Raw genomic sequence first — 57,671 nt, forward strand, 5'->3', positions numbered from 1 at the left:
GGGCCGGTGCGGGGGTTGGTGGCGGTGTTCATCACGGTGATCAGGTGTTCGAACTGGTCCGTGGTGGCGAAGATTTCCAGGTGCTGCAGGCCGTGCCGGGGTTTGCGGAGGAAGGCGCCCTGGAGCTGGCGGAGCAGTTCCTCGGAGGGCTCGGCGCCGTCCTGGTCCAGCGCCTCCGTCCACCGGCGGGCGATCCGGGCCAGGAAGTCGGCGTCGTTCTCGGCCGCGGTGCGGGTCAGGGCGTGCTCCATCGCCGCCGCTGCCTCCGGGAGGCAGCTGTGCCGGACCCGGTCCAGGGCGAGCGTGATGACGGTCGCGGCCCGGGAGGCGACCTCGCCGGCCGCGACGGCGGCCCCGAGCTCCGGGTGCACGGGCGGGATGGGCCGGCCGGCGAGTCCCTGCCGGGGCAGCAGCGTGTCGGCCAAGCAGAGCCGGCGCCTGGCCTCCGCGGCGCTGATCCGCAGCCGCGCCCGCAGGAACTCCACCGTGTTCCGGTACCCGTCATCCAGCACCGATTCCGGCACCGCCGGCTCACCCGTTCCGGGGCTTCCGGCGGGAGCCGAGGACAAGGAGGTGCCGGCGGGAACCGCCCCAACAGACCTGCCGGCGGGAGCCGAGGAACGGGGCCCGCCGGCGGGAGCCGAGGCCAAGGAGGCGCCGGCGGGTTCCGCGGTTCCGGGTGCGCCGGTCTGCCACCCGCCGCCGCTCTCACGCCAGCCGGTGGTCCACCCGGTGACCGCCCCCGTTACCGCCCCCGCCGCGAACCCCGCGGCTGCGGACTGCTTCCTGGTCCGGTCCACGGCGGCCGCCGCGACGAGCTGCAGATACTCCACCGCGCGGGAGACTTCCTCCACGCCGCCGGCGAAGTCCGACGCGGCCCTGAAGCCCCACGACCCCGCATCCTCCACCGCCGTCGAACCCACCGCCCGCAGCGCGGCCAGGGCGGCGTCCATACCGGATTGCCCGACCGGGGCTGCACCCTGCTCCGTGCCCTCCGCCTCGTCCCCGCAGGCGGTGAAATCCCTGATGAAATCCCTGACGGCTTCCATGGCTCGAGTCTATTTGAGGGCTCCGACAAAAGTGATGGGCACAGTTCCGCCTCGGAATGACTCCGGTACGGCGCACTCGGCCGAACCCCAAATGAACTGTGACCACGCACCCCGTTGGGTGCGTGGTCACAGTTGCGCGCCGAAACAGCTGCGCGGGGCTAACGAACTAGAGCTTCAGGATGCCCGTGAGTCGCTCGGTGTCCTGCCGCGTCCGGGCCCTGCCGAGGTACACCACGGCCGCGATTGAGGCCGCAGTGCCCAGGACCATCGGCAGGATCCACGGGATCCAGGTCAGGCCCGGCTGGTAGCCGAATCCGGCCGCTATGAAGATGATCCAGCTGAGCATACCGACGGATGCAGCAACCCCCGCGGGGACGGCGACGCCGTACTTCTGGTGCCGCTTGTCGTTGGCCCACACCACGAAACCCGCAGCCACGGTCACCATGGCGACCACAATCAGGGAAAGCATTCAGGACACCTCACGATGTAGAAACTGCGATGAAGGACGGTCGTGGGAAGAACGGGGCTAGAGGGCACCGAAGCCGACGCGGCGGGCCTCTTCTGCGCCGATTTCCACGTAGCCCAGAACATTGGCGGGGACGATCACCAGGCGGCCTTTGTCGTCCGTCAGCCGCAGTTCGCTGCCCTTGGCGATCGCGTCGCCAACTACCTTGGCGACGGCTTCGGCATCCTGCGCCGATTCGAGGACAATTTCGCGGCCAATGTTTTGAATACCAATCTTTACTTCCACAGCAAGGCCTCCCAGCCAATCAACGTCCAAAAAATGTCTAAGGTCAATCTCTAGTTGTAGTCTAGGTCCCTTTGGGGAAGCGGGAGATTCCGCGCCAAGCTAAACGGTAGATGAGGTCGCTGGCTACATCGAGATCCAGATTCCCGTCCGTTTCCAGCCAATACCGTGCGCTCACGTGAGCCATGCCGGCGAGTCCGCGGCCCAGCAGCTGGGCCTCCAGCTCAGGCAGTTTGGTGTCCTCGGCGATGACATGAGCGACGGCGTCGGCAAAGGTCTTGTTGAACGTTTCCAGCCGCGCGCTGACGTCGGGATCGTTAATCAGATCCGACTCGAAGACGAGCCGGTGGGCCTGGTCGTCGTGCGCGATGAAGCGGAAATAGGCGCGCATGACGGCCTGGACGCGCTCGTCATTGTCGGTGGTGGAGTTCAGGGCGCCAAGCAGGAGGTCGGTCAGCTTGCTGAGGTGGCTGTCCAGCAGAGCCAGGTAGAGGTCCCGCTTGGAGGGGAAGTGCTGGTACAACACCGGCTTGCTGACGTGGGCGGTCTCGGCGATCTCGTCCATGGCGGCACCGTGGTAGCCGTTCGCCACGAAAACTTCCTGCGCGGCCGCCAGCAGCTGCGCCCGGCGTTCGTCGCGGGGGAGGCGGGCCGAGCGTTGTCCGCTCCGGGGCTGCCCTGCCGTCGGCTTGCCGGACTCGTCCCGCTCCAACGGTGCCTGATGAACCACTGTCGGCCTTCTTTCCCTTATTCACCCCATTGCGCGCAATGGCAATATTTTGCATTTTGTACTGAACTACCTTGCACTCAATTACACCTTACGCGCGGGTAATATGACCTGGTGGTATCTTCGGGCATAGATTGAAGTATGGCTTCCAAGTTCACCGCCGCCGGTGCCCCCGCAACCCCCCAGACGAAGCTGGATCCGCAGCCCGGACCGTTGGTCGACCCGGCTGCGGACCTCAGGCCGGACGAGGTGGAACGCTACTCGCGGCACCTGATCATTCCGGAGATCGGCGCGATCGGCCAGCGACGCCTCAAGAACGCGAAAGTCCTGGTGATCGGTGCCGGTGGCCTCGGCTCCCCGGCCCTGCTCTATCTCGCCGCCGCGGGGGTCGGCACCCTTGGCATCGTTGATGACGACGACGTCGACCTCAGCAACCTCCAACGCCAGATCATCCATGGTGTCGCGGATGTGGGCCGGCCGAAAATCGAGTCCGCCCGCGACGCCATTAAGGCCCTGAACCCGCTCGTGGACGTCCGGCTCCACAACGTCCGGCTCGACGCGTCCAACGCACTGGAGCTCTTTGCCGGCTACGACCTGATCCTCGACGGCGCCGACAACTTTGCCACGCGCTACCTCGTCAACGACGCCGCCGCCATCCTCGGCAAGCCCTACATTTGGGGATCGATTTTCCGTTTCGACGGCCAGGTCAGCGTCTTTTGGGAACAGTTCGGGCCCACCTACCGGGACCTCTACCCGGAGGCACCCCCGCCCGGATCCGTGCCGTCCTGCGGCGAAGGCGGCGTGTTCGGCATGCTGTGCGCCGCCGTCGGAGCGCTGATGGTGACCGAGGCGGTCAAACTGATCACCGGCGTCGGCCGGTCCCTGCTGGGCCGGCTGGCGCTCTATGACGCTCTGGGCGGCACCTGGCGCGAGATCAAGGTGACCAAGGACCCGGCGGCAGCACGAATCACCGAACTCACCGATTACGAGGCCTTCTGCGGGATCACTCCAACGGCGGATGCCGGTACCGAGCACACCGTGACGGCGACCCAGCTCGCCACCATGCTGGCCTCCCGCAAGGCCGGCCTCAAAGACTTCCACCTCGTGGACGTGCGGGAGCAGGGAGAATACGAAATCGTCCGCATTGAGGGGTCGGAGCTGATCCCGCAAGGCCGCATCCTTGCCGGCGAGGCGTGGCAGGAACTGCCCCAGGATGCCGAAATTGTCTTCCACTGCAAGGCCGGAACACGATCCGCCGCCATCCTGTCCGCAGCCCGCGCCGTCGGGTACGAGCGCGTCAGCCACCTCGAAGGCGGCATTCTCGCCTGGGTACGGGACGTGGAGCCCGGGAAACCGGTGTATTGAGCCGCGGCGGCCCATATGGCCAGCAAGGCCGCGATACCGCACAACATGCTCCGCCGAGCGGCGCCCTAAAACGAAAGGCCTGGTCATGAGCGAGGAAAATGTCGTGAGAGAGGAAGACGCCGTGAGCCAGGAAAATACAGTGACGTCCCAGCGCAAGATTGGCTCCGGGTTCGGCCGGGATTCGACGGCGGCCGACGTCATTGCCGGCATCGACCTGACCGGGAAGACCGCTATTGTCACGGGCGGCTACTCGGGGCTGGGCCTGGAGACCGTGCGGGCGCTGGCCTCCGCCGGCGCCACCGTCGTGGTGCCGGCCCGGCGGCCCGAGCATGCCCGCGACGTCCTGGCCGCGGCGGGGCTGACGCCGGCAACGGCTGGCGGCGGCGTCAGCGTTGCCGAACTGGAAGTTGCCGAATTGGACCTGGCGGACCAGGACAGTGTGAAGGAGTTCGCCGCCGGCTTCCTGGCCGGCCCGGCACCTGGCGCGGCGCTGGGCTCAGGCCGCAGCCTGGACATCCTCATCAACAACGCCGCCATCATGGCAAGTCCGGAGCAAAGGGTGGGACCCGGCTGGGAATCACAGTTCGCCACGAACCACCTCGGCCATTTTGCCTTGACCAACCTGCTGTGGCCGGCGCTTGCCGCGGCGCAGGGAGCCCGCGTGGTCTCGCTGTCCTCGACCGGCCACAAGCTCTCGGCCATTCGCTTCGATGACATCAATTTCGACGCCGGCTACGACAAATGGCGTGCCTACGGCCAGGCCAAGACGGCGAACGCGCTCTTCGCCGTCCAGCTCGATGCCCTGGGCCGGAACTTTGGCGTGCGCGCCTTCGCAGTACATCCCGGCGGGATCATGACGGAGCTGCAACGGCACCTGCCGCGGGAGGAGATGATCGCCGCGGGCTGGATGGACGAGCACGGCAAACTCGACCCGCGCTTCAAGACACCCGCGCAGGGCGCCGCCACCTCGGTCTGGGCCGCAACCGCGCCGGCGCTCGAAGGAATGGGCGGCGTCTACTGCGAGGACTGCGACATCGCCGAAGCCACGGTGCCGGGATCGCCCGAAGCCAGGATCAGGGGAGTGGATGCCCACGCGGTGGACCGGGAGGCGGCCACTAGGCTGTGGCAGGTGTCGGCCGAAATGACCGGGATCAACGCTTTCCCCGGATAATCCAGGGATAAACCGCGGCGCGGGAACGCGCGGGGCAGCTACGCGGTTTCGCGGATGTCGCCCGCGGCGGGGCCGGGGTCGCCGGGGTTGCGGGCACCGGGGTTGTGGACAGCGGCGTTGTGGTCCACGGGGCACGCGGCCCCGGAACCGGCGGCACCTGCAACCGTTGCGCCGGCGGTGGGCTCCACCGTGATGCCGTACAGCGCCTCAAGACCGGCAATGTAGGCGTCCTGCTGTCCGTTGGAGGCCAGTTCGCGGGCCCGGACGGTGGGGACGTGGAGAAGCTGTTTCACCATGCGGCGCAGGGCAAATTCGACTTCTTCGGCGGCGGCCGTGCAGCCGTGCCGGGCCCGGACCTTTTCCATTTCCGCATCCAGGACATTCATCGTGTGGCGGCGCAAGGCGACGATCGCCGAGTCGACGCTCCTGGCCTCGCGCTCCTGCTCGAAGGCGCTGGCCGCCCCGGCCACGATGCTGCTGGCCTGTTCGAGCGACTCGGCCTGTTCCTGCGGTGCGGCCAGCCGGACCGATTCCAGCGTAAGCAGTTCGACGCCGTCGAGGTCGCCGACAGCGGGGTCGAAGTCATGGGTCAAAGCGAGATCGATCGCGATCAGCGGCTGGGGCGAGTTCGCCCGGATCCGGGCGAGTTCGTCCGCTTCGACCCGGCTGTCGGAGCCGCTGCAGCCGATCATGACGTCGGCCCCGGCAACTGCGCCCGGAAGCGTGTCCTCGTTCAGTGCCGTGCCGCCCCGGGTGGCGACGAAGCTGGCGGCGCGGCCGGAGGAGGAATAGACAGAGACATCGGTGCAGCCACGTTCACGCAGCAGGGACATGGTGGCACCGGCATAGGCGCCGGTCCCGAAGACGACGGCTTTCTTGGCGGACCAGTCCGGGTTTTCCGACAGGTCAGTGGCGAGGTCCAGTGCCACGGAGACGATGGAGAGCCCGCGCGAACCCAACGCCGTCTGGGCGCCGACGTCCTTGGCTGTCTTGGACGCGGCCTGGAACAGCCGGACCAGGCCGGAGCTGGCGGTGCCCTCGTGCTGGGCCGTGATCAAGGCGCGGCGGACCTGCCCGGCAATTTCCCGTTCGCCCACCACGGCGGAGTCCAGACCGGAGCTGACCGAGAAGAGGTGCTGGCTGACCTCGGCGCCGGTGCGGGTGCTGAAGGCGCGGGAGACGAGCTGATCGTTGAGTCCGCTGGCGCCGCTGATGTGGGTGATGAGGGCCGCCCGGGCCGCGGCGACGGCGTCCGGATGGGGGGCTTCACCGTAGATTTCAAGGCGGTTGCAGGTGGCAAGGACAACGGCACCCGCCACGGCCGGCGATCCGGCGAGGGCGGATGTGGCGATCCCTGAAGCACCGGTGCTCAACTGAGCAACGGTTTCGAGGTCGATGTCGGCGTGTGTAGCCACCAATGAAAAAAGAACCACAGCATCACCATCATAGCTTTTTCGCGCCCGTGTAGAACAACTGTCCGGGCGTGGGCTCAGGCACCCTGGCCTGTGATTCCCGCCACGACGCGGCACTCGGGGCCGGTGTCAGAGCCGGCGTGACAGGCTGTCGTTATCTTTTAGGCACAAATTTGGGCACAATCGAAGTCATGACTCCAAGCGCTGCGGCACGTGCCGGCACGACCACATTCAGTACGTCCGACAACGGCGCAGCCGGCAATGCAGCCATTGACGGCGCCGCCCGCGGCCTCGATGCCGGCCACCCGCTGATGGACGGCCGCACCGCGGATTCGCCGCTGATCACCGCCTACCGCGGCGGCAAGCCCTCCCGCCGTCCCGTCTGGTTCATGCGCCAGGCCGGCCGCTCACTGCCCGAATATCTCAAGGTCCGTGAGGGCGTCGCGATGCTGGACTCGTGCCTGCGCCCCGAGCTCGCTTCCGAGATCACCCTGCAGCCGGTCCGCCGCCACGACGTCGATGCCGCCATCTTCTTCTCGGACATTGTCATCCCGCTCAAGCTGGCCGGCGTCGGAGTGGACATCGTGCCCGGCGTCGGACCCGTCCTGGACAAACCGGTCCGCACGGCCGCGGACGTTGCCGCCCTGCCGCAGCTGACCTGGGAGGCCTTGGAGCCCATCCGCGAAGCCGTCCGGCTCACGGTGGCCGAGCTCGGCAGCACCCCGCTGATCGGCTTCGCCGGTGCGCCCTTTACCCTCGCCGCGTACATGGTGGAAGGCAAGCCTTCCCGAGACCACCTCGGCCCGCGCACCATGATGCACGCCGACCCCGAAACCTGGACTGCCCTGGCCAACTGGGCCGCCGATGCCTCGGGGATGTTCCTCCGCGCACAGCTGGAAGCCGGCGCCTCCGCCGGCCAGCTCTTCGACTCCTGGGCCGGTTCGCTGGGACTGGCCGACTACCAGCGCTTCGTTGCGCCGGCGTCGTCCCGTGCCCTGGACCATGTCCGGCACCTGGGCGCACCCCTGATCCACTTCGGCACCGGCACCTCGGAACTGCTCGTCGCGATGCGCGACGTCGGCGTTGACGTCGTGGGGGTCGACTACCGGCTGCCGCTGGACGAAGCCAACCGCCGCCTCGGCGGCACCGTCCCGCTGCAGGGCAACATCGACCCGGCACTGCTTTCGGCACCGTGGGAAGTCCTCGAAGCCCACGTCCGAGAGGTGATCGCGGCCGGCTCCGCGGCGCCCGGGCACGTCCTGAACCTCGGCCACGGCGTGCCGCCGGAGACGGACCCTGAGGTGCTCACGCGCGTCGTCGAACTCATCCACTCCATCGCTCCGGAGTAGGGGCGTGGACGCAGGCGCCGCCGGGACTCCCGTGGAAGGTACCGCCGTCGTGATCGGGGGCGGGATTTCCGGACTGCTTGCGGCACGGGAATTCGCCCGGGCCGGGGTCCGCACCACCGTCCTGGAGGCCGGCGAGGCCTGGGGCGGCTGCGTCGGCAGCCATGTCGTGGCCGGACTGACCCTGGACAGCGGCGCGGAGTCTTTCGCCACCCGCACCGCCGCCGTAGCCGATCTCGCCGCGGAGCTGGGGCTGGCCGGCCAGATCGTCGCGCCGAACCCCGGCGGGGCCTGGGTCCAGTTGCCTGACGGCCCCCGGGAACTGCCTAGGACCGGTGTGCTGGGCATCCCGGCGAGCCCGTGGGATCCGGAAGTCCGCCGGTCGTTGGGCCTGCTGGGATCCCTCCGCGCCTCCGTGGACGCCGTGCTGCCGGCCTCGCTGGGCACCGCTGCCGGGGCAACGAGCGTGTCAGCCCTTGTCCGCCGGCGGATGGGCAGGCGGGTCCTGGACCGGCTCGTCGCACCGGTGGTCGGCGGCGTCCACTCGGCCGACCCTTCAGTGCTCGACGTCGACATGGTGGCCCCCGGTCTGCGGGCCGGCATCCGCCAGCACGGTTCCCTCGCCGCCGCCGTCGCGGCCCAGCGCAGGGGAGCGGCGGCCGCCACGGGCAGACCCCCCGGACCAGCCGGACCGTCCGGAACAGGCCAGGCCGGCGGGCTCCAGAAGGCCGGTTCCGCCGTCGCCGGGCTGCGCGGCGGCATGCACACCCTCGTCGCCGCCCTGCTGGCCGATCTGCGTCAGCGCGGAGTCACCCTGCTGCCCGGCACCGCGGCCCGGTCAGTGCGGCGCACAGCCGACGGCTGGCGCGTGGCCACGGACCAGGCCACTTTCGACGCCGGGCTCCTCGCGGTTGCGGTCGAGGGTCCCGCCGCCGTCGGGCTGCTTGAGGAGTCCCTGCCGGAACTTGCCGGCCACCGCCCCGATGCCGGACCCGACGTCAGCCTTGTCACGCTCGTGGTGGACCTCACGGCCCTTGACGCGGCGCCACGCGGCACCGGCGTGCTTGTTGCGCCGCAGAGCCCGGGTGTGCAGGCCAAGGCGCTGACGCACGCCACCGCCAAATGGGCGTGGCTGGCGGAGCAGGCAGGCCCGGGACGGCATGTGCTCCGGCTCTCCTACGGGCGGAGTGCAGCTCCAGAGGCTGTTACTCCCCGGGCATTGCCCGAGCCCCGCGGCGGCGGACTGGCCGCGGCGCCGCGCTCCGACGATGAACTTTTCCGCGCAGCCCTGGCTGATGCGTCGGCCCTGCTGGCGGTGCCAGTCGGCGCCGGGGACGTGGCCGATTGGGACGTGGTCCGCTGGGCCGGCGCGCTGCCGTTTGCGTCCCTGGGCCACAGGCAGCGCGTCGCGGCCGTCCGGAGCGTCTGTGCCGCGGACGGCACGCTTGCCGTGGTGGGCGGCTGGCTGTCCGGCAATGGCCTGGCAGCGATCGTGGCCGACACCCCGCAGCAGGTCCGCGCCCTGTTGTCCTGAACGTTGTCCTCAACGTGGCTGCGCTGAACGTGGCTGCGCTGAACGTGGCTGCGCTGAACGTGGCTGCGCTGAATGTGGTTGCCTCAATGTGCCTGCGCTTAATTCGGTGACCCTGAATTCGGTGACCCTGAATGTGGCTGTTCCGAACGAGGTTTCCGAGTCCCAAGCACAACTTCAGTCACAAGAATCACAGCGGTTCCAAAGGCACCCTGAACCCCTCCGGTCACGGCGGTTTCGTGCCGGAAATTCGCGGTTTTTGCAAGTTTTTCCTGCTGGTCGATTCCGGCTAGGCTCGATGACCATGTTTATTTTCAGGTCCAAGGTGTCAACAACGAAGACCGGCCGCCATCGGGGCCTTCGAAGCGGCGCGGCGGCGGTCGCGCTCGGGGCCGTACTGGCTGGCACCGCCGGGGCTCCTGCCTCGCAGGCGGCCGCAGGGTTGTCCGCGGCGGCGTCCACCGCACCGTCCGCGCAGGGTTCGCTGACCCTCGGCCTCGGCGACGTGCTGGACAGCCTGCTGGGTTCCTCGACGACGCCGAGCCCCTCGCCGTCCGCCGGCTCGGGCGAGTCCTCCCCGTCGCCGTCGCACGGCAGCAGCCCGGAGCCCAGCGACCCCGAGCCCAGCGACCCGGAACCCAGCGACCCCGAGCCCAGCAATCCCGAACCCACGGCCCCGCGCACCAGTACTCCACCGGCGTCGAGCACCCCGCCCGCGAAGGTTGCGCCGCCCGGCGGGCCGCAGGACCCCGCCGCGCCGCCCGCCGCCCCGGCTCCGGGAGCTCCCGCCGCAGGCGGATCCGCCGGGTCTGCTCCCACCGGACAGGCCCCCGGCTGGCCGGCACCGGGCAGCGCGGCCGCCGACCCGGCCGCCGATCCACAGTCCGGCACCGCGGTGCCGGCCGCGGGCAACGGTGCCGGCGCGCAGGCGTCGGCCTCGAAGTCGGCCACACCGCACCCGTCCCCAGCGGGTTCAAACACAGCCGGCTGGACCCAGGCGCCGGCTCCGGCCAAGGGCCACTCCGGCAACTCCTCCCTCGAGGCAACCTCGACGTTGGAACCGGCTGGCCTGTCCCCGCTGGTCGGCTGGGGCATCGGCCTGGTGGCGCTCTCGCTCGGCGCCGGCGCCGCGGTCCTCCGGATGCGCCGGAGCTGAGAGGACCCGCCTCCCGCGGACGCACCCCCTCCCGCAGACCCGCCTCCCGCGGACGCACCCCCTCCCGCAGACCCGCCTCCCGCGGACGCGCCCCCTCCCGCAGACCCGCCTCCCGCGGATGCGCCCCCACCTCCCGCGCCCCGCATGTGAAATAAAGCACTTCTACGCGCTGTAGAAGTGCTTTTTTTCGACTTAGCTGGGGAGAGGAGGCAGACTGGTATGCATGAGCCACACTTCTGCCGAATCTGTCACTAAAACCGGAATGTCAGCCCCCGGAGAATCAGTCGCCGGGGCATCGGCGCCCGAAGATTCAACTGAGCAGTTCTTCACCCTTTGGACCGTATTCAAGCGGTCAGCGGACATCCTGCGCGGCGCCGATGCCGCTGAGGACTTCGAGGCCCTGATGAAAAGCCTCGCCGACGCCGGAGTTGTCCACCGCGGCAGCTACGACGTCTCGGCGATGCGGGCCGACGCGGACATTATGGTCTGGTTGCACGGTCCCCGGCCGGAAGCGCTGCAGCGGGCAGTGCGGGACATCCGGCGCAGCAAGCTGTTCGCCGGCACCGAGATCGTCTGGTCCGCCATGGGCGTGCACCGGGAGGCCGAGTTCGCCAAGAACCACACCCCGGCGTTTTCCCGCGGCGTGGAACCGGCGGAATGGCTCTGTGTCTACCCCTTCGTCCGCTCCTACGAGTGGTACCTGCTCCCGGACGCCGAGCGCGGCGCCATGCTCCGCGACCACGGCATGCTGGGCCGCGATTTCCCCCAGGTCATCTCCAACACCGTCTCCTCCTTCGCCCTCGGCGACTGGGAATGGATCCTCGGACTGGAAGCCCCCGAGCTCGTGGACCTCGTGGACCTGATGCGCCACCTGCGCGCCACCGAAGCACGGCACCACGTCCGCGAGGAAATCCCCTTCTACACCGGCCGCCGCGTCACCGCCGCCGAGATTGCCGAGGTCCTGGCATGAGCCCGCTCGATCCGCAGGAATCCGCCGCCCCGGTAACCGCCGTGAACACCGTCACCGAGGCCGGCCGGATGGCCCCCAAGGAGTACGACGCAGTGCTCCTCGCCTCCTTCGGCGGACCCGAAGGCCAGGAGGACGTCATCCCGTTCCTCCGCAACGTCACCCGCGGCCGCGGCATCCCCGACGAACGGCTCGAAGAGGTCTCGCACCACTACCGCGCCAACGGCGGCATCAGCCCCATCAACGGACAGAACCGTCAGCTCAAGGCCGGCATCGAGGCCGAACTTGCAGCCCGCGGCATCGCGCTGCCGGTGTTCTGGGGCAACCGCAACTGGGACCCGTACATCCCGCAGACCCTGCAGGAGATCTACGACGCCGGCCACCGCAAGGTGCTCATGCTCACCACGAGCGCCTACTCCTGTTACTCCAGCTGCCGCCAGTACCGCGAGGACATCGGCATGGCGCTGACCGAAACCGGGCTCGACGGCAAGCTCGAGGTCGACAAGGTGCGCCAGTACTTCGACCACCCCGGGTTCGTGGAGCCCTTCATCGAGGGCACCGCCGCCGGCCTCGCCGACGTCCGTGCCCAGCTGGCCGCCGCCGGCACCCCGGACGCCCCCGTGCACATCCTGTTCGCGACGCACTCCATCCCGACCCGCGATGCCGAGGCCGCCGGCCGGTCCGAGGGCGAGCCGCGCACTTTTGAGGAAGACTCCGCCTACGCCGCACAGCACCTGGCCTCCGGCACCGAGGTCATCCGCCGGGTGGAAGACGCGACCGGCCTGACCGCACCCTGGTCCCTCGTCTACCAGTCCCGCTCCGGCGCCCCGCACGTGCCGTGGCTCGAACCGGACATCAACGACGCCATCGAGGAGCTCGCAGGCCAGGGCGTCAAGGGCATCGTGATTGTGCCGCTGGGCTTTGTCAGCGACCACATGGAAGTGGTCTGGGATCTGGACACCGAGGCGCTTGAGACCTGCGCCCGGCTGGAACTGGCCGCAACCCGCGTCCCCACGCCCGGAACGCACCGCAAGTTTGTCGCCGGACTTGTGGACCTCATCTGCGAGCGGACCGTCGCGAACAACATCGCCGAGCGGCCGCACCTGACCAAGCTCGGCCCCTGGTACGACGTCTGCCGTCCCGGCTGCTGCGCTAACTTCCGCGGCGAAAAGCCCACCATCGCCGGAGCCGACACCACCGTCGGGACCGGACACGATCCCTACCCGGCCGCACCTGTGGCTTCGGGCACGGCTGCTGCGGCGGCGGGCCAGGGAACCGCATGAGCGTCCGGATCGGCACGCGCGCCAGCAAACTCGCCCTGACCCAGACCCAGCAGACCGCGGACCAGCTGGCCGCCGTCGGCGGGTTCCCCGTGGAGCTGGTCCATATCCGGACCGACGGCGACGTCCTCAAAGGCTCGCTGTCCCAGATGGGCGGTACCGGCGTCTTCGTCGCCGCGCTCCGCGACGCCCTGTTGCAGGACGTCTGCGATATCGCCGTGCATTCGCTCAAGGACCTCCCGACCGGTCCGGCCCTCGGCCTGAGCCTCGCGGCCACACCCCAACGCGTCGACGTCCGGGACGTGCTGTGCGCCCGCGACGGGCTGAAGCTCGCCGACCTGCCGAGCGGCGCGAGCGTCGGCACCGGCTCCCCGCGCCGCGCGGCCCAGCTCCGCGCCGTGCGTCCGGACCTGGACATCCGCGACATCCGCGGGAACGTGGACACCCGGCTGGGACGCGTCCCCGGGCTGTCGGGCAACACGAACGACGCCGTCGTTGACGGCAAGTCAAACGACCTCGACGCCGTCGTGCTCGCAGCTGCCGGACTGCACCGGATCGGCCGGCTCGACGCGGTCAGCGAATACCTTGAGACGGACATCATGCTGCCGGCCGCCGGGCAGGGTGCCCTGGCGATCGAATGCCGCACCGCCGACGCTCCCCGCCGGGCCGGGTCCACGGAAGGCTCCCAGGGCGTGCTGGCGCAGGCCCTCGCGGCCCTCGATGATCCGGACACCCGGCTCGCCGTCACGGCCGAACGGGCTTTGCTGGCCCGGCTGGAGGCCGGATGCGCCGCCCCGGTGGGCGCCTACGCCTACCGCAAAGGCAGCATGCTGCACCTCGAGGCGGTGGTCTGCGCCGTCGACGGCACGGCAACCGTCCGCGACAAGAAAGCCACCGACGGCCTCACCGAGGTCGGGGCAACGCTGCTCGGGATCGAGCTGGCGGAAGTCCTGCTGGCCCGCGGCGCCGCGGACATCGCGGACCTGGCAGCTTCCTGAACCGCGGATCCACCACTTCATGGCACGGCACAGCGACCGCAACCACACGGGCGGCCCAACCGGCATGAGGGTGCCGGAGGGCGCCCGCGTGCTGGTTGCCCGCAGCCCGGACCGCGCGGGGGAACTCGTCACGGCCCTCCGCCGTGTCGGCGCCGAGCCGTTGCTGCTCCCGCTGATTGACTTTGAGCAGGCCAGCGACCAGCACTCCCTCGACGTCGCCTTCGACGCCCTCGGCGCCGGGGCCTACACGTGGCTCGTGATCAGCAGCGTGACCACAGTCCAGGCACTTGAGGCGAAAGCCGCGGAACGCGGCGCCTCCCTCAGCAGCTGGCTGCCCGGCAGCATCCTCGTGGCCACGATCGGCCCGGCGACCCGCCGTGAGCTGGAGTCCCGGGGCATCAGCGTCGACCTTGCACCCGCGGGCCAGCAATCCGGCACGGGCCTGCTCGACATCTGGCCCGCGAACCAGGGCAGCGTGCTCCTGCCCCAGACGGACATAGCGGACCCGCGGCTCCGCAAGGGCCTCGAGGCCCGCGGTGCGGCCGTCCAGGCCGTCACCGCGTACAACACCGTCGACTATCCTGCCGATCCGCGCCGGGCCCTGCCCGCATTCCCGCCGGCCCCGCCACAGGCGACCTTGTCGCAGGGGATCAGTCCGGCCGGGCAGGACGCGCCGCCGCCCACCGTGCTCACCACGGCCGAGGCGAAAGCCGAAATCGGGGCCGGCCGGCTGCACGCCGTCGTCGCCGCCTCCCCGAGCGCCGCCCGCCGCATCCACGCGGACCTCGGCCCGCTGGGCACCTGCCGTTTCGTCGCCATCGGACGCTCGACGGCGGCCGAGGCGGCCTCCCTCGGACTCAGCGTCGACGCCGTCGCCGAAGAGCCGACGGCGTCCGGCCTGGTTGCCGCCGTCGTGCGGTCCTTTGACCACCAGCAGCCCCCATCGCCTCCGTCAGCCGCAGAGCCCTCAGCAAAGGACACCATATGAGCTTCCCGACCCACCGCCCCCGCCGGCTCCGCACCACCCCGGCCATGCGCCGGCTGACGGCCGAACACCGGCTCTCAGCCTCGGAGCTCATCCTGCCGGCCTTCATCCGCGAAGGCCTGAGTGAGCCCAACCCGATCGCCTCGATGCCCGGCGTGCAGCAGCACACCACCGATTCGCTCAGGCGTGCCGCGGCCGAGGCTGTCCAGCTGGGCGTCGGCGGCATCATGCTGTTCGGCGTCCCCGCCGTCCGGGACGCGCGCGGGACGGCGTCGCTGGACCCCGACGGCGTGCTGAACAAGGCCATCCGGGACGTCCGCGCCGAGGTCGGCGACGACCTCGTGGTCATGAGCGACGTGTGCCTCGACGAATTCACCGACCACGGCCACTGCGGTGTCCTGGACGCCAACGGCTACGTCGACAACGATGCCACCCTGGAAATCTACGGCCAGATGGCGGTTGCCCAGGCCGACGCCGGCGCCCACGTCCTGGGCCCGTCCGGCATGATGGACGGCCAGGTCGCCGTGATCCGGCAGGCCCTGGAGGACGCCGGGCACGCCAACACCGCGATCGTGGCCTACGCCGCGAAATATGCCTCCGCGTTCTACGGCCCGTTCCGCGAGGCCGTCGACTCACAGCTGACCGGCGACCGCCGCACCTACCAGATGGACGCCGCCAACCGCCGGGAGGCCATCCTCGAGGTGGACCTGGACCTGGCCGAAGGCGCCGACATGGTCATGGTGAAGCCTGCCATGAGCTACCTGGACATCCTCGCCGACGTCGCCGCCATGAGCCCGGTCCCCGTGGCCGCCTACCAGATTTCCGGCGAGTACTCGATGATCGAGGCCGCCGCCGCAAACGGCTGGATCGACCGCCGGGCCGCCATCACCGAGTCCGTCCTGGGCATCAAACGCGCCGGCGCCAACATGGTGCTGACCTACTGGGCGAGCGAGCTCGCCGGCTGGCTCAAGGAAACCCGATGAACACGGCCCCCGAATCCGCGGACGCCCCGCTCAATTCCACGCCCACCGCGCCGGTGGGGCCCAACCGCATCCTCCTGGGCCTGAACACCTTCGGCGACGTCGGGGTCTTCCCGGACGGCCATCCCGTCCCGCACGCCCAGGTGCTGCGCCAGCTCCTGGAACAGGCCGAACTCGCGGACCAGATCGGCCTGCACGCCTTCGCGGTGGGGGAGCACCACCGCCGCGACTTCGCTGTCTCCGCCCCGGAGGTATTCCTGGCCGCGGCGGCTGCCCGCACCAAGAACATCCGGCTCGGCTCGGCCGTGACAGTGCTCAGCTCCGATGACCCGATACGGGTGTTCCAGCGCTTCGCCACCGTGGACGCCATCTCCGGCGGCCGGGCAGAGGTCATGCTGGGCCGCGGGTCCTTCATCGAGTCTTTCCCGCTGTTCGGCCTGGACCTGGCGGACTACGAGGTCCTGTTCGAGGAAAAGCTCGAGCTCTTCGACAAGGTCCGGGCGCAGAAACCGGTCCACTGGGAGGGACGCACCCGGCCGGCCATCAGCGGCCTGAGCGTCTACCCGCCGCTGGAACACCACCTCCTGCCGACCTGGATCGGCGTCGGCGGCACGCCCGAGTCGGTGCTGCGCTGCGCCGAGTACGGCTACCCGATCATTTTCGCGATCATTGGCGGCCAGCCGCGGTCCTTCGCGCCCCTGGCCAACCTCTACCGTGAGGCCATGGCCAAGTACGGGCACCCGATGCAGCAGATGGCCACGCATTCGCCCGGCCACGTTGCCGCCACGGATGAGGACGCCCGCGAGGAGTTCTTCCCGCACTGGCTACAGCAGCGGAACCGGATCGGGGCCGAACGCGGCTGGGGCCCCGCCAGCCGGGGCGAGTTCGACGCGATGTGTACGCCCGAGGGAGCCCTCTATGTCGGGTCGCCGGAAACCGTGGCCGCGAAGATTGCCCTGCTCAAAAAGAACCTGGGCGTGGACCGCTTTGACCTCAAGTACAGCAACGGCACCCTGCCGCACACGGCCATGATGCGCTCCATTGAGCTGTTCGGCACCGAAGTGGCGCCCCGCGTGGCCGCGTTGCTTAGCGCCAACTGAACTGGCCGCGAACAGACCTCGCCGCGAACTGAAAGAATAGAAACCATGACTTCCAGCATGCCTCGCAACGAGGAACTCTTTGACCGTGCCCGCCAGCTGATGCCGGGCGGCGTGAACTCGCCCGTGCGCGCCTTCGGCTCCGTGGGCGGGACGCCGCGGTTCATGGTGTCCGCCAAGGGTGCCTACCTGACCGACGCCGACGGTGCCGACTACGTCGACCTCGTCTGCTCCTGGGGCCCGGCGCTGCTGGGGCACGCCCACCCGGAGGTCCTGGCGGCCGTGCACGCCGCCGTCGACCGCGGTCTCTCCTTCGGTGCCTCCACGCCGGACGAGGCCAACCTTGCCGCAATCGTCAAGGAGCGCGTCCCGGCCGCCGAGCGCGTCCGGATGGTCTCCACCGGCACCGAGGCGACCATGACGGCCGTCCGGCTCGCCCGCGGCTTCACCGGCCGCAATCTGATCATCAAGTTCGCCGGCTGCTACCACGGCCACCTCGACGGCCTCCTCGCCGCCGCAGGCTCCGGCCTGGCGACCCTCGCGCTGCCCGGCTCCGCCGGGGTCACCGCCGCGACCGCCGCCGAGACGCTCGTGCTGCCCTACAACGACCTCGGCGCCGTCGAAGCCGCCTTCGCCAAGCACGGTGACAGCATTGCCGCCGTCATCACCGAAGCCGCTCCCGCCAACATGGGCGTGGTCGCCCCCGGCGACGGCTTCAACGCCGGCCTCTCCCGGATTACCCGCGAACACGGTGCTCTGCTGATCCTCGACGAGGTCCTGACCGGCTTCCGCACCGGCTACTCCGGCTACTGGGGCCTCACCGGCGGCGCCGCCGGTGCCGCCCAGCCGTGGACCCCGGACCTGCTGACATTTGGGAAGGTGATTGGCGGCGGCATGCCGACGGCGGCTCTCGCCGGACGCGCGGAGGTCATGGACTACCTGGCGCCGCTGGGCCCGGTCTACCAGGCCGGGACTCTGAGCGGTAACCCGGTGGCCATGGCCGCCGGGGTCGCGACCCTCACGCACGCCACCCCCGAGGTCTATTCGTTCGTGGATGCCCGCTCGCTGGAACTCTCCGCGGCGCTGTCCTCCGCACTCGATGCGGCCGGCGTGGACCACTCCATCCAGCGCGCAGGCAACCTGTTCTCCGTGGCCTTCGGCACGGGCGCCCGGGGTGTCCACAACTACGAGGACGCCCAGGGCCAGGAAGTGTACCGCTACGCCCCGTTCTTCCACTCCATGCTGGACTCCGGCGTCTACCTGCCGCCGTCGGTCTTCGAGGCCTGGTTCCTCTCCGCCGCGCACGACGACGCCGCGATGAACCGGATCTTCGACGCCCTGCCGGCAGCGGCTAAGGCGGCGGCCGGCGCCAAGCCGTAGCCTCAGCCCTTAAATGACTGATGGCACCCGCCGCTGCGGGTGCCATCAGTCATTTAAGCTGCCGTGACGCTGGAGCGAACTACAGAACGTCCGCGAGGAACCCCTGCAGCCGCTCGGTCCGCGGGCTGGTAAAGATCTGTTCCGGGGGACCGGACTCGACGACGACGCCGGCGTCCATGAACGTCACGGTGTCCGAGACATTGCGGGAGAAGCCCATCTCGTGGGTCACCACCACCATGGTCATGCCGCCCTTGGCGAGGTCGGCCATCAGCGCCAGCACACCCTTGACGAGCTCGGGGTCGAGGGCGGAGGTGGCCTCATCGAAGAACATCACCTCCGGCTTCATGGCCAGGGCGCGGGCAATGGCGACACGCTGCTGCTGGCCGCCGGAGAGATTGGCAGGACGCGCGTCGGCCTTGTGTTTGAGCCCCACCAGGTCGAGCTGCTCGAGTGCCTCGGCCCGGGCCTGCTCCGCCGGCAGCTTGCGCAGCTTCCGCAGCGCCAGCGAGACGTTGTCCACAACGGTCTTGTGCGGGAACAGGTTGAACTGCTGGAACACCATGCCGATCCGCTGGCGCAGCTCGTCCGGGTTGTCCTTCAGGACCGAGCGGCCATCGAGCAGGATGTCGCCCTGGTCCGGTTCGATCAGACGGTTCATGACACGCAGCAGCGTCGATTTTCCTGAGCCGGAGGGCCCGATCACCGAGGCAGTGGTGCCCTTCTCGACATGAAGGTCGATGCCGCGGAGGACATGGTTCGTGCCGAAGGACAAGTGCAGGTTCTTGCCGGTCAGCGAGCCGGAGGCGAATTCGCTCATGGCTGTGCTCCCTTCCCGATCAAGGCCGCGGCGTCGTCAGGCTGACGCTTCTCCGGACGGCCGGTGCGCAGACGCTTGTCGATGTAGTTGACCAAGTGGGTGAGCGGAACGGTCAGGATGAGATACATGAACGCGGCGGCAACCAGTGGCGAGAGGTTTCCCGTATTGGCGGCGGCGTCGTTACCGATCCGGAAGATCTCGCGCTGGCTGGCGATCAGGCCCAGCAGATAGATCAGGGACGAGTCCTTGATCAGCGCGATGAACTGGTTGACCAGGGCCGGGAGCACGCGCCGGACGCCCTGTGGAATCACCACGAGGCGCATAGACGAGCCATAGCTGAAGCCCAGGGCCCGGGACGCCTCCAGCTGGCCCTTTTCCACGCTCTGGATGCCCGAGCGGAAGATCTCGCCGATGTAGGCCGCAGCCATGAGCGTCAGGGCGAAGATGGCCAGCGGGAACGGGTTCGTGGATCCGGTCGCTACCCGGACTATGGGTCCGAGCCCGAGGCCGATGAGGAGGATGATGACAATAGCCGGAACGCCGCGGAAGATGTCCGTGTAGATCCGGGAGAGCCACCGCAGCGGCGTCAGGCGGGACGTGCCCATGACGGCCAGGACCATGCCCAGGATGCACCCGAGCACGCCCGAGGAAACCGCCAGGATCAGGGTGTTGGGCAGGCCGAACATAATCATGTTCGGCAGGACGGCTGCCATCGCCTCCCAGTCAAAGAAGGTCTTTACGAGTTGATCGAGTGCATCCATGGACTAGGACTTCGGAACGGTGACAGCCTTGGAGCCCGGGGACCACGTGGCCGGGGTCTCGCGGTCCGGGTACCATTCCTTGGTCAGCTTGGACCAGGTGCCGTCGGCAATCACGGCGTCGAGGCCGGAGTTCAGCGCGTCGATGAGCGGCTGGTTTTCCTTGTTCACGGCGTACGCGGTGAAGTTCTGGGTGTTTACAACCGACTCGGCGATGACCGTGCCGTCGCCTTCCTTGACCTGGCCGGTAGCCTGCTGGGACGGAGCGACCCAGGCGTCGACCTGGCCGTTCTTCAAGTTGGCATACGCGGTGTTGTAGTCCTCGAAGCGGACGGGCTCGATCTGGAGGGTGTTGGTGACGTAGTCATCCTGCACCGTGCCCTGGACCACGGCGATGCGGGTGTCCTTGGTCAGGTCCTTGAACCCCTTGATGTTGGAGTCCTTCTTGGCGACCACGGCCATGTAGCCGAAGTCGTAACCGTTGGTGAAACCCACGGTCTTGCGGCGCGCGTCAGTGGTGGAGATCGAGGAGGACCCGAGGTCGAACTGCTTGTTCTGAACCTGGGCGAGCAGCGAGGCGAAGCCGGTCGCCTTGAACTCCACCTTGAGGCCCAGCTTGTCCGCAATGGCGCGCAGGAGCTCGTTGTCGTAGCCGGTGAACTTGCCCGACTTGTCGATGTAGATGTTCGGCGGGGCGTCCGAAAGGGTGCCCACAGTCAGGGTTCCGTCGCTGATCAGGCCGAGCTTGGACTTGTCAATCTGGTCCAGGGGAGTGACGTCCTTGGTCGTATATTTGTCCAGGGACTTCTGGTCGCTGCCCTGGAGGGCATCCGTCGGTGACGCCGTTGACTGGGCCGAACCGCCGCCGCAGGCTGCAAGGGAAACCGCCACGGCGATGGCCACGGGAACGGTGGTCAGCCACTTCAAGGCTTTGCTTTTCATCACGCAATCACTTTCGTCTGAAATTCAGTGGGTCGCGGGAGGCTCATCGGGCCCCCGGCCGCTGGCTTGGGCGCCGGGTGGAGCAGACACGCCGCGAAAGATAATTGTGTCATCCGACGTGGGCGCCCATTCAATCCGAACAAATCAGAGATGATGTGTGCGTTCTGCGAACTATCTTCAGGATCGCGTGTGATCGGCGCTGATCCTGATAGTGCTGGCGGGGTGGCGCGGAATCATCGGCGCCGGAGCGGGCGGCAAGTGGAAGCCCCGGGCCGTGTGACCTCCGTCGCAATCACTGGATTTGCGCGCAGCGGGGGACTAGTTAAGCCGTTCCGCCGGCGAACGTTTCGTTTTAAGAAGTGCTCCCGCGCCGGGGCCCAGCGTCCGGAATCCCAGCGTCCGGAAATCCTAGAAGTCGCCCCGGCTGGCGTCCTCGGGAGGCAGGACGGGCCAGTCGCCTTCGATCACGGCGGCCGGCTTCGTCTTGCGCAGGTAGCTTTGGAAGTCCGCGGCCTGGGCAGAGGCCCATTCGACCTGGAGCTGGTGCAGGTTGCCCGCCGGCATCCTGAGCTTGGGGAATTTTCCGGCCATGGCATCGAGCATCCGAAGGGTTGCCAGGGCATCGGCCGCGGAGGTATGCGCGTTGTCCAGATTGACGCCGTACTCCTCGCATAAGGCGGTGAGCGTGCGCTTGCCCTTGCGGTAGCGGTCCACCTGTTTGTTCATGACGTACGGATCCAGCACGGGGAAGCGGCTCAACTGAGGGACGCCGTAGCGGGCAGACTCGGCGGCGAGCACCGTGAAGTCGTAGCTGGCGTTGAAGGCGATGACCGGCACACCCGTGTCGAAAAGCTCCTGGAGCACGGCGGCGACCTCCCGCGTCACTTCCCCGGCGGGGCGGCCTTCGCTGCGGGCCTTCTCGGTGGTGACGCCGTGGATGTCGCTGGCCTCGGTGGGAATCTCAACCCCGGGGTCCGCGAGCCACTCGTGTTCCTGGACAATCCCGCCGTCGGAGTCCACCACGGTGATGGATGCTGTGACAATCCGCGCCGCGCGGGAGTTCCGCCCGGTGGTTTCGAGGTCGAAGGCTGCGCGGGGGAGGGTGTTCCAAGTGCTCATGCTTCAACGCTACCTGCTGCCACTGACAGTTCCTGACCGGGGTGGCGGCGTGCCGCCCGGGCACGGTTCCGGAGTCCGGAACGGCTAGGCTGGACCGATGCGGACGGAGTATGTGGAGGCGGTGCTGGAGCTCGTGGCGTTGATCCCGGCCGGCACGGCGGTGGCCTACGGCGACGTTGCGGAACTCCTCGGTGCCGGCGGCCCGCGCCAGGTCGGATCGGTCATGAGCCACTATGGCAGCAGCGTGCCCTGGTGGCGTGTCCTGAAATCCAGCGGAGACGCCCCGCCCGGCCTGGAGCACGAGGCATTGGGCCTTTATCTGCAGGAGGGGACGCCGCTTCTGGGCCGCTACGAGGACTTCCGCCGGACCGGCGAGGGGCGCTGGCGTGTTGACCTGGCCTCCGGCCGGTGGGCGCCCACCGACGCCGATTTCGACCGGATCGATGCCATCGCGGAGCGGCTCGAGCGGGAGTCGCATAAATTGTCGGTACCCGATGATGAAATGACTGTGTGAGTACCCCCAGCCACCTTGAACCAAGCCTGCAGCGGTCCGGGTCCCGTCCCCTTCCCGGGGCGGGGCGCGCAACGGGAGCGGGGCTGCGCCTGTTGCCGCCCCGGACCCAGCACAGCGCGGTGCCGGTGCTGTCACCGGACCAGCTTGCCGCCGTCGAGGTCCCGCCCGGCTCCGGCCCCGTCCTGGTGCCCGGCGCGCCCGGCACCGGCAAGTCGACGGTCCTTGTCGAGGCTGCCGTCCGCCGCACCCTGCGCGATGGTCTGGATCCGGAGCGGATGCTCATCCTGGCTCCCGGGCGGCTCGCCGCGGATACGCTCCGCGACCGGTTCACGGCCCGCCTGGACCGGAGCCTGAGCACGACGCCGGCACGGACCTGGGCGTCATATGCCTTCGATCTGATCCGCCGTGCCAAGGCCGAAGGCCTCCTGCCGCTTCCGCGCCAGCCGAAGCTGCTCTCCGGCCCGGAACAGGACCTGATCATCAAGGAACTGCTGGAGGGCCATGCGCTGCCCGGCCTCGAGCTGCCCTGGCCCGAGGACCTGGGCGCCGCCCTGCAGACCCGCGGTTTCCGGCAGGAAGTGCGCCAGCTCTTTGACCGGATCATCGAATCCGGGCGGACCGCCGAGGACCTTGTGGCCTTGGCCCGGCAGTGCAACCGGCCGGACTGGATTCCGGCGGCCGCCCTGTACTCCGAATACCGCGATGTCCTGGACCTGCGCATGCCCGAGGCCTTCGACCCCGCCGGCATCATCACTGCCGCGCGCCAGATCTTCCAGGACTCACCCGATTTCCTCGCCGCCGAACGCGACCGCCTGCAGCTGATTCTCGTGGATGACATCCAGGAGGCGAACCCGGCGGTCTTCGAATTGCTCGCCGACATCGCCGCCGGCAAGGATGCCATCATCACTGCCTCGCCGGACACCGTGGTTCAGGGCTTCCGCGGGGCACGCCCCGATCTCGTGGCGGAGCTTCCCGGCCTCCTGGCACCTGACGGGACGATCCTGGAACGACCCCTGTGGACGGCGCATCGGCAGGACCCGGCAGTGGCGGAGGCATGGCTGTCAGTGGCCGGGCGCATCTCCCGCAGGTCCGGCGGGCAGTCCGCCCGCCGGCTCGAACAGCCCGGACCGGTGCCGGCGCCGGACGGGCAACCAGTCCCCGTTCCGGAGGGAGCCGCCGGTGCCCGGGCGGGGACGGTCGAGGCCCACCTGCTGCCGTCCCCGGTCCACGAGCTGCGGTATGTGGCCCAGCGGATCCTCGAAGCCCAGCTGAACGACGACCGGGAACTCGGGGACATCGCCGTGATAGTGCGCAACGGCGGCCAGCTCAGCCAGTTGCAGCGTTACCTGGCCGGCCAGGGGATCCCGGTCCGGATTCCCGTCGCCGAATCCGCCGTCCGGGACGAGGTCGCGGTCCGTCCGCTGCTCGATGCCTATGCGGTGGCCCTGGACCCTGCCGTGCTCACACCCGAGTCAGCGGTGTCCTTGCTGACGTCCCGGATAGGCGGCGCCACCGCGATTGAACTGCGGAGGCTGCGGCAGTCGCTGCGCCGGGAGGAACTCCTGGGCGGCGGCGGGCGCACCAGCGACGCGCTCCTGGTCGAAGCCCTGCTGGAGCCGGGAGCGCTCGCAACGCTGGGCATCGAGGGTCACTCGGCCCGCCGGATTGCCCGGATGATCGCAGCGGGCCGGGACGCCGCCGGTGCCCCCGGCGGCAACGCAGAGACGGTGCTCTGGGCGCTCTGGCATTCCACCGGCCTGGCCTCCCGCTGGACCGACGCCGCCCTCGCCGGAGGCTCAGCCGGTGCCCGGGCCGACCGTGACCTTGATGCCATGATGGCGCTGTTCCATACCGCGGAACGCTTTGTGGACCAGCTGCCGGGTTCCGGCCCGGAGCAGTTCCTTGAATACCTGCTCAGCCAGGAACTTCCCATGGATACCCTGGCCGCCCGGGCGCAGCTGGAAGACGCGGTGGAGCTCATGACCCCTGCCAGCGCGGCTGGCCGCGAATGGCCGGTGGTCATTGTGCCCGGACTTCAGGAAGGCGTGTGGCCCAACACCCGGTTGCGCGGAGAACTGCTCGGCAGCACGTTGTTCGCCGACGCCGTCGAGCACGGCGTGGAGTATGCCCTGCGACTGGATCCGCAGAGCCGGCTGCGCGAAATACGCTATGACGAGCTCCGGAGCTTTTCCACGGCAGTGTCCCGCGCCCGGGAGGTGCTGATCTGCACGGCGGTGTCCTCGGAGGACGAGCAGCCGTCCTCGTTCCTGGACTATGTGGCGCCGTTGCGGCCCGGGCAGGACCGCCGGGGCTTTACCCCGGTCGAGCGTCCGCTGACGCTCCGGGCGCTGGTAGCGGAGCTGCGGCAGTACGCCCAGCTCGACCCGAGGGCGGCCGAATCGGCGGAAGCCGCGGCCGTCCTGGGGGGCCTGGCCACGGCCCAGCCGCCGGTTCCGGGCGCGCACCCCGCGAGCTGGTGGGGGCTGGCGGAGTTGTCCTCGGAGGAGGCGGTGGTTCCGCCGGGCGGTACTGTGTTCGTGTCGCCCTCGAAGGTCGAAACCGTGCAGAAATCTCCGCTGGACTGGTTTGTCCAAGCCGCCGGAGGTGAAGCCGCCACCGATTTTGCCCGCAGCCTCGGAACGCTGGTCCACGCCATTGCGCAGGACCTCCCGGACGCCTCGGGAAGCGAGTATGTCGCCGAACTCGTCCGGCGCTGGCCCACGCTGGGGATGAAGGACAACTGGGAAGGCAAACTGGACTTCCAGCGAGCCGAGTCCATGGTCCGCAAGCTCGCCCAGTATGTCCTCGTGATGCGCAGCGAGGGCCGGAGCCTGATCGGCGTCGAACAGGACTTTGAGGTGAAGCTGCCGGACGTTCCGGCGGAGGCCGCTTCCACACAGTCCGGATCCGATCCGGGCGAGGGCGGAAGCGCCGGTCCGGCGCGGCCCGCCGTGCTCAGGGGCCAGGTCGACCGGCTGGAGATCGACGCCGAGGGCCGGCTGGTGATCATCGACCTCAAGACCGGCAAACGCCAGCCCGGCAAAGCGGATCTGGACCGGCACCCGCAGCTCGGTGCCTACCAGGCCGCCGTGCTGGCCGGCGGCTTCGCGGGTCCCGACGACGGTCCGCCGCCGCTGCCGGGCGGCGCCGTCCTGGCCCAGCTGGGCACCACCACCAAGAGCCCCGGCATCCAGGCCCAGGCACCGCTGGATCCGCAGGACAACTGGGCACTGGAGATGGTCGGCGACGCGGCCCGCGTGATGTCCGGCAGCGTTTTCCAGGCCCGCCACGATCCGTCCAAGGGAGGCCACGGCGGCCACGGCTGCCGGCTCCCTGAAGTGTGCCCGCTGTGCGTGCGGGGAAAGCAGGTTACTGAATGAGCCCCGAGGCGCCGGCAAGCGGCCCGACCGACCCGCATCCGGCTCCGGCTCCCCTCCCCGAGCCCCTTCCTGAGCCGCGGTTCAGCCCGGAAGAGCTGTCGGCACTGCTGGGGGAGGGGAACAGCCCCACGGCCGAACAGTCCCTGATCATTTCCTCGCCCCTCACGCCGCGGCTCGTGATCGCCGGGGCAGGCTCGGGGAAGACCGCCACCATGGCGGACCGGGTAGTGTGGCTCGTCGCCAACGGCTGGGTCCGGCCGGAGGAAGTCCTCGGCGTCACCTTCACCCGCAAGGCCGCCGGTGAACTCGCCTCGCGGATCCGGGCCAAGCTGGCCGCGCTGGCGCGCATCGCGGCGGCCGACACCGGGAACACGCTCTTCCCTGCCGGGCTGCTGAGCGCGGATGCGCTCGAACCCAAGGTCTCCACCTACCACTCGTATGCGAGCGGCATTGTGTCCGACTACGGTCTCCGCCTCGGCGTCGAACGCGACGTCGTGCTGCTCGGCGGCGCCCAGTCGTTCCAGCTCGCCAGCGAGGTGGTGGAAGCCTTTGACGGGGACTACGAACACTTCCGGTCCGCCAAATCAACGCTCGTCAAGGCCGTGATCCAGCTGGCGGGAGAGTGCTCCGAGCATTTGCAGGACCCGACCCAGGCCCGTGGCTGGCTCTTGGAGCGGGTCGCCGCGTTCGAGTCGCTCCCGTATGTCGCAGAAGCCAAGAAGAACCCCACCCAAGCTGCGGGCGAGCTCAGCGCGATGCTTCGCACGCGGGCCAGCGTCGCGGACATGGTGGGCCGCTATTCCGAGGCGAAGCGCGCCCGCGGCGCCTTGGACTTCGGTGACCTGGTGGCCCTGGCGGCGCGGGTGGCCAGTGAGATTCCGGTCGCCGCCCAAACAGAGCGCCAGCGTTACAAGGTGGTGCTTCTCGATGAGTTCCAGGACACCTCGCACGCCCAGTTGGTGCTGTTCTCCCGGCTCTTCGGCGACGGCCATGCGGTTACCGCGGTGGGGGACCCGAACCAGTCCATCTACGGATTCCGGGGAGCGTCCGCCGGGCAACTCTTCCATTTCGTCCGCGAATTCCCGATCCTCGTCAGCAGCGAAGGCACCGACACCGCCCACGGCGGCGAGGGGGACCGGGGCAGCTCGCGGGACCGGGGCAGCGGGCAGGCCCGGCGCTTTGCCGTGGCGCCCACCTCCTACTTGACTACAGCGTGGCGCAACGGACGCAACATACTGGCCACGGCCAACCTCATTTCGGCGCCGCTGAGCAAAGCGGCGGCGAACCTCGGGGCCGCCGGGGCCCGGGAAAGCGCCGACGCCGTCGAGGTCCCGCCACTGCAGCCCAGCCCGGCCGCGGTGGACGGCAGGGTGGTGATGGGACGGTTCGCCACGGACGAAGCCGAGGCCGCGGCGATCGCAGGCGACGTGCTGAAATTTCGCGTGACAGACTTCGACGCCGCGCACTCCGCCGACCCGGTTCCGCCGGCCATGGCTGTCCTGTGCCGGCGCCGGGCACAGATGGAATGCATTCGCCGCGAGTTCGAAGTCCGGGGTATTCCCTATGAAATCGTTGGGCTCGGCGGGCTGTTGGACACGCCGGAAATCATCGATCTTGTCGCTACGCTCCGGGTCCTGGCCGACCCAGGCCGCTCGGACTCCCTCATGCGCCTGCTGGCCGGCGCGCGGTGGCGGATCGGCCCGGCGGACCTGATGGCCCTGCGGGACTGGTCGAGTTTCCTGGCCCGCCGTCGGGGTCGCCCCGGCGGCCTGGAGGCCGGCGACGCCGGACAGGGTGCCGAGGATGACGGGCGTGCCGCCGAGGACGCGCTGGATGACGCTGTGATCGAAGGCGACATCACGGACGCCGCCAGCCTGGTCGAGGCCCTGGACTGGCTGCCCCGCGACGGCTGGACCTCGGCGCACGGACGCAGACTGAGCCCGGAGGCCCGGGACCGTCTGCAGCGGCTCTCGGACGAGCTCCGGCAGTTGCGCAGCTACATGGGGGACGACCTCACCACTTTGCTCGGGGAGGTCGAACGGGCGATGCTCCTGGACATCGAAGTTGCGGCCCGGCCCGGGATCAGCATCCATCAGGCCCGCCGCAACCTGGACGCCTTCCAGGACGCGGCGGCCGGGTTCCTGCACACCTCCCAGCGGGTAGATGTCCTGGCGTTCCTCGCATGGCTGGAAGCTGCGGCGGCCGAGGAAAACGGTCTGGATGCCGCAGCGCCGGAGGTGAACCACGAAGCCGTCCAGCTGCTGACCGTGCATGCCTCCAAGGGGCTGGAATGGGATGTCGTGTTCGTTCCCGGGCTCAATTCCGGGGCGTTCCCCAGCAGCCGCGACTCGCGGTGGAGCAGCGGCAGTGCGGCACTGCCGTGGCCGTTGCGCGGCGATCGCACCGATTTGCCCCAATGGGACCTGGACCAGCCGGACCAAAAAGGCTGGCTTGACGCCGAGAAGGAGTTCAAGTCTGCCGTCCAGGCGCACGGCGAGGCCGAGGAACGGCGCCTGGCCTACGTGGCGTACACCCGTGCCAAACACGTGCTCTGGCTATCGAGTGCGGCGTGGGTGGGGTCCCGGGCCGGTTTGGCGGAGATGTCTCCCTTCCTTGCCGGGCTCGAGGGCCTCACCGCCGACGGCGCGGCCGAAATCCATCCGCTGTCCGTCAGCGAGGACGCGCTGCCGGCCGAAAGCCCCCTGACCTCTGAACTCGAAGTCGCCGCCTGGCCCTATGATCCGCTGGAGGGCCCGCATGACCCCCGGACGGGAAAACGGCTGCGGCTTGTCCCGGGCCGGCGGGCGGCCATGGAATCCGCAGCGGCCCGCGTCCTGCAGGCAATGGCATCCGGCCCGGATGGCGCGGACGCCGGAAAACGTCCCGTCCTGCGCGGTCCTGCCGCCGGGTGGGCGCAGGAGGCGGCCACTTTGCTGGAACGCCGCTCCCGGCGTTCGGTGGTCCAGGATGTGCATCTGCCCGGGCACATCTCGGCGTCGACTCTCGTGGACCTGGAAGATGACCCAGGCTCCGTTGTGGCCCGCCTGCGCAGGCCGATCCCGCGCGAACCGGGGATGTCGGCGCGCAAGGGCACGGCCTTCCACGCCTGGGTGGAGGAATACTTCGGCGCCGCCGGGATGCTGGACCTGGGTGAGGCAGCCGGCGCTGACGACCACATCGACGAGGCCTACGGCCTGGATTCCATGGTGGAAACTTTCCGTCAGTCCGAGTGGGCCCACCGCGCCCCCGCCCACGTCGAGGTCCCGGTCGAGACACGGATCGGCGACGTCGTGGTCCGGGGCAGGATCGACGCCGTGTTCCGCGACGCCGACGGCCGCTGGGATCTTGTGGACTGGAAGACCGGCCGCCGCCCCTCGGCGGCCCAACTGAAGGTCAAGGCAGTCCAGCTCGCCGTCTACCGGCTGGCCTGGGCCCGGCTCAAGGGGGTCCCGTTGGAGGACGTCCGGGCCGCCTTCTACTACGTGGCCGACAACCAGGTGGTCCGCCCCCATGACCTTGGATCAGCGGAAAAGCTTGAGGAAATCGTGTCGGCGGCGCTAGGGAGGACAGCGACGCACAGCGGCGCCTAGCGGATGTCAGCCGGCCGGAGAAAGCCCGCCGTTCGATCCGGGCGGGGCAGTACACCTGAACCGGCCGGCAGCCGGCGCTAGCGGGACGCGGAGTCGACCACCGTGATCGCGGCGGTTGACGTGTTGTCACCGGACCCGGGCTGGACGACGGCGATCGATTGCGTCGATGTGTCGGTACCGGCTGGAACCGCGGCCCCGGCGTCGCTGTCACCGGCCTCACTGACCTTCCCGGAGTCCGGGTCGGGGGCCGCCGCCTGCGGGGCGCCGTCCAGCGCGGCATCAGCGCTGGAGGGCTCGGAGGACTTGGCGGCGCCGGGGATTGCGGTGATTTCGGCGGACGCACCTGCGGCCTTACCGGCGCCCGGCTCGGCGCTTGCCTGGTCGCCTGCTTCAGCGGCTGCGGCTGTGGCTGTGTCTGCGACGGGCTGGGGGACAGCCGCCGGTTCGTCAGCCCCCGTTTCGCGGGGGATAGGCGTGACGTGCACAGCGGGCCTGGCACTGATGCCAGCAGTGGCATCATCAGCCGGAGCGCTGCCCGGGACCGGCTCCATAGGCAGCAGCGTGACCTTGCTGACGGCGGGCTCCGTCCCGTTGGCCGCTGGGGCCGGCGCAGCCGGGACCGTCGGCGCATCGACATGAGCACCGGCGTCGGCGATGGCTTGTTCTGTGCCGGGTTCGGGTGCCGCGACCGGCTGCGGCAGCGGTTCCACGCTGATTGGCTGGCCGCCGTGTTCGGCCACGTCCTCGGCCAGTGTGGCGAGCATGGATTCCGCCTCGTCGATCATTTCCTGGTTGCCGGCGGCCATGCCCTTGACCAGATACTGCGCCAGGGCGAATTCGGCGGAGAGCGCGGCCCGCCGCAACAGGTGCGCATCGGGCGCGTCGCGCCGGCTGGAGGTGTAGTGATCCAGGACCGCATTCACAAAGTCCTGTTCGTTGGAGGCGACCAGCCAGGCCATGTCGTCCGCCGGGTCACCGATGCGCAAGTCGGTCCAGCCCGTCACTGCGGTCACACGCTCACCCTCGACCAGCAGGTTGTCCTCGTGGAGGTCGCCGTGAACGACGCAGGGATTGAAACGCCAGAGCGAGACGTCTTCCATGGCGTGTTCCCAGCGCCGCAGCAGCAGCGGCGGGATTTTTCCGGTCGTGGCCGCCTGGTCCAGTTCATTGAGGCGCCGCTGGCGGAATTCGTTGGGCGTGTAGCTGGGCAGATCGGCGTTGCTCACAATTGACCGTGGGAGGTCATGGATCGCGGCCAGGGCCGCCCCGATTTCGCGGGCCAGCGCGGGAGAGCCGTTGCTGAGCTCGTCCAGGGAGCGGGTGGCGCCGGCCAGGTGCGAATAGACAAACGTGCTGAGCTGGCCTTGCCGGACCGTTCCCGCCACCGTGGGCATGAGGAACGGGAGCTCGGCCCGGATGCCGGGAGCGAACGCACGCAGCACCAGGAATTCGGTTTCCAGCCGGGCGCTCGCTTCGGCATGCCGGGGGGAGCGGACGCGCCAACGCTTGCCCTCAGAGTCCAGCAGGAGGGCCGCGTCGAAGTCCGCCGGATCGTCGGGCGCAGAGCTGACGGCGGTCGGGGTCAGGCCGGGTACCGCCGCCGTTGCTACAGCTGCCAGTTCGATTGGTTTCCTTCTCACCCTTCCACGGTAGATTGAGCGGCGCCCAAGTCGGCGATGCACTCCGGCGAGTCTTGAGATCGGGGACAAATCGGAGGGAAATAGGCGCTGAATCCGGGGCAGGCGTCTTGTCCCGCACATGCTGTGGAGCGCCCGGCGGCATGGTCGGCAAATGTCAATTGTCTGCCCGAGTCAGTACGGTGGGTGTATGAGTCTTGCGGAGTCAGCGGCATCTTCATCGGCATCACAGCAAACACCCTCCGAATCCCCGGCATCCGACGGTGCGGCGCCGCCGCTGCATCTCCTGCCGGCAAACCACCTCATGGAGACGGTCCTTCCCGTGCGCCCGGCCCTGATCGACCGCGGATCCGCGGCGCGGGTGAAACCCGGAATGCTCGCGGAGCTGGTCGGTTCAGGCGCGGCGCAGGCCGTGGTGCTCTCCGGCAGGCAGGCCCTCGTCAGCGGCAACAGCCTCGTGCTCCTCAACGCGGCCGAGCTCTCCGGGCACCTGGCCAACACCCCGTACGCTCCCGAACACGTGATTTACCTCGGTTCCGCCCTGGCCGGTTCGGACCTCGACGCCGGCACCGAGCTTGTCCTCTTTGTCCTCCCGCTTCAGTTCGAAGTCCAGGCCGAGGAATTCGAGGCTCACGTGGCCGGCGTTCCGAGCGATGCGCAGTGGGTGGGTTTCCGCGAAGTCGCGGCACGCCTGAACGCCACGGACACTGCGCTGTTCATCGAAGCCAGCGCCATCGCCAACTGGCATTCCACCCACACTCACTGCCCGCGCTGCGGCACTCCCACGCAGCCGGAAGCCGGTGGCTGGGTCCGGCGCTGCCCGGCCGATAACTCCGAGCACTTCCCCCGGACGGATCCGGCCATCATCGTCACCGTGGTGGGCCCCGACGGGAGACTGCTGTTGGGCGGAGGTGGCCCACTCGACGCCCGGAACTATTCGACCCTCGCCGGCTTCGTCGAACCGGGGGAGTCGCTCGAACAGGCCGTGCAGCGCGAAATCGGCGAGGAAGTCGGGGTCCGCGTCACCGCGTCCCAGTATCTTGGATCGCAGTCCTGGCCGTTTCCCGCCTCCCTGATGCTCGGCTTCACGGCCACCACGCCGGACACCGAAGCCCGGCCCGACGGCGTCGAGGTCACCAGGGCACGGTGGTTCAGCCGGAGCGAACTGCAGGACGCCGTCCTCAGCGGCGAGATCGTCATTTCCAGCAGGCTCTCCATCGCCCGGTCCCTTATTGAACACTGGTACGGCGGCGTCATTCAGGACGCCGCGGACAGCGCCTGACACTGCCCCATACAGGCTGACACCGCCTGCCCCTATCCGCAGGACACCGACTACCGACTGAGCAGCAAAAGTGACCACAGAGAAATTGAACTTCAGCACCATCCCCGGCGGGGAACCGTCGGGCGGCACGACGTCGGGCGATGCCCCGCCTGCCGATGCCCCCGAACCTGACGGCCGTTCGCTGGAGGAACGGATCCTCGGCGGCCTCGACGCCGAGCAGCGCGAGGTTGCCAGCACCCTCCAGGGGCCCATGTGTGTCCTGGCCGGTGCCGGGACCGGCAAGACCCGCGCCATCACGCACCGGATCGCCTACGGCGTGCACTCAGGGGTGTACAGCCCGCAACGGCTCCTCGCTGTCACCTTCACGGCCCGGGCTGCCGCCGAGATGCGCAGCCGGCTCCGTGACCTCGGCGTCGGCAACGTTCAGGCCCGTACCTTCCACGCCGCGGCGCTGCGCCAGTTGCAGTTCTTCTGGCCGCAGGCGGTCGGCGGCACCTTGCCCAACCTGCTGGACCACAAGGCACAGATGATTGCCGAGGCCGCGCGGCGGCTCCGGCTCAGCACGGACCGCGCCTCCATCCGGGACCTCGCCTCCGAAATCGAGTGGGCCAAGGTATCCATGCTGACCCCGGCGAACTATCTGGAGAACGCCCAGGGCCGGGGCAATCCGGGCGGCTTCGACCTGACGGCCGTGGCACGGGTCTTCCAGTCCTATGAGGACGTCAAGACCGACCGCAACGTCATCGACTTCGAGGACGTGCTGCTGATCACCGTGGGGATCCTGCAGGAGGACCCAAAGGTGGCAGCGACCGTCCGGGAACAGTACCGGCATTTCGTCGTCGACGAGTACCAGGACGTCTCGCCGCTGCAGCAGCGGCTCCTGGAGTTGTGGCTCGGCGGACGCGACGAGCTGTGCGTCGTGGGCGACGCCAGCCAGACCATCTACTCCTTCACCGGCGCCTCCCCGAAGCACCTGCTCGGGTTCAAAGCGATGTATCCCGAGGCCCACGTCGTTAAGCTGATCCGGGACTACCGGTCCACGCCCCAGGTCGTCAGGCTCGCCAACGACCTCCTCGCCGGCCGGCGCAGCGGCGGCCCGGTGGCGGACGCCGCCTGGGCCACGCCTTTGCAGCTGGTGGCGCAGCGGCCGGCAGGCCCGGTGCCGCGGTTCACCGAATGCTCGGATGACGAGGCGGAGGCCGCCACTGTCGCCGCGCGGATCCGCGAACTCCTCGACGCCGGAACACCGGCGAGCCAGGTCGCCGTGCTCTTCCGCACCAACGGGCAGTCCGAAGCCTACGAACAGGCGCTGGCCTCGGCGGGGATCGGCTACCAGCTGCGCGGCGGTGAGCGGTTCTTCGCGCGGAAGGAGGTCCGGGACGCCATCCTGCAGCTCCGGGCCGCGACCCGGGCGGTGGCTGAAACCGCCACGCCCGAGCCGCTCGGGCAGCTGGTCCGGGACATCGTCGCCTCCCTGGGCTACACGGACGCGGCGCCGCACAGCGGCGGCGCTCTCCGGGAGCGCTGGGAATCGCTGGCCGCCCTCGTGGCGCTGGCCGACGAACTCGTGATCAGCAGGGGCCCGCAGTTCTCGCTCCCGGACTTTGTCAACGAGCTCCAGGAACGGTCCTTGGCCCAGCACGCGCCGACTGTGCAGGGCGTTACCCTGGCATCGCTGCACGCCGCCAAGGGCCTGGAATGGGACGCCGTGTTCCTGGTCGGGCTGAGTGAGGGCCTCGTGCCGATCTCGTTCGCGGACACTCCGGAAGCGGTGGACGAGGAACGCCGGCTCCTGTACGTCGGGATCACCCGCGCCCGCGAACACCTGTCCCTGTCCTGGTCCACTGCCCGGACACCCGGCGGACGCGCCAACCGCAAGCCCTCGCGCTTCCTGGACGGCCTTCGCCCCGACTCGGTGGCCAGCTCCCACCTGCGGGGCAAGGGCCCGGCGCCGCGCCGGAAGGCGGCCGTTCCGGCGTCCTGCCGGGTCTGCGGCAGCATGCTCTCCAGCGGCGCGGAGCGCAAGGTGGGCCGCTGCAACCAGTGCCCGCCCAGTTACGAGGAACAGACGTTCGACGCGCTCAGGCAGTGGCGGAAGGACGTGGCCCTTGAGGCGGACGTCCCGGCATTCGTGGTGTTCACCGATGCCACCTTGACCGCCATCGCCGAGGCGCGCCCCGAGTCGCTGGAGCAGTTGGCCAAACTCGCCGGCGTGGGTCCATCCAAACTGGAGAAGTACGGCGAGGCCGTTCTGACAGTCCTGGCCGAAAGCACGGTTCAGTGATGCCCGGTTCAGTGATGTCCGGTTCAGTTCCGGCGGCCACACCGCTGACCACCGCCGACGGCGCCCCGGTAGTGGTCCGCCGCTCTGCGCGCCGACGCCGCACGGTCGCCGCGTTCTGGGAGGACGGCACCGCCGTCGTCGCCATCCCCGCGTCCTTCAGCAGGGCGCAGGAACGGGAGTGGGTCCATCGCATGCTGGAGAAACTCCGGCGCCAGGGGGACCGGGCGGCGCGGGGTTCCGGCCGGCGCCGCCCCCGCAACGATGCCGACCTTGCCGCCCACGCCGCGGATCTGTCGGCGAAGTACCTGGGCGGCAGAGCGGTGCCCTCCTCGGTCCGCTGGGTCACCAACCAGAATTCGCGCTGGGGTTCCGCAACGCCGTCCGAAGGGACCATCCGGCTCTCGGCGAAGCTGCAGCCCATGCCGCAGTGGGTGATCGACTACGTGCTGCTTCACGAACTGGCCCACCTCCTGGTGGCCGGCCACGATGCCGCCTTCTGGCGGTTGCTGACGGCGTTCCCGGAGACTGAGCGTGCCAAGGCCTTCCTGGAAGGGGTCTCGTTTGCGACCTCACGCGGCCTGGCACCCGACGGCGGATACGACGAAGCCCCGGACGGAACCGAAATCCCGGCCGGGGCCTACTAGCGTTCGGCTAGGCCTTGGGCGTGCCGCCGTCGTCCGGTCCGCCGTCCTGACGGTCGTCGTCCTTGGCCGCCGGTTCGTCCGTGCCCTCTGAATCCGCCGTGCCTTCTGAATCCGCGGTGCCTTCTGAATCCGGAGTGCCCTCGGTGTCCGTGGTGCCCTCTGAATCCGCCGTGCCCTCGGTGTCCGTGGCGTCGGCGTCGGCCGGCTCGTCGAACCCTCCGCTAAGCAGTTTCTGCAGGGCGTCGTCCACTTCGCTGTCGCTGGCTTCGGCGAGTTTACGGCGTTCGCTGAAGCCTTGCGGATCTTCCAGGTCCTCTGCCGTGGGAAGCAGGTCGGGATGCTGCCAAACGGCGTCGCGGCCGTCGACCCCACGCTCTTCCTTGAGCAAGGCCCACAGCGTGGCGGCCTCGCGGAGCCGGCGCGGCCGCAGTTCGAGTCCCACGAGGGAGGAGAACGCGTGCTCCGCGGGGCCCCCGGTGGCCCGGCGCCGCCGGACGGTTTCGCGCAGTGCGGCGGCGGACGGCAACATCTTCTCGGTTGCACCCCAGGTGAGTTCGTCCACCCAGCCTTCCACCAGGGCCAGCGCGGTCTCCAGCTTTTCGAGGGCCTGCTCCTGGGCGGGAGTGCGCTGCGGCATGAAGACTCCCTGCGAGAGCGCCTCCTGGATGCCCTCGGGGTTGCTGGGATCGATCTCGCGTGCCAGTTCTTCGATCTTGGACGTGTCGATGTGGATGCCGCGGGCGTAGGCCTCGATCGCGCCGAGCAGGTGCCCGCGCAGCCAGGGGACCTGGACGAAGAGACGGGCGTGTGCCGCCTCGCGCACGGCCAGGAACAGGCGGATGTCGTTTTCCGGCAGGCTGAGGCCCTCACCGAATTTCGCCACGTTGGCCGGCAGGAGCGCCATTTCGAGGTCTGCGAGGGGCACGCCAATGTCCGTCGAGCTGACCACTTCGGCCGAGAGCGCGCCGATCGCCTGGCCGAGCTGCATGCCGAAGATCGCCCCGCCCATGTTCTGGATCATCGAGGAGGCGCCGCCCATCATGGACTTCATTTCCTCGGGCATCTGCTCGGTCATGGCGGCCGAGAGCGCATTGGCAATGCTGTTGGCCACGGGCTCGGTCAGCCGCTTCCACGTCCCAAGGGTTTCCTCGACCCATTCGGCGCGGGACCACGCCCGGCCGATCAGTCCCGTGGCCGGAAGCCCGGTGACCTGGTCGAGCCACAGTTCGGCCAGCCGAAGGGCCTCATCGACCTCCCGCGACTGATGCGCCGTGACCGAGGGGTCGGTTCCGCTGGCGGCGACGCGCCGGGCGTTGTCATGTGCCAGCTGCCAATTGACGGGCCCCTCCGAGGGGGCACTCATCATCGCCTGCACCTGGGAGAACATCTGGGCCAGGAGGTTTGGATCGTCCGGGAGGCCTGCTGCCTTGGCGAGCTCGGCGGGGTCGATATTGCCCATGCCCTGCCCGCCCATCAGGTTCTTGAGCATTTCGGCCAAGGGATCCTTGGGTTCCTCGTCGCCATTGGACGGATTGAGTGGGTTGGAGGTCATGATCCCGCCGATCGTCGGTGTGGCTGCTTCTCAACTTCACGGTACCCCTGTGCAAGAGTGGCTGTCTGCCGAAACCGCGCCACGTTCGCTGTAGGCAAAGAGCGGTCCGGGGTCCCAAGCGCGTAGGCTTGGAAGTTGGAATATTTGCACGCGGCAGCCTCGGGTTAGGCTGCGGCCCTGGTGCGTGGTCGCGGTGTCCTCTCGGGCTTGTCCTGGCAGGGCCGCAGCCCCTCGTGCCGGCACGGAGAGGTCGTTCAATGACAATCACCCACGGTGAGCAGCCCGCCAGCGACCCAGCGGCCGGCCCTGCCCGGGGCAGGTGGGCGCGACTGGCGGGCGCCGGCGTGCGGCGCCCGCGCAACAACCGGTCTTCAGCCATGCTTGTCTCGGGGCTGCTTGCCGCCGCACTGGGCATCACCGCGGTGAGCCTGCCCGTGCCCTACGTGATCGAGTCTCCCGGCCCCACCTTCAACACCATCGGCCAGGACAACGGCAAACCGGTGATCAGCGTCAGCGGCCATGAGTCGTTTCCTGCCAAGGGCAGCCTGGACCTGACCACTGTCTATGTCGACGGCGGTCCCAACGGTCCGGTCAGCGTCTTCGAGGCGTTCTCGGCATGGCTGAACGGGACCAAGGCCGTCTACCCCCAGGAACTGCTCTTCCCCACCGGCGTCACCAAGGAACAGTCCCAGCAGGAGAGCGCCACCGCGATGACCACCTCCCAGGAGAACGCCATCGCCTCGGCACTGAAGGAACTGAAGATTCCGTTCGGGCAGAAAATGCAGGTGGCCGGGCTCCCGGACGACTCCGCCTCGAAAGGACTGTTGCAGGCAGGGGACGAACTTGTCGCCATCAATGACAAGCCCATCACTGCGCTCGGCGTGGTCCAGGCGGAACTGGCCGCCGGCAACGGTAAGCCCGCCAAGGTTATTGTCGAACGCGCCGGCGCCCGGGTGCCAGTCACCATTACGCCGGCCAAGAACAGTGCGGGCCGCTACATCCTGGGCGTCCTGCTGCAGTACAAGTTCACCTTCCCGTTTGATGTCACCATCTCGCTCGACAAGGTCGGTGGCCCCAGTGCGGGCATGATGTTCGCGCTTGGCATCATTGACACCGTCACTCCCGGGGACCTGACCGGCGGCAAGCACATCGCCGGAACCGGAACCATCACCCCGGACGGTGCCGTAGGACCCATCGGCGGGATCGCCCAGAAGATGCAGGGGGCGCGGTCCGGCGGGGCCACACTGTTCCTGGCCCCGGCGGCCAACTGCGAAGACGTGCTGGGCCACATCCCCGACGGCCTGCAGGTGGTCCGGGTCGAGAACCTCACCGAGGCCCGCAAGGCAGTTGAACTGGCCGCGTCAGGCGGCGACACATCGGGACTGCCTGTCTGCACCAACAACTAGACTGGCCGCGGAACTAAGCGCCGTCCCCACTCGTGGCACTAATTGACGGCCGCGCCGTCCCGCCGGCACCCTGCTGCAGGGCCCTGACGGAACGGCGGTGACGGCCGTTAGAATGCATCAACCTGAAACACCGGCACTTGGTCGCCAGACTGAGCCACAGCAGCGACTGATAACTAAAAACCAGCAGTAGACGACCAGCTATGAGGTACCGAGTTTGTCCCGTCCCGCCAGCACTGTCCCGCCCGGAAGACCCCAGACACGACGCGGCGCCCTGACGCCGACGCTGATCATCGTGGCCCTGATCGTGGTCGGATTCATCTTCTTCGCCAATGTCTGGACGGATGTCCTCTGGTACCAGCAGCTCGGCTACTTCGAAGTGTTCCTGACCGAGAACCTGGCCAGGATCGTGATCTTCCTGACAGGTTTCGCTGTCATGTTCCTGGCCATCTTCTTCGCCATCAGGATTGCCTACCATGCGCGGCCGGTATACGCCCCCGATTCGGAAATCCGGGACAACCTCAACCGCTACCAGGCGCAGCTCGAACCGATCCGCCGCGTCGTGATGGTGGGGCTTCCCATCCTCTTTGGCCTGTTCGCCGGCAGCGCCGCGGCCAGCCAGTGGCAGAAAGTCCTCCTGTTCCTGAACCAGGAGGCATTCGGCCAGAACGATCCGCAGTTCGGGCTCGACATCAGCTTCTACCTCATGACTCTTCCCTTCCTCGGCTTCGTCACCGGGTTCCTCATCAGCGTCACGGTGATCGCCGGCCTTGCCGGCATCCTCACCCACTACCTCTACGGCAGCATCCGGATCATGGAACGCGGGATCTTCACCAGCCGCGCCGCGCAGATCCACCTGGCTGTCACGGGCGCCGCCTTCCTGGTGCTGATGGGCCTCAACTTCTGGCTGGACCGCTACTCCACGGTGCAGAATAACGGCGGGCGCTGGGCCGGTGCGCTGTACACGGACGTGAACGCCGTCATTCCGACCAAGGCCATCCTGGCCGTGGCCGCGGCCATCGTCGCCGTGCTGTTCATCGTCGCCGCGGTCATCGGCAAGTGGCGGCTGCCGGTGATCGGCACCGCCATGCTCATCATCACGGCCATCCTGGCCGGCGGCGTCTACCCGTGGGTCATCCAGCAGTTCCAGGTCCGGCCCTCGGAGCAGACGCTGGAGAACGAATACATCAAGCGGAACATCGCGATGACCCGTGCCGCCTACGGCCTGGATAAGGTCCAGGAAAAGCGGTACAACGCCACCACCAACGCCACCACCGGCGCGCTGGCCCCCGATGCGCAGACCACCGCAAACATCCGGCTGCTGGATCCGAACCTGATCTCGGATGCGTTCTCGCAGCTCGAACAGTACCGGCCCTACTACCAGTTCCCCAGCGCCCTGAACGTGGACCGCTACGAGATCGACGGCAAGATCCAGGACACGGTCATCGCAGTCCGCGAACTCAACCCGGACGGGCTCGCCACGAACCAGCAGTCCTGGCTGAACCGGCACGTTGTCTACACCCACGGCTACGGCGTCGTCGCCGCCAAGGGCAACAAGTTCACCGTGGACGGCAAGCCGGACTTCCTGCAGGCGGGCATCCCGTCCACCGGCGCGCTCGGCAACGATTCGACCTATCAGCCCCGCGTCTACTTCGGCCAGGACTCACCCGACTACTCGATCGTGGGGGCCCCGGACGGTGCACCGCACCGTGAGCAGGACCGGCCCGCGGCCAAGGAAGGCGACGGCGAGACGCAGTACACCTTCACCGGCAACGGCGGCCCGAACGTGGGCAGCTTCTTCAACAAGATCCTTTACTCGATCAAATTCCAGTCCTCGGACCTGCTGCTTTCCGACGGCGTGAACGCCGAGTCCCAGATCCTCTACGACCGCAACCCGCGGGACCGCGTCGAAAAGGTGGCGCCCTACCTGACTGTTGACGGCAATCCGTACCCCGCCGTCGTAGACGGCAGGGTGAAATGGATCGTGGACGGGTACACCACCAGCCCGTACTTCCCGTACTCCCAGCAGGAGCAGCTCTCTGCCGCCACGGCCGACTCACAGACCGCCGCGAACCGGACAGTAGCCCTGCCAAACAGCTCGGTGAACTACATCCGCAACTCGGTCAAGGCCACCGTGGACGCCTATGACGGTTCCGTGACGCTGTACGCCTGGGACGACCAGGATCCGGTCCTGAAAGCCTGGCAGAAGATCTTCCCGACGTCGGTGAAGCCGTATTCGGAGATGTCCGGTGCGCTCATGAGCCACGTGCGCTACCCGGAGGACCTGTTCAAGGTCCAGCGCGAGCTTCTGGGCCGCTACCACGTGACCAACCCGGACAGCTTCTACACCAACATTGACGCCTGGTCCGTTCCCAACGACCCCACCGTCAAGGACGAAGTCAAACAGCCGCCGTACTACATGTCGCTGAAGATGCCCGACCAGGACAAGCCGGCGTTCCAGCTGACCTCGTCGTTCATCCCGCAGGTGGTCAACGGCAACGCCCGCAACGTGCTCTACGGCTTCCTGGCCGCGGACTCCGACGCCGGCAACCAGAAGGGCGTCAAAGCGGACAGCTACGGCCAGCTGAGGCTCTTGCAGATCCCGCCGGAGACCCAGGTCCCCGGACCGGGCCAGGCGCAGAACAAGTTCAACTCCGACCCCACCGTTTCGCAGGCCCTTAACCTGTTGCGCCAGGGTGCGTCGGCGGTGCTCAACGGCAACCTCCTGACCCTGCCGGTCGGTGGCGGCATGGCGTACGTCCAACCCGTCTATCTTCGCTCCACGGGGGAGACCTCCTACCCGACGCTGCAGCGGGTCCTGGTGGCGTTCGGCGACAAGATCGGGTTCGCGCCCACACTGGACGAGGCCCTGAACCAGCTCTTCGGCGGAAATTCGGGTGCCGCAGCAGGTGACTCGGCCAACAAGGGACAAACACCGGCCACGCCCACCACGCCAGGTGGTGCCACTCCGCCGCCCGGCACTACCGACGCGAAGGCAGACCTGAAGGCCGCGCTGGACGAGGCCAATGCCGCGATCAAGGCCGGCCAGGACGCCCTCGCGAAGGGCGACTTCGCGACCTACGGTGAGCAGCAAAAGAAGCTGAACGCTGCCTTGCAAAAGGCACTCGAGGCCGAAGCAAAGCTGGAAACCCCGGCCGCGCCGGCGGGCACCGCCACACCGTCGCCCACACCGTCGGCGACGGCGGGCGGCTAACGCTGCGCAGCTGACCCTGGCAGGTCCTTACGCGCTGCGCGAGGGCCAGGCGCAGGCTGTGAACGGTGCGACAGGCCGGGTTTGCCCCTACGGAGGGGCAAACCCGGCCTGTGGCGTAGACGGACCGGATTCGATCCCTGTGCGGCCCTGGCCGGACGGGCCCGGGAGACCAGGGCGGACGCTCCGGTCGGCGGCGAGATGCACATCACGTCGCCTCGATTTGGCCTCAAGTTCGCCGGCAGGTAGAGTTGATCTTGCGACGCGGGGTGGAGCAGTTCGGTAGCTCGCTGGGCTCATAACCCAGAGGTCACAGGTTCAAATCCTGTCCCCGCAACTGGAGAGAAGGTCCGGAACACTGGAAACAGTGTTCCGGACCTTTTGCTTTAAGCCGCTGGGGGGCGGTCGGGAAGCCGGGAACCGGGAAACCGGTCATAGGACAAAAGGGCGACCGCTCGAGCGGCTCGCCCCCGCAGTCCATCGCCTCGCAGTCCATCGATCTGGATGTGCCGGACTGGACGGCGGCCGGGCACGTGGTCAGGGCGGTCCGGAAACTAGGGTAGAGTTGATCAAGCGACGCGGGGTGGAGCAGTTCGGTAGCTCGCTGGGCTCATAACCCAGAGGTCACAGGTTCAAATCCTGTCCCCGCAACTGGAGAAAAGGTCCGGAACACTGGAAACAGTGTTCCGGACCTTTCGTTTTAAGTCCGCGGCGGCGGCCTGCGCTGCGTCTGCCCTGAGCCGCCCCCGTGCCGGCTCTCAGCCGTCCTTGAGCCGCTGATAGGTTGCCAGCGCCCGCGCCCGGGACTCGGCAAGGTCCACGATCGGTGCGGGGTAGCCGGGGGCGGCGCTGTCGGCCTTCCAGGGCTCGTGGACGGTTTTGTCATCCAGCGCGGCGAGCTCGGGAATGTACCCGCGCAGGTAACGACCGGCGGCGTCGAACTTCTTGCTCTGCGTGACCGGGTTGAAGATCCGGAAGTACGGCGACGCGTCGGCACCCGAGCCCGCCACCCACTGCCAGTTGGCCGGATTGCTCGCGGCATCGGCGTCCACCAGCGTGTCCCAGAACCAGGCCTCGCCCAGCCGCCAGTCGGCCAGCAGGTTCTTCACCAGGAAGGACGCGGCCGCCATCCGCACGCGGTTGTGCATCCAGCCCGTCTGCCAGAGCTGGCGCATGCCCGCGTCCACCATCGGGTAGCCCGTACGGCCCTGCTGCCAGGCCTGGAGCTCGTCGCCCGACGCCGGCTGCCATTGAAAGCGGTCGAACTCCGGCCGGTAGTTCTGTGTCGCCAGATCCGGATTCTCGTACAGCAGTTGCCAGCAGAATTCCCGCCAGCCAAGTTCGGAACGGAAGATCCCGACGTCGGCTGGCGCCCCCGCCGCAAAGCTGTGGCGCAGCGTGTGCCAGATCCGGAAGGGGCTGATTTCGCCAAAGCGCAGATGCGGGGAGAGCCGGCTGGTGCCCTCGACGCCCGGGACGTCGCGGCCGGTGCCGTATTCTGCGGCCGGGCCGTCCACGAAGTCCTCGAGGCGGCTGAGGGCGCCGGCTTCTCCCGGCGTCCAGGTGTCGGCCAGCCCCGGGCTCCAGTCCGGGCTCCGGGGGAGCAGGCCCCAGCTTTCGAGCGGTTCGCCCGCCGGCAGGCCGCCGCTCTGGGTGCGTGCAGGGCCCGGCAGCTGGTCCGGAGCAGCCAGCGGCTGCCGGGGCTCGGCACCGGCCAGGCAGGCCTTCCAGAACGGCGTGAAGACCTTGTAGGGGCCCCCGCCGCCGGTGCGCACGGTCCAGGGCTCGAACATGAGGTTCGCCTGGAAGCTCGTGGCGTTGAGGCCCTCCCCGCCGGCCCAGCTCTTCAGGCCGGCGTCGACGGCGCGTTCAGGGCCGCCGTAGCGGCGGTTCCACAGCAGGGCGTCTGCCGACGTTTCCACCGCGAGGTCCTGGATGACCCGGGCGGCGGGGCCGCGGCGGAGCACCAGCCGCGAGCCCGTGGCCTCGAGCGCGGCGGCCAGGCCGGCCAGGGAATGGTGGAGCCACCACTTCACCGCGCCACCCAGCGGCCGGATGCCGGGTGACTCCTCATCCAGGACATAGACGACGGTCAGGGGTTGGTGCAGGGCAGCGGCCTCCGCCAGAGCCGGATTGTCATCCAGCCGGAGGTCATCACGGAGCCACACAAGGGTCGCAGACATGGATCCACGGTACACGCGCGCCCGCCGCCGCGGGCGCCTGTGCGGTGAGACATGGGGCCATGCAGGGCACAACGAGGGCCGGGCCTCGGCGGGCGATCCTGAGGTGTCAGGTTAGTCCGCCGGAGCCCGGCCCCGGGCCCGAAGCGTGCAGCAGTCCTGCGGAAGCGCCGGACCGGCGGGTCAGAGCTTGTCGAAGTCGGCCTCCTCGACCGTGGAACCGGACTCGGCGCTCTTTTCGCCGGTGCCGATGGCAGCGGGGGCGCCGCCGGACTTCAGCGCTGCCAGCCGGGCTTCGATCTCGGTCTGCTCGCCAAGATCTTCCAGCGAATTGAACTGGGCGTCCAGGCTCGACTCGGCGAGCTCCTGCTGGCCGCGGACCTTGGCTTCCTCGCGGCGGATCTTCTGTTCGAAGCGGCCCACCTCGGAGGTGGGGTCCATGATGTTGATGCTCTTGAGGGCGTCGTGGACCTGGCTCTGGGCCTGCACGGTCTTGGACCGGGCCACCAGCTCATTGCGCTTGCTGGTCAGTTCGTTGAGCTTGCCCTTCATCTGGTCGAGGCCGTGCTTGAGCTTGTCCACCACCTCGGTCTGGGACGCGATGCTCGGCTCGGCGGCCTTGGCCTCGTTCTCAGAACCCATCTGGCGCTGCAGGGCCACCTTGGCCAGGTTGTCGAACTTCTCGGCATCGCCGACGTCGCCCTTCGCCCGGTATTCGTCGGCCTTGCGCGAGGCTGCGAGGGCCTTTCTGCCCCAGTCCTGGGCGTTGCGGACGTCCTCGTTGTAGTCGTCCTGGAGCATGCGCAGGTTGCCGATGGTCTGGGCCACGGCGGACTCCGCCTCCGCGATGTTGTTCGTGTAGTCACGGACCATCTGGTCCAGCATTTTCTGCGGATCTTCGGCCTGGTCCAGCAGCGAATTGATGTTTGCCTTCGCCAGCTGCGCCATGCGGCCGAAAATGGACTGCTTAACCATGGTGTTACCTTTCGTCCTGCTCCGTTGTCTCACTGATTCCAGTGATCGATGATGTATCGCATCTATCCGCTGTCCGGGCCCTTGCGGCCGGCGCGTGGTCTGTCGAGTTTCCTGCTACTGCTTTCCCACTGTGTCCCCTGCGGGGGTGGCGAACAGGCTAGAAACTTCCGGAGTCCCCGCCACCGAAGTCTCCGCCGCCGCCAAAGTCGCCGCCGCCCCAGCCGCCGCCGGAGTCATCGCCGCCTCCGCCGCCCCAGCCGCCTCCGCCGCCGCCCCAGCCTCCGCCGCCTCCGCCGTGGAGGATCGAGTTGATGAGGATTCCGCCGAGGATCGCGCCGCCGAGGCCGCCCCCGCCGCTGCCGCCGAACATGCCGCCCCGACCGTAGCCTTGGCCCTGGTTGGCGTAGCCGCCGAATTGGTCGACGTCGGACTGGGCCAGCTGCGCGGCCTGTGCCGCCAGCGCGTAGGCCTGCTGTGCGTACTGCAAGGCCGTGACGGGGTCGGTGCGGGAAATGGAGAGCGCATAGTCCAGGTTCCGCTGGGCTTCCGCCAGGCGTGTGCGCGCGTCGGTGCCTACGCCGCCGCGGCGGGCGGTGATGTAGTCCGACGTCGCGCTGATCTGGGCCTGGGCCGACATGATGCTCTGCTGCAGTGAGGCCTGGGCCCGGCGCGCCTGGTCCTGCTGGTCGCGGATTCCGGCCAGGGACTGGTCGAGTGCCTGGTGGGCCGTGACGACCCGTTCCAGCGTCGCGATCGGATCAATCTTGCCGCCCTGGATTTCCGTTTTGACCTGGGCGAGCGCGGCTTCCGCCGCAGCCACGGGGCCGGCAAGTTCCGGATGGGCGCCGGACTGGATCATCGCCTTCGCCTGGGCCAGGTCCTGCGCGGTATCGACGACGGCGGCTTCGAGGCTGTTGCGTGCCCCGTCGAGGCTGCCGGCCACCTTGGTGATGGCGCCGATCAGCACGTTCGTCTGGTGCAGGCTCTCCTCGGCGGCGCGGACGGCGACCGCGGCGAGGCTGCTTTCACCCGCGGCGAGCTTTTCCTGCGCCGCCGTGGAGGCATTCTGCACGAAGTCGAGACGTTCCTTGGCCTGTTTGATGTTGTCCGCGACCTGGACCAGGGCGCTCTCGGCGTACTTGGCCCGCAGATCGGTCAGTGACTGTTCGGCGGCGGCAAGCTTTGCCTGGGCGTCCGCGGCGCCGGCGCCGACGGCGGCGAGGGCCTGCGGGGCGTTCTTTTCCAGCTCCCGGAGGGAATCGAAATCGGCTTTCTGTTCCTGCAGCGATGCCAGCGCGGCTTCGGAGCGGCCGATGATTTCAACGAGCCAGCTCCGTTGCTGCTCCTCGGTGTCGGGGATGTGGTCGTCAAGCTGCTGCTGCAGCTTGAACGATTCCGTCATGTGGCCCTTGGCCTCCTGCAGAGCCTTGGTGAAATTGCCCACCGCGGCGTCCCCGTATTGGGCCTGGGCGAATCCCAGCTCCTGCTCGCTGGACTTGATGGCGTCATCGGCCTCGATCAGCAGCGAATCGCTCTTCCGGCGCAGCTCGGCCACGCTGAGCCCCGCCAGCGGGTCCGGCTGCCCGCCCTGGGCCCCGGCTGACGCCCCCGAACTTTGCAGGGCCTTCTTCCGGCGGCTGCGCAGGTACAGATACGTTCCCGCACCGCCCACAGCCACGACGCCGACTCCCACGAGGACGGCGCTGCCCGCTCCGGCGCCGGACGGCACCGTTCCGCTGCCGCCGCCCGCCGCGTCGCCCACCGCAGCGGCCGTGTCAATGGCTGCCTGGGCGAAGTCGCGCTTTCCGCCGGCCAGGTTCGGCACGATGGCGTTCTGGACGATGGTGGACGTCTTGGGATAGATGGCGCTGGCCGAGCTGGGGGAGAAGTAGTACTTGCCGTCGTCGGACATGGTCAGGATGACGTCGGCCTTGCCCATGCCCTTGTTGGTCGCGACGGCCTGGGCCCACGCCTTGGGTTCGGCCGGATTCTCGAACGTCTTTGCCGTGATGACGTAGAGGTTGTACTTGTGGTCCTTGAGGAGCTTCTGGATGGCGTCCTGGACTTCGGCCTTGCGGCTGCCGAGCACGTTCGCACTGTCCACGATGTTCTGCCCGGACGGAATGGCCACCGGATCTTCGGCGAGGGCCGGAGCGGCGGGGAGCGCCAGCAATCCAGCGACGCCAAGGACGGCGAGGAAACGATTCAACTTAGACCGCATGTGCAACCCTTCAGCACTTCTGGGACCGGTTCGGTCGAACCAGCCGTCACAGAAAGCAGCAGCGCCCCCACGCAGATGTAAAGCCGCAGGTCGCTGTGGCATTTCCATTTGATTCTATGGTGCACCCAAAAGGCAGTCCACCTAGGGGAATATGCCACCAGCGAAACGGGCTTAAACTGGGAAACACGGGCCCGCAGGCCGCAAACTGTCCGTTCAGGAACCTCCCAGCAAATGTCCGCTCTAGTGTCAGCCTGAGCGTTCATAGTTATAGGCAGACGAGGACGAAAGGAAGTCTCATGACTGAGAACCCAGTGCCGGGTGTGTCACCGGAGCCGACACAACAGAACCAGGAACCGGCGGGAGTGCGGGAGGGCTCGCCGGAGCAGCCGCATGCCGGCCGCGCGCCTGAGGCGGCACCGGGAAGTCCGGCATCCGAAAGCACGACGTCCGAAAACTCAGTAGTCGGAAGCCCGGCGCCCGAGAACCCGACCCTCCGGCTGGACCGCGCCGAGGACGGCGCGCCGCGTCCGGTGTACCAGCAGCAACAGCCCTCCGCCGCGGATACCCAGCAGATCGGCGCCCCGGCCCAGCAAACCGGCCCGTACGGCGGGTTCTCCCAGTCCGGCCAGGGCCAGCCCGCCCAGCCCGGCCACCCGCCCTACGGCCAGTCCCAGCAAACCCCGTACGGGCAGTCGCCGCAAACCCAGTACGGCCAGGCCCACTACGGCGCCAACCCTTACGGCGGCCAGCCGCAGCCGGGTCCGTCCTACCCTTCCGGCCCCGGCTTTGCGAACGACCCGGCGCACGCCCCCAAACGCAAGGCGGCATTCGGCGTCCCCACCCTCGTGGCCAGCATCGTGGCCGCCGGCCTGATCGGCGGCGGCGTGGTGGCCGGCAGCAACGCCCTGCTGGGCGATCGCCTTTCCCCGTCCGCCGCGAGCAACACGAGCCAGGCCGGTCCGGTGATCGTCAACAACAGGGAAGACGTCAACGCCATCAGCGCCGCCGCCCTCAAGGCTTCCCCCAGTGTGGTGACCATCAAAGCGACCAGCGGCAGCGACGGCGGCACCGGCAGCGGGATCATCCTCGACACCCAGGGCCATGTGCTGACCAATACCCACGTGGTGACGCTCGACGGCAAGGCCGCGAACGCCACCATGGAGGTCCGGACGAGCGACGGCAAGGTCTACTCCGCGAAGATCGTCGGTACCGACCCGCTTTCCGACCTCGCCGTGATCAAGATCGACAACCCCTCGGGACTGGTCCCGGCAACTCTCGGTGACTCGGGCAAGCTGAACGTCGGTGACACCGCCGTCGCCATTGGATCGCCGCTGGGACTTACCGGCACAGTCACGGACGGCATCGTCTCAACCCTGAACCGGACCATCAGCGTGGCATCCTCGGCTGCGCCGAAGGGCGGTGCGGACAACTCCCAGGGCGGTGACCAGGGCTTCCAGTTCGCGCCCCCCGGCGGCGGCGAGACTCCGAGCACCGCGGATCAGGGATCCATCTCGATCAACGTAATCCAGACGGACGCGGCCATCAACCCGGGTAACTCCGGCGGCGCGCTGGTGAACACCAAGGGCGAAATCATTGGCGTCAACGTCGCGATCGCCTCCGCCGGCGGCGACGCGGCCAGCGGAAGCAGCAGCGGCAACATCGGCGTGGGCTTCAGCATCCCCATCAACAACGCCAAGCGCGTGGCCCAGGAGATCATCAGCGCCGGCAAAGCCACCCACGGGCAGTTCGGGGTCAGCGTGAAGCCCAAGGCCGCAGGCTCGTCCTCCTCCGGGTTCTCGGTGGGCGCGGAGGTCGCGACCGTCGAGTCCGGCTCGGCCGCAGACAAGGCCGGCATCAAGGTCGGCGACGTCGTGACGAAGTTCCAGAACCTGACCATCAGCGATCCCAACCAGCTCACCGCGGCGGTGCGGGAACAGGCCGCCGGGGCCACGGTCAAGGTGACGGTGCTGCGCGGTGGCCAGCTCAAGGACGTCGACGTGACGCTCGGCGCTGCAGCCGAGCAGTAGAGCTGGGCGGAAGCAAACAGCGCAGCTGTAAATCAAGGCAGCAGCAAACAGGCCGGGCGGCACCGAAAAGGTGCGGCCCGGCCTTTGCCGTCCCGGGCCAGTTCACTGACACAGACCTTAACCCTGGCCGCGCTGCCCGGCGGCTATATGGTTAGCTAGGAACAGCCCGGCTGCCGGGCATTCCGTGGCCATGACCCCGTCAGGGGCGGCTGTCCACCCGCATGGAAGGCTGCTGTAGACACAGTGGAAGAAACTCTGAAAATCATTGTGCTGGTCAAGCACGTCCCGGATGCGCAGTTCGACCGCCACCTCACAGGTGAGGCCAACACGGTGGACCGCTCCGAAAGCATCCTGTCCGAACTGGATGAATACGCCCTGGAAGCTGCGCTGCAGCTGACCGAGGCCCGCGGCGGAGAAGCGGCCGGCAACAAGGTCATTGCGCTGAGCATGGGCCCGGCCGGGGCAGTCAATGCGGTGAAGAAGTCCCTCCAGATCGGCGCCACGGAAGGCGTGCACCTCAGCGATGAGGCCCTGGCCGGTTCGGATGCCGCGGCCACGTCGCTGGCGCTGGCCGCCGCGATCCGCCACCTGGGCGCGGATGTCCCCGCGGACCTCATCCTCACCGGAATGGCCTCCACGGACGGCGAGACCTCGCTGGTCCCGGCACAGCTCGCTGAGCGGCTGGGCCTCCCGCAGGTAACCTTCGCCGCGTCCCTCGAGCTCGACGCCGGCAAGCTCACCGCCCGCCGCGACGGCGACACCCACGCGGACACCATCGAGGCCACACTCCCGGCCGTCGTTTCCGTCACCGACCAGATCAATGATCCGCGGTACCCGAACTTCAAGGGCATCATGGCGGCGAAGAAGAAAACCATCACCACCTTGAGCCTTGCCGACATCGGCGTGGACGCCGCCCAGGTGGGCCAGGCCGGTTCCTGGACCGCCGTCGAGACCGCAGAGGCCCGCCCGCCGCGGACGGCCGGCACCATCATTACCGACGAAGGCGACGCCGGCATCCAGCTGGTCGAGTTCCTGGCCGCCCAGAAGCTGCTCTAAAGGGGATTATCCGAACATGGCAAAAGTACTCGTTTTCATCGACAACCCCGGTGCGGCGCTGAAGAAGTCGAGCCTGGAACTGCTCACCATCGCCCGGTCCCTGGGCGAGACCGTCGCCGCCGTCAACGGCGAACTGCACGACGACGCCGCCTCGACCCTGGCCGCGTACGGCGCCCAGGCACTGTACCGCCCGTCCGCCACGGACCTCGACGACTACCTCGTCGGACCCAAGGCGGCATTCCTGGCCGCGGCCGCCGCCGCCGCCGGTGCGGGCGTGGTCCTGGCCGAGAACTCGGCCGAGGGCAAGGAAATCGCCGCCCGGCTCGGCATCAGGCTCGGCGCCGGCGTCATCACCGACGTCGTGGCCGTGGATCCCGACGGAACGGCGCACAAGTCGGTCCTGGCCGGGTCCTACACCAGCGCCGCGAAGGCGGTGACACCCGTTTCCGTGCTGACCGTGAAGCCCAACAGCATCACGCCCGAGCCCGCGGTCACCGGCACGGCGCCGGAGAGCATCACTGTCCAGGTTCCTGACGTGACCGCGGCTGCCGCACGGGTTACGGCGCGCACCGACAAGCCTGCCAGCGGACGCCCCGATCTGTCCGAGGCGCGGATCGTCGTGGCCGGCGGCCGTGGCGTGGACGGCAACTTTGGTCCGCTGGAGGAACTCGCCGACGCCCTCGGCGCAGCCATCGGAGCCTCGCGGGCGGCCACGGACGCCGGCTGGATCGGCCACGACGCGCAGATCGGCCAGACCGGCAAGACCGTCGCACCGCAGCTCTACATCTCCGCGGGCATTTCCGGAGCCATCCAGCAGAAGGCAGGCATGCAGACCGCGAAGGTGATCGTGGCCGTGAACAAGGACGCCGAATCGCCGGTTTTCGAGATCGCGGACTTCGGCATTGTGGGCGACCTCTTCCAGGTCCTGCCGCAGGCCACCGCCGAAATCAAGAAGCGCAGAGGCTGACCGCATGAGCACCACCGCCGTCCCGGCACAAAGCCCGTTCGACCCGGAGACCACCCGGATTGAGCGGGTGCTTTGTTTCACGGCCCACCCGGATGACATCGATTTCGGCGCAGCCGGCACGGTTGCAGCCTGGACCGCCGCCGGAGTCCAGGTCAGCTATTGCATCATGACCGACGGCGACGCCGGCGGCTTTGATCCGGAGCAGCGCGAGGAAATTGTGCGGCTGCGCGTTGCGGAGCAGCAGCGCGCCGCCGCCCTGGTCGGCGTCACGGACATCCATTACCTGCACCAGCGTGACGGCTACCTCGAACCCTCGCATGAGGTAATGCGCGAGGTGGTGCGCCTGATCCGGCAGCTCCGGCCCGACGTCGTGCTCTCCATGCATCCGGAACGCAACTGGAACCGGATCCAGAAGAGCCATCCGGATCATCTCGCCGTGGGGGAGGCGGTGACCCGCGCCGTGTACCCCGCGCTGGAAAACCCGTTCGCGTACCCGGAACTGGCCGAGTCCGGGCTGGAGGCCTACAAATTGCCCTGGCTGTGGCTCTTCGCCGGGCCGGAAGAGCGCGAAAACCACTTCGTGGACGTCACCGGGCATGTGGAGAGCAAGCTGGCCGCCATCCACATCCACGTCAGCCAGCACCCCGACGTCGACGCCATGGACCGCACGGTCCGCGGCCTCATGCTCGGCACCGGGGCCCGGGCCGGACTTCCCGCCGGGCGCAGCGCCGAGGCCTTCCATGTCGTAACAGTCAACGGCCAGGGGACTATCGCCGGTTTCTAGTGTTGCTGCAGCACAACCTCTGCCATATGCTGGCCTCTGTTTAAATCATATTTATTTGATGGAAGGCAGACTTTGATGGCGAAGACTGCGCAACACCCCGTTCTTGTGATCATGGGCGTCTCCGGATCCGGCAAATCAACTGTCGCGGGACTTCTGGCCGGCAGGCTGGGCTGGGACTTGGCCGAGGGCGACGACCTGCACCCCGAATCAAACGTGGCAAAGATGCACGCAGGACAGCCGCTGACCGACGAGGACCGGTGGCCCTGGCTCGAAAGCATTGCCGACTGGATCCGGGACCACACCGGCGCCGGGAATCCCGGCGTCGTGACCTGTTCGGCGCTGAAGAAGCGCTACCGGGACGTTCTGCGCGGCGAAGGGGTGGTTTTCGTGTTCCTCGAGGGATCACGGGACAAGATCTCCGACCGGCTGGCCTCCCGCCACGGGCACTTCATGCCCCCGGCCCTGCTGGAGTCCCAGTTCGACGCGCTCGAAGCCCCCACGGCAGACGAAAACTTCATCTCCCTGTCCGTCTCCGCAACGCCGGCGGAAGAAGCACAGGAAATCATCACCCGACTTAATCTCGACGCCGCCGACGCCAGGCCCTGAGCCTTCCCGCGTTTCGCCGCGACCAAGGAATTTTTGTGAAATCACTGATAGCAATGCAGCTTCCGGCTGCCGTTGAGGCCGGGACCGGCGTCAATACCCAACTACTGATCATCGCGGGTCTGGGCATCGCCCTGCTCGTGGTCCTGATCGCCAAATTCAAGTTCCACCCCTTCCTGGCCCTGATTCTGGGGTCAGGATTCGTCGGCCTCGCTGCCGGTGTGGAACCGGCCAAGGTGATCATCAACTTCGAGGACGGCGTGGGCGGCGTCCTGAAGGAAGTCGGTCTGCTGGTCGCCCTCGGCGCGATGCTGGGCAAGCTGCTCGCGGACTCCGGCGGCGCGAACCGGGTGGTCGACACCCTCCTGGCAAAGGCCACCGGAAACAAGCTGGTCTGGTCCATCACGCTCGTAGCCGTGATCATCGGCCTGCCGATGTTCTTCGAGATCGGGCTCGTCCTGCTGCTGCCGGTGATCGTCCTGGTCACGCAGCGCTCCAAGATGCCCCTGATGCGCATCGCCATCCCGGCGCTGGCCGGCCTGTCCGTGCTGCACGGGTTGGTGCCGCCGCACCCGGGACCGCTGATCGCGATCAGCGCCGTCAAGGCTGAACTGGGCACCACACTGGCCCTCGGCATCCTCATCGCCGTCCCCACGGTGATTATCTGCGGCCCGCTCTTCTCCCGCCTGGCGGCCCGGTGGGTCCCGGTGGGTGCCCCCGCCGTCGCCGGCGGCGTCGATACCGTGCACGGCGCGGACATGGAGGGCGTCAAGCGCCCGCCGAACTTCACTGTCACGCTGTTGACCATCATCTTCCCGGTGGTCCTCATGCTGCTCAGGGCCGTTGTGGACATCATCTGGCCGGACCCCAAGACGGCCCCCGCGATCCGGATGTTCTTCGACTTCGTCGGGCAGCCGCTGGTGGCGATGACCCTGGCCGTCCTGCTGGCCATGGTGACCTTCGGCTACGCCGTGGGCCTCAACGGCGCCAAGATTACGAGCAAGATCGCTGCCAGCCTGGGCCCGATCGCGGGGATCATCCTGATTGTCGGCGCAGGCGGCGGCTTCAAGCAGACGCTGATTGGTGCCGGTGTGGGTGACTCGGTGAAGGCCTGGGCCGAGGGGACCAACATGTCCGTGCTTGTGCTCGGCTTCATCGTGGCCGTTGCCCTGCGCCTGGCGACAGGCTCAGCCACCGTCGCCACCGTGACGGCCGCCGGCATCGTGGCACCGCTGGCCAGCTCGCTGTCGCCGACGCACGCCGCCCTCCTGGCCCTCGCGATCGGCGCGGGCTCGCTGTTCTTCTCGCACGTGAACGACGCCGGGTTCTGGCTCGTCAAGGAGCTGTTCGGACTCACTGTGGGCCAGACCTTCAAGACCTGGTCCGTCATGGAAACCCTGATCTCCGTGGTGAGCTTCGGCCTGGTCATGCTGCTCTCGCTGGTCATTTAGCCGGGCAGGACAGCGGCCGGACAGGACGTCCGCCGGCCACAACACAAAGCCGCCCGGGCCTTGAGTCCTTCTACGGAAGGAGCCAAGGCCCGGGCGGCTTTGTGTGTGCGGGTGGCTTGCTGTCTCCTGCGGGTGGCTAGGCGTCCAGCGGTGCGGCGGCGACGGTCGGCAGGGTAGGCGACGCGGATCCGCCTTCGGGCTCCACGGTGATGCCCAGCGCGGCCGCGGAACCGATGCCCTTGACCACCGCGGGCTTGGACAGGGCTTCAGCGTCCATGAGGCCCTGCGAGACCGGGGCCGAGCCGTCCTTGGGGATCAGCCACATCTGGTAGACCTTGCCCACGGGCGGGGCCGGGACGCCGTTCATTTTGACGACGGCGGCATCCTTGGACGGGGAAATCGACACGGTGGCGGTGCCGCCGCCGTTGACGTCGACAGTAGCCTGGCGGACGTCGCTGGCCTGCATCACCTGATTCAGGGGATCGTTCTGGTTGGCCACGTAGGCTCCGACGCCCACACCGCCCAGGGCGATCACGGCTGCTGCGGCGACGCCGATAAGCCAGTTCCGCATGCCCTGCGGGCGGCGGCGCTCTTCCCTGCGCTGGCGGGCCGCGCCGAGTTCGTCGATGGCGGGCAGCGCGGAGCCGTCACGTACCGGATGCGGCAGCACCGGCGTCGCTTGCGGAGCCGTGCCGGGAAGCGGCACTGCGGCGGGGGACTGCGCTGCGGCCTGCTCTGCTGTCTGCGCAGGCAAGGATGACATGATCCGGTCCAGCAGCCCGGGCGGAGGCTCTTCCTCTGCGGTGAAGCTGGTGGCCAGGGTCTCCCGGGCCTGCCGGACCCGCTCGTTGAAGGCAGCCCTGTCTGCTGCCGGTGCGGAGGCGAGGAACTGCTCGATTGCGGCGCGTTCGGCGTCGTCCACGGCGTTGAGGGCATAGACCTCGGCAAGGTCCACCACGCGGCCGGACGACAGGTCGGTGGCGATCTCGGCGGTGAAGCCGCCGGGGAGGCGGTTGTTGTTCTCATGTGCGTTCATATCGGTCAATTCAGCTCACCCCCAAGCAGGTCTTCAGTCGGATGAGTCCATCGCGGATGCGGGACTTGATGGTAGGTACCGCGGCATTCAGCCGCTCGGCCACTTCCCGGTAGGTGAGGCCGCCGTAGTACGCCAGCCGGACGGACTCCTGCTGCGTATCGGTCAGCGTCTCCATGCACCGGACCACGGCCTCGGCCTCGAGCCGGCTGCCGACTTCGTCCGAGACGGAATCGTGGTCGATCTCCTGGCTGCTGGCACCGTATCTGGCTTCGCGGTCGGTGGCGGACTGCGAGGACCGGACCTTGTCAACGGCGCGTCGGTGCGAGATCGTCATGAGCCAAGCGAGCGGACTGCCGGCGGCGGGATTGAATTTGGCGGCGTTCTGCCAGACCTGCAGGAAGACTTCCTGGGTGGTGTCCTCACTGAGTTCGGTATCGATCAGGACCCGGCGTGCCATGCCGAAGACGCGCCTGGAGGTGAGGCTGTAAAATTCCGCGAACGCCGTCTGGTCGCCCTGGGCAATCAGTGCCAGCAGGCTGCTGAGCCGGCCGTTGATGTCGGCTGAGGTGTCCGCCGGTGCGGCGGCCTCGGGGTTCGGGGCATTCGGAGTTTCCATCACTCCCAAGCATAGGGCGCTTGCAGCCCAACGCGGGCCAATCGGTGCGGCATGCGTCGAGGGGCCGTCCCCTGCCACGCGGGCAGAGGATCTGTCCAGATGTACTGTTCTCACCTGCCGCTCCTCGCTCCCTTCCGTTTCTCCGCACTAGGCCCGGTAGACACAATGTGAGTGGGCGGATTGGTGTCCGCCTTCAGAAGTGATTCGGTGCGCCCCGGCATCTGGATGGGCGTGCTGCGCGGGAATTCTTTCCCGCGGGCCGCCCAGGGGGCCGCCGCACGTCCTGGCGGGCCTTCGCGGCGGACCGCTACAACTTGGCCCCTGCAAACCCGTTCTGGCGCCACGCCTCGTAGACGGCGATGGATGCCGCGTTGGCCAGGTTCAGTGACCGGAGGGCTGGGAGCATCGGCAGGCGCACCCGGGACGTCACCCGGGGACTGTGTTTGACTTCCTCGGGCAGGCCTACGGATTCAGGACCAAACAAGAGGACGTCGCCGGCACGGTAGCGGATGTCTGTGTACGTGGTCTCGCCGTCGGAGGTGAAGGCAAATACCCGTTCCGGCTCGAGAGCGGCCCACGCCGCGTCGATGTCCGGGTGGACGGTCACGACGGCGAGGTCGTGGTAATCAAGGCCCGCCCGCCGGAGTTTGGCGTCGGAGAAGTCAAAGCCCAGGGGCTCCACCAGATGCAGTTCGGCCCCCGTAATGGCAGCCAGCCTGATGGCGTTTCCCGTATTGCCGGGGATTTCTGGGGTGTGGAAGAGGATGCGGAACACCGTCCCATCCTAGCGAGCCGCCGGCGTCGAACGCGCCTCGGGCCTTCCCTTCCCCTGGGCGCAGGGGAGCGCCTGGGCGGAATCTAGTGCATTCCGCGCAGCAGGCGGGCCAGCACGGGAACGTTGACGGTGTTGGGCGCCGGTCCCGAGCCGAGGAACAACTTCAGGCCGCGGGCCAGGCCCGCGGCGTTGACCACCTCGACAAGGCCCGAGCCTTCCCCGTACCCGCTTCCCTGGCCGCCGGGGGCGCGGCGGTGCCGGTCGATGACCGGTTGATGCAGATTGCCGTCCGTGCTGTGGACGACAATCCAGCCGGTGACATTGAGCTCGGGGAATATGTCCTGCATCCGGCGCACGATGTGGCCCAGCTGGGGCGGGGCGACGGAGCGTCCGCCGTGGGTCAACGTGCTGCCGTTCCATGCATAGGCACCCGGCGGCAGCAGCATGGATCCGACGATCGCGAGACGGTACCCGGCAAGGACCGCGTGGTCGATGTGGCTGTTGTCCGCCGGGGACTGCAGCCCGTTGACAAGGCGCGCCGCCGGGATGGTGGTCAGGATCTGCCTGCTGATGAGCTGCACGGTGCGCATCTCGCGTTGGATCCGGGCTTCGGCGCCGAAGATGCCGCGTTTGCGGGGCATGCCGTGGACCTGCTGCCGGGCCACGCTGGCGGGAATCAGCGGCACCGCCGACCCGCCGTCAAACTGCTCGAACGGTGGAACATAGACGGGTGGATCTGCGGCCGTATTCCGCGGCGTGTTCGGCCGGCGCACGTTGGCGGAGGCCCGGCTGCCCGCGGCGGGCGCGTCGAAGTGGGCGCCCTCATCGCCGGCGGGAGACGAATACGCGCCGCCGGATGCGCTGCCGTAGGAGCGGTCGTAGTCCGCGCGGCGCTTGGTGTCGATGAGGGTCTCGTACGCGAGCGTGACGCGCCGAAACGCTGCAGGGTCGCCGCCATGGTCCGGGTGGGCGGTCCGGGCGGCCTTGCGGTACGCGACTTTGATGTCCTTCTCCGTCGCCGTCACGGGGATCCCGAGGACCTGGTAATGCGAGCTGCTGCCCTGCGTCAAACAGAGATCCTTTTCGTTGATGGTGCCGGCGGTGGGAATGCCGGACCGTTCGTGGGCGTCCGGCGTGCCCAGTTTAACCGGCTGGAGGAATAACGACTGCGTGCACAGGGATGGTTCCCGGCGGCTGGCATAATTCAGCGCATGCTGATCGCCGTCGCCGTCAACCCGCGCGCATCCTTTGGCCGGGCGCGGCACGCCGGCAAGGACGCGGCGGCGTACTTCCGTGCAGCCGGGGCGGAGGTCCTGCTGCTGTGCGCGGACAGTTATGCCGGGCTCGCGCAGGCAGTTGAGGCTGCGCTGGAGTCGGGCGTGGATGCCCTCGTGGTGGTGGGCGGCGACGGCATGGTCCACCTCGGGCTTAACGCGATAGCAGGTGAAGGTGCCGGAGCAGGTGCCGGTGCCCGCCGGCGGGTTCCACTGGGCATCATTCCCGCCGGGACGGGCAACGACACGGCCCGTTCGCTGGGCCTGCCGCTGCACGACCTCCCGGCGGCCTGTGAACGGGCCCTGGAGTCTTTGGCCGGCGGCGGCCGGATGATTGACGCCGGCAGGATCACCGCCGGAGGATCCTCCCGCTTGTTTGCG

Annotated in this window: 45 protein-coding genes and 2 tRNA genes (1 of these 47 running past the window's edge); 29 read left to right on the forward strand and 18 right to left on the reverse strand. The window is 68.5% G+C overall.

The window, feature by feature from the left end:
• From AC1DN2_RS00005 to AC1DN2_RS00020, 4 genes are all read right to left on the reverse strand, one after another.
• Nucleotides 1–1,049: DUF222 domain-containing protein (locus tag AC1DN2_RS00005; protein WP_476848745.1), on the reverse strand; the 1,049-nt coding region annotated here is incomplete at its 3' end.
• Nucleotides 1,050–1,215: 166 nt separating this feature from the next.
• Nucleotides 1,216–1,518 carry a hypothetical protein gene (locus AC1DN2_RS00010; RefSeq protein ID WP_476848746.1) on the reverse strand — a complete coding sequence of 101 codons (303 nt, stop codon included), beginning with the start codon at nt 1,516–1,518 and terminating at the stop codon, nt 1,216–1,218.
• 57 nt (nt 1,519–1,575) lie between these two features.
• Nucleotides 1,576–1,800, reverse strand: a complete 225-nt coding sequence (locus tag AC1DN2_RS00015; RefSeq protein WP_028278253.1) for a DUF3107 domain-containing protein — start codon at nt 1,798–1,800, stop codon at nt 1,576–1,578.
• 61 nt (nt 1,801–1,861) lie between these two features.
• The gene (locus AC1DN2_RS00020) at nt 1,862–2,509 is read right to left on the reverse strand and encodes a TetR/AcrR family transcriptional regulator (protein ID WP_476849005.1); all 648 of its coding nucleotides are present in this window, start codon (nt 2,507–2,509) and stop codon (nt 1,862–1,864) included.
• Between the two features lie 156 nt (nt 2,510–2,665).
• Here AC1DN2_RS00020 and moeB point away from each other — a divergent pair, with 156 nt between their 5' ends.
• Both moeB and AC1DN2_RS00030 read left to right on the forward strand, forming a co-directional pair.
• Nucleotides 2,666–3,889, forward strand: a complete 1,224-nt coding sequence (moeB, locus tag AC1DN2_RS00025; RefSeq protein ID WP_476848747.1) for a molybdopterin-synthase adenylyltransferase MoeB — start codon at nt 2,666–2,668, stop codon at nt 3,887–3,889.
• Between the two features lie 85 nt (nt 3,890–3,974).
• Complete coding sequence (locus AC1DN2_RS00030; protein WP_476848748.1) at nt 3,975–5,060, forward strand: SDR family NAD(P)-dependent oxidoreductase; 1,086 nt, start codon at nt 3,975–3,977, stop codon at nt 5,058–5,060.
• Between the two features lie 38 nt (nt 5,061–5,098).
• Here AC1DN2_RS00030 and AC1DN2_RS00035 read toward each other — a convergent pair whose 3' ends face one another.
• Entirely contained in the window at nt 5,099–6,493 is a 1,395-nt protein-coding gene (locus tag AC1DN2_RS00035) for a glutamyl-tRNA reductase (RefSeq protein WP_476848749.1), read from the reverse strand.
• Between the two features lie 170 nt (nt 6,494–6,663).
• Here AC1DN2_RS00035 and hemE point away from each other — a divergent pair, with 170 nt between their 5' ends.
• From hemE to hemL, 10 genes are all read left to right on the forward strand, one after another.
• Nucleotides 6,664–7,821 carry a uroporphyrinogen decarboxylase gene (gene hemE / locus AC1DN2_RS00040; RefSeq protein ID WP_476848750.1) on the forward strand — a complete coding sequence of 386 codons (1,158 nt, stop codon included), beginning with the start codon at nt 6,664–6,666 and terminating at the stop codon, nt 7,819–7,821.
• Nucleotides 7,822–7,825: 4 nt separating this feature from the next.
• Nucleotides 7,826–9,352, forward strand: a complete 1,527-nt coding sequence (locus AC1DN2_RS00045; protein WP_476848751.1) for a protoporphyrinogen/coproporphyrinogen oxidase — start codon at nt 7,826–7,828, stop codon at nt 9,350–9,352.
• A gap of 295 nt (nt 9,353–9,647) precedes the next feature.
• Nucleotides 9,648–10,505: a hypothetical protein gene (locus AC1DN2_RS00050; protein ID WP_476848752.1), complete on the forward strand. Its 858-nt coding sequence runs from the start codon at nt 9,648–9,650 to the stop codon at nt 10,503–10,505.
• Between the two features lie 223 nt (nt 10,506–10,728).
• On the forward strand, nt 10,729–11,475 hold the full coding sequence (hemQ, locus tag AC1DN2_RS00055) for a hydrogen peroxide-dependent heme synthase (RefSeq protein WP_028277195.1): 747 nt from the start codon (nt 10,729–10,731) through the stop codon (nt 11,473–11,475).
• Nucleotides 11,472–12,755 (forward strand): ferrochelatase, encoded by a 1,284-nt coding sequence (locus tag AC1DN2_RS00060; protein ID WP_476848753.1) that lies wholly within the window; start codon nt 11,472–11,474, stop codon nt 12,753–12,755. The genes hemQ and AC1DN2_RS00060 overlap by 4 nt, the downstream gene beginning before the upstream one ends.
• Nucleotides 12,752–13,750 carry a hydroxymethylbilane synthase gene (gene hemC / locus AC1DN2_RS00065; protein ID WP_230010623.1) on the forward strand — a complete coding sequence of 333 codons (999 nt, stop codon included), beginning with the start codon at nt 12,752–12,754 and terminating at the stop codon, nt 13,748–13,750. The genes AC1DN2_RS00060 and hemC overlap by 4 nt, the downstream gene beginning before the upstream one ends.
• A gap of 19 nt (nt 13,751–13,769) precedes the next feature.
• The gene (locus AC1DN2_RS00070; protein ID WP_476848754.1) at nt 13,770–14,738 is read left to right on the forward strand and encodes a uroporphyrinogen-III synthase; all 969 of its coding nucleotides are present in this window, start codon (nt 13,770–13,772) and stop codon (nt 14,736–14,738) included.
• Nucleotides 14,735–15,718, forward strand: a complete 984-nt coding sequence (gene hemB, locus AC1DN2_RS00075) for a porphobilinogen synthase (RefSeq protein ID WP_223913922.1) — start codon at nt 14,735–14,737, stop codon at nt 15,716–15,718. The genes AC1DN2_RS00070 and hemB overlap by 4 nt, the downstream gene beginning before the upstream one ends.
• The gene (locus tag AC1DN2_RS00080; RefSeq protein ID WP_476848755.1) at nt 15,715–16,815 is read left to right on the forward strand and encodes an LLM class flavin-dependent oxidoreductase; all 1,101 of its coding nucleotides are present in this window, start codon (nt 15,715–15,717) and stop codon (nt 16,813–16,815) included. The genes hemB and AC1DN2_RS00080 overlap by 4 nt, the downstream gene beginning before the upstream one ends.
• Nucleotides 16,816–16,860: 45 nt before the next feature.
• On the forward strand, nt 16,861–18,192 hold the full coding sequence (gene hemL, locus AC1DN2_RS00085; protein WP_476848756.1) for a glutamate-1-semialdehyde 2,1-aminomutase: 1,332 nt from the start codon (nt 16,861–16,863) through the stop codon (nt 18,190–18,192).
• Nucleotides 18,193–18,271: 79 nt separating this feature from the next.
• Here hemL and AC1DN2_RS00090 read toward each other — a convergent pair whose 3' ends face one another.
• From AC1DN2_RS00090 to AC1DN2_RS00105, 4 genes are all read right to left on the reverse strand, one after another.
• Entirely contained in the window at nt 18,272–19,009 is a 738-nt protein-coding gene (locus AC1DN2_RS00090) for an amino acid ABC transporter ATP-binding protein (RefSeq protein ID WP_028277189.1), read from the reverse strand.
• On the reverse strand, nt 19,006–19,770 hold the full coding sequence (locus AC1DN2_RS00095; RefSeq protein ID WP_028277188.1) for an amino acid ABC transporter permease: 765 nt from the start codon (nt 19,768–19,770) through the stop codon (nt 19,006–19,008). Before AC1DN2_RS00095 ends, AC1DN2_RS00090 begins: the two co-directional genes overlap by 4 nt.
• Nucleotides 19,771–19,773: 3 nt before the next feature.
• A complete protein-coding gene (locus AC1DN2_RS00100; RefSeq protein WP_223913927.1) occupies nt 19,774–20,709 on the reverse strand; it encodes an ABC transporter substrate-binding protein in 936 nt (311 codons plus the stop codon).
• Nucleotides 20,710–21,117: 408 nt separating this feature from the next.
• Nucleotides 21,118–21,828 (reverse strand): exonuclease domain-containing protein, encoded by a 711-nt coding sequence (locus tag AC1DN2_RS00105; protein ID WP_476848757.1) that lies wholly within the window; start codon nt 21,826–21,828, stop codon nt 21,118–21,120.
• 97 nt (nt 21,829–21,925) lie between these two features.
• Between AC1DN2_RS00105 and AC1DN2_RS00110 the strand changes: the two genes are divergently transcribed.
• The 3 genes from AC1DN2_RS00110 to AC1DN2_RS00120 are packed head-to-tail and all read left to right on the forward strand — an operon-like array spanning nt 21,926 to nt 29,312.
• Nucleotides 21,926–22,342, forward strand: coding sequence for an MGMT family protein (locus tag AC1DN2_RS00110; protein ID WP_028277185.1), 417 nt, complete (start codon nt 21,926–21,928; stop codon nt 22,340–22,342).
• A gap of 26 nt (nt 22,343–22,368) precedes the next feature.
• Entirely contained in the window at nt 22,369–25,722 is a 3,354-nt protein-coding gene (locus tag AC1DN2_RS00115) for an ATP-dependent helicase (RefSeq protein ID WP_476849006.1), read from the forward strand.
• Complete coding sequence (locus tag AC1DN2_RS00120; RefSeq protein ID WP_476848758.1) at nt 25,719–29,312, forward strand: ATP-dependent helicase; 3,594 nt, start codon at nt 25,719–25,721, stop codon at nt 29,310–29,312. The genes AC1DN2_RS00115 and AC1DN2_RS00120 overlap by 4 nt, the downstream gene beginning before the upstream one ends.
• Before the next feature lie 77 nt (nt 29,313–29,389).
• On the opposite strand, the gene AC1DN2_RS00125 is transcribed toward AC1DN2_RS00120, so the two are convergent.
• Complete coding sequence (locus AC1DN2_RS00125) at nt 29,390–30,952, reverse strand: macrolide 2'-phosphotransferase (protein WP_476848759.1); 1,563 nt, start codon at nt 30,950–30,952, stop codon at nt 29,390–29,392.
• Nucleotides 30,953–31,139: 187 nt separating this feature from the next.
• Between AC1DN2_RS00125 and nudC the strand changes: the two genes are divergently transcribed.
• The 3 genes from nudC to AC1DN2_RS00140 all read left to right on the forward strand — a co-directional run bounded on the left by nudC (nt 31,140) and on the right by AC1DN2_RS00140 (nt 35,159).
• The gene (gene nudC / locus AC1DN2_RS00130; protein WP_476848760.1) at nt 31,140–32,231 is read left to right on the forward strand and encodes an NAD(+) diphosphatase; all 1,092 of its coding nucleotides are present in this window, start codon (nt 31,140–31,142) and stop codon (nt 32,229–32,231) included.
• Nucleotides 32,232–32,412: 181 nt separating this feature from the next.
• Complete coding sequence (locus AC1DN2_RS00135) at nt 32,413–34,515, forward strand: ATP-dependent DNA helicase UvrD2 (protein ID WP_223913982.1); 2,103 nt, start codon at nt 32,413–32,415, stop codon at nt 34,513–34,515.
• Nucleotides 34,515–35,159: a M48 metallopeptidase family protein gene (locus AC1DN2_RS00140; protein ID WP_476848761.1), complete on the forward strand. Its 645-nt coding sequence runs from the start codon at nt 34,515–34,517 to the stop codon at nt 35,157–35,159. Before AC1DN2_RS00135 ends, AC1DN2_RS00140 begins: the two co-directional genes overlap by 1 nt.
• 7 nt (nt 35,160–35,166) lie before the next feature.
• Here AC1DN2_RS00140 and AC1DN2_RS00145 read toward each other — a convergent pair whose 3' ends face one another.
• Nucleotides 35,167–36,711 (reverse strand): zinc-dependent metalloprotease, encoded by a 1,545-nt coding sequence (locus AC1DN2_RS00145; RefSeq protein ID WP_476848762.1) that lies wholly within the window; start codon nt 36,709–36,711, stop codon nt 35,167–35,169.
• 257 nt (nt 36,712–36,968) lie between these two features.
• Here AC1DN2_RS00145 and AC1DN2_RS00150 point away from each other — a divergent pair, with 257 nt between their 5' ends.
• The 4 genes from AC1DN2_RS00150 (at nt 36,969) to AC1DN2_RS00165 (ending at nt 41,976) form a co-directional block, all read left to right on the forward strand.
• Nucleotides 36,969–38,117, forward strand: a complete 1,149-nt coding sequence (locus AC1DN2_RS00150; protein WP_476848763.1) for a YlbL family protein — start codon at nt 36,969–36,971, stop codon at nt 38,115–38,117.
• A gap of 214 nt (nt 38,118–38,331) precedes the next feature.
• Nucleotides 38,332–41,328, forward strand: a complete 2,997-nt coding sequence (locus AC1DN2_RS00155) for a UPF0182 family membrane protein (RefSeq protein WP_476848764.1) — start codon at nt 38,332–38,334, stop codon at nt 41,326–41,328.
• Between the two features lie 260 nt (nt 41,329–41,588).
• A tRNA-Met gene (locus AC1DN2_RS00160) sits at nt 41,589–41,662 on the forward strand.
• Between the two features lie 240 nt (nt 41,663–41,902).
• A tRNA-Met gene (locus AC1DN2_RS00165) sits at nt 41,903–41,976 on the forward strand.
• Between the two features lie 107 nt (nt 41,977–42,083).
• Here the strand turns inward: AC1DN2_RS00165 and AC1DN2_RS00170 are convergent.
• The 3 genes from AC1DN2_RS00170 to AC1DN2_RS00180 form a co-directional block, all read right to left on the reverse strand.
• Nucleotides 42,084–43,508: a cryptochrome/photolyase family protein gene (locus tag AC1DN2_RS00170; protein WP_476848765.1), complete on the reverse strand. Its 1,425-nt coding sequence runs from the start codon at nt 43,506–43,508 to the stop codon at nt 42,084–42,086.
• A 180-nt stretch (nt 43,509–43,688) separates the two neighbouring features.
• Nucleotides 43,689–44,480, reverse strand: a complete 792-nt coding sequence (locus AC1DN2_RS00175) for a PspA/IM30 family protein (RefSeq protein WP_223913934.1) — start codon at nt 44,478–44,480, stop codon at nt 43,689–43,691.
• 157 nt (nt 44,481–44,637) lie between these two features.
• Nucleotides 44,638–46,701: a TPM domain-containing protein gene (locus tag AC1DN2_RS00180; protein WP_476848766.1), complete on the reverse strand. Its 2,064-nt coding sequence runs from the start codon at nt 46,699–46,701 to the stop codon at nt 44,638–44,640.
• A 296-nt stretch (nt 46,702–46,997) separates the two neighbouring features.
• Between AC1DN2_RS00180 and AC1DN2_RS00185 the strand changes: the two genes are divergently transcribed.
• The 6 genes from AC1DN2_RS00185 to AC1DN2_RS00210 all read left to right on the forward strand — a co-directional run bounded on the left by AC1DN2_RS00185 (nt 46,998) and on the right by AC1DN2_RS00210 (nt 53,589).
• Complete coding sequence (locus tag AC1DN2_RS00185) at nt 46,998–48,728, forward strand: S1C family serine protease (RefSeq protein ID WP_476848767.1); 1,731 nt, start codon at nt 46,998–47,000, stop codon at nt 48,726–48,728.
• Nucleotides 48,729–48,983: 255 nt separating this feature from the next.
• Nucleotides 48,984–49,784, forward strand: a complete 801-nt coding sequence (locus AC1DN2_RS00190) for an electron transfer flavoprotein subunit beta/FixA family protein (protein WP_230008547.1) — start codon at nt 48,984–48,986, stop codon at nt 49,782–49,784.
• Nucleotides 49,785–49,800: 16 nt separating this feature from the next.
• Nucleotides 49,801–50,751, forward strand: a complete 951-nt coding sequence (locus tag AC1DN2_RS00195) for an electron transfer flavoprotein subunit alpha/FixB family protein (protein ID WP_223913937.1) — start codon at nt 49,801–49,803, stop codon at nt 50,749–50,751.
• Nucleotides 50,752–50,755: 4 nt separating this feature from the next.
• The gene (locus AC1DN2_RS00200; RefSeq protein ID WP_476848768.1) at nt 50,756–51,535 is read left to right on the forward strand and encodes a PIG-L deacetylase family protein; all 780 of its coding nucleotides are present in this window, start codon (nt 50,756–50,758) and stop codon (nt 51,533–51,535) included.
• 75 nt (nt 51,536–51,610) lie between these two features.
• Nucleotides 51,611–52,141: a gluconokinase gene (locus tag AC1DN2_RS00205; RefSeq protein ID WP_476848769.1), complete on the forward strand. Its 531-nt coding sequence runs from the start codon at nt 51,611–51,613 to the stop codon at nt 52,139–52,141.
• 53 nt (nt 52,142–52,194) lie between these two features.
• Nucleotides 52,195–53,589: a GntT/GntP/DsdX family permease gene (locus AC1DN2_RS00210; RefSeq protein ID WP_223913985.1), complete on the forward strand. Its 1,395-nt coding sequence runs from the start codon at nt 52,195–52,197 to the stop codon at nt 53,587–53,589.
• Between the two features lie 136 nt (nt 53,590–53,725).
• Here the strand turns inward: AC1DN2_RS00210 and AC1DN2_RS00215 are convergent, their stop codons facing one another.
• The 4 genes from AC1DN2_RS00215 to AC1DN2_RS00230 all read right to left on the reverse strand — a co-directional run bounded on the left by AC1DN2_RS00215 (nt 53,726) and on the right by AC1DN2_RS00230 (nt 57,086).
• Nucleotides 53,726–54,625 (reverse strand): anti-sigma factor, encoded by a 900-nt coding sequence (locus AC1DN2_RS00215; RefSeq protein ID WP_476848770.1) that lies wholly within the window; start codon nt 54,623–54,625, stop codon nt 53,726–53,728.
• A 10-nt stretch (nt 54,626–54,635) separates the two neighbouring features.
• Nucleotides 54,636–55,241, reverse strand: coding sequence for an ECF RNA polymerase sigma factor SigK (gene sigK, locus AC1DN2_RS00220; RefSeq protein WP_223913940.1), 606 nt, complete (start codon nt 55,239–55,241; stop codon nt 54,636–54,638).
• Nucleotides 55,242–55,548: 307 nt separating this feature from the next.
• Nucleotides 55,549–56,016 carry a tRNA (cytidine(34)-2'-O)-methyltransferase gene (locus AC1DN2_RS00225; protein ID WP_026538402.1) on the reverse strand — a complete coding sequence of 156 codons (468 nt, stop codon included), beginning with the start codon at nt 56,014–56,016 and terminating at the stop codon, nt 55,549–55,551.
• Nucleotides 56,017–56,099: 83 nt separating this feature from the next.
• Complete coding sequence (locus tag AC1DN2_RS00230) at nt 56,100–57,086, reverse strand: J domain-containing protein (RefSeq protein WP_476848771.1); 987 nt, start codon at nt 57,084–57,086, stop codon at nt 56,100–56,102.
• A 141-nt stretch (nt 57,087–57,227) separates the two neighbouring features.
• Here AC1DN2_RS00230 and AC1DN2_RS00235 point away from each other — a divergent pair, with 141 nt between their 5' ends.
• Nucleotides 57,228–57,671, forward strand: the beginning of a protein-coding gene (locus tag AC1DN2_RS00235; RefSeq protein ID WP_476848772.1) for a diacylglycerol/lipid kinase family protein. Its footprint extends 474 nt past the window's final position; only the first 444 of its 918 coding nucleotides appear in the window; its start codon is at nt 57,228–57,230; the stop codon falls past the right edge of the window.

It is taken from the genome of Arthrobacter sp. 01L42 (assembly GCF_056400005.1).

What these genes read in the sequence shown, in the direction of transcription:
- AC1DN2_RS00010 (WP_476848746.1), bottom strand. Translation starts at nt 1,518, where the DNA reads ATGCTTTCCCTGATTGTGGTCGCCATGGTGACCGTGGCTGCGGGTTTC.
- moeB (WP_476848747.1), top strand. Translation starts at nt 2,666, where the DNA reads ATGGCTTCCAAGTTCACCGCCGCCGGTGCCCCCGCAACCCCCCAGACG.
- AC1DN2_RS00030 (WP_476848748.1), top strand. Translation starts at nt 3,975, where the DNA reads ATGAGCGAGGAAAATGTCGTGAGAGAGGAAGACGCCGTGAGCCAGGAA.
- hemE (WP_476848750.1), top strand. Translation starts at nt 6,664, where the DNA reads ATGACTCCAAGCGCTGCGGCACGTGCCGGCACGACCACATTCAGTACG.
- AC1DN2_RS00050 (WP_476848752.1), top strand. Translation starts at nt 9,648, where the DNA reads ATGACCATGTTTATTTTCAGGTCCAAGGTGTCAACAACGAAGACCGGC.
- hemQ (WP_028277195.1), top strand. Translation starts at nt 10,729, where the DNA reads ATGAGCCACACTTCTGCCGAATCTGTCACTAAAACCGGAATGTCAGCC.
- AC1DN2_RS00060 (WP_476848753.1), top strand. Translation starts at nt 11,472, where the DNA reads ATGAGCCCGCTCGATCCGCAGGAATCCGCCGCCCCGGTAACCGCCGTG.
- hemC (WP_230010623.1), top strand. Translation starts at nt 12,752, where the DNA reads ATGAGCGTCCGGATCGGCACGCGCGCCAGCAAACTCGCCCTGACCCAG.
- AC1DN2_RS00070 (WP_476848754.1), top strand. Translation starts at nt 13,770, where the DNA reads ATGGCACGGCACAGCGACCGCAACCACACGGGCGGCCCAACCGGCATG.
- hemB (WP_223913922.1), top strand. Translation starts at nt 14,735, where the DNA reads ATGAGCTTCCCGACCCACCGCCCCCGCCGGCTCCGCACCACCCCGGCC.
- AC1DN2_RS00080 (WP_476848755.1), top strand. Translation starts at nt 15,715, where the DNA reads ATGAACACGGCCCCCGAATCCGCGGACGCCCCGCTCAATTCCACGCCC.
- hemL (WP_476848756.1), top strand. Translation starts at nt 16,861, where the DNA reads ATGACTTCCAGCATGCCTCGCAACGAGGAACTCTTTGACCGTGCCCGC.
- AC1DN2_RS00090 (WP_028277189.1), bottom strand. Translation starts at nt 19,009, where the DNA reads ATGAGCGAATTCGCCTCCGGCTCGCTGACCGGCAAGAACCTGCACTTG.
- AC1DN2_RS00095 (WP_028277188.1), bottom strand. Translation starts at nt 19,770, where the DNA reads ATGGATGCACTCGATCAACTCGTAAAGACCTTCTTTGACTGGGAGGCG.
- AC1DN2_RS00100 (WP_223913927.1), bottom strand. Translation starts at nt 20,709, where the DNA reads ATGAAAAGCAAAGCCTTGAAGTGGCTGACCACCGTTCCCGTGGCCATC.
- AC1DN2_RS00105 (WP_476848757.1), bottom strand. Translation starts at nt 21,828, where the DNA reads ATGAGCACTTGGAACACCCTCCCCCGCGCAGCCTTCGACCTCGAAACC.
- AC1DN2_RS00110 (WP_028277185.1), top strand. Translation starts at nt 21,926, where the DNA reads ATGCGGACGGAGTATGTGGAGGCGGTGCTGGAGCTCGTGGCGTTGATC.
- AC1DN2_RS00120 (WP_476848758.1), top strand. Translation starts at nt 25,719, where the DNA reads ATGAGCCCCGAGGCGCCGGCAAGCGGCCCGACCGACCCGCATCCGGCT.
- nudC (WP_476848760.1), top strand. Translation starts at nt 31,140, where the DNA reads ATGAGTCTTGCGGAGTCAGCGGCATCTTCATCGGCATCACAGCAAACA.
- AC1DN2_RS00140 (WP_476848761.1), top strand. Translation starts at nt 34,515, where the DNA reads ATGCCCGGTTCAGTGATGTCCGGTTCAGTTCCGGCGGCCACACCGCTG.
- AC1DN2_RS00145 (WP_476848762.1), bottom strand. Translation starts at nt 36,711, where the DNA reads ATGACCTCCAACCCACTCAATCCGTCCAATGGCGACGAGGAACCCAAG.
- AC1DN2_RS00150 (WP_476848763.1), top strand. Translation starts at nt 36,969, where the DNA reads ATGACAATCACCCACGGTGAGCAGCCCGCCAGCGACCCAGCGGCCGGC.
- AC1DN2_RS00170 (WP_476848765.1), bottom strand. Translation starts at nt 43,508, where the DNA reads ATGTCTGCGACCCTTGTGTGGCTCCGTGATGACCTCCGGCTGGATGAC.
- AC1DN2_RS00175 (WP_223913934.1), bottom strand. Translation starts at nt 44,480, where the DNA reads ATGGTTAAGCAGTCCATTTTCGGCCGCATGGCGCAGCTGGCGAAGGCA.
- AC1DN2_RS00180 (WP_476848766.1), bottom strand. Translation starts at nt 46,701, where the DNA reads ATGCGGTCTAAGTTGAATCGTTTCCTCGCCGTCCTTGGCGTCGCTGGA.
- AC1DN2_RS00185 (WP_476848767.1), top strand. Translation starts at nt 46,998, where the DNA reads ATGACTGAGAACCCAGTGCCGGGTGTGTCACCGGAGCCGACACAACAG.
- AC1DN2_RS00195 (WP_223913937.1), top strand. Translation starts at nt 49,801, where the DNA reads ATGGCAAAAGTACTCGTTTTCATCGACAACCCCGGTGCGGCGCTGAAG.
- AC1DN2_RS00200 (WP_476848768.1), top strand. Translation starts at nt 50,756, where the DNA reads ATGAGCACCACCGCCGTCCCGGCACAAAGCCCGTTCGACCCGGAGACC.
- AC1DN2_RS00205 (WP_476848769.1), top strand. Translation starts at nt 51,611, where the DNA reads ATGGCGAAGACTGCGCAACACCCCGTTCTTGTGATCATGGGCGTCTCC.
- AC1DN2_RS00210 (WP_223913985.1), top strand. Translation starts at nt 52,195, where the DNA reads ATGCAGCTTCCGGCTGCCGTTGAGGCCGGGACCGGCGTCAATACCCAA.
- AC1DN2_RS00215 (WP_476848770.1), bottom strand. Translation starts at nt 54,625, where the DNA reads ATGAACGCACATGAGAACAACAACCGCCTCCCCGGCGGCTTCACCGCC.
- sigK (WP_223913940.1), bottom strand. Translation starts at nt 55,241, where the DNA reads ATGGAAACTCCGAATGCCCCGAACCCCGAGGCCGCCGCACCGGCGGAC.